Origin of the sequence: Polyangium jinanense (genome assembly GCF_028435265.1) — a bacterium.
Taxonomy (GTDB): domain Bacteria; phylum Myxococcota_A; class Polyangia; order Polyangiales; family Polyangiaceae; genus Polyangium; species Polyangium jinanense.
Genome location: NZ_JAGTJK010000036.1, coordinates 1 through 57,671 on the forward strand (window position 1 = coordinate 1; position 57,671 = coordinate 57,671).

47 protein-coding genes (1 of these 47 running past the window's edge) are annotated in these 57,671 nt (G+C 68.1%); 24 read left to right on the forward strand and 23 right to left on the reverse strand.

Annotated features, from left to right (window positions below):
* Positions 1 to 103: 103 nt before the first annotated feature.
* Positions 104 to 1,504 carry a sensor histidine kinase gene (locus KEG38_RS38995; RefSeq protein ID WP_272425526.1) on the reverse strand — a complete coding sequence of 467 codons (1,401 nt, stop codon included), beginning with the start codon at positions 1,502 to 1,504 and terminating at the stop codon, positions 104 to 106.
* 109 nt (positions 1,505 to 1,613) lie between these two features.
* On the opposite strand from KEG38_RS38995, the gene KEG38_RS39000 reads away from it, so the two are divergent.
* On the forward strand, positions 1,614 to 3,827 hold the full coding sequence (locus KEG38_RS39000) for a putative metal-binding motif-containing protein (protein WP_272425527.1): 2,214 nt from the start codon (positions 1,614 to 1,616) through the stop codon (positions 3,825 to 3,827).
* A 6-nt stretch (positions 3,828 to 3,833) separates the two neighbouring features.
* Here the strand turns inward: KEG38_RS39000 and KEG38_RS39005 are convergent, their stop codons facing one another.
* The gene (locus KEG38_RS39005) at positions 3,834 to 4,115 is read right to left on the reverse strand and encodes a hypothetical protein (protein WP_272425528.1); all 282 of its coding nucleotides are present in this window, start codon (positions 4,113 to 4,115) and stop codon (positions 3,834 to 3,836) included.
* A 230-nt stretch (positions 4,116 to 4,345) separates the two neighbouring features.
* Positions 4,346 to 5,395, reverse strand: a complete 1,050-nt coding sequence (locus tag KEG38_RS39010) for a phospholipase D-like domain-containing protein (protein WP_272425529.1) — start codon at positions 5,393 to 5,395, stop codon at positions 4,346 to 4,348.
* Positions 5,396 to 5,521: 126 nt separating this feature from the next.
* Here KEG38_RS39010 and KEG38_RS39015 point away from each other — a divergent pair, with 126 nt between their 5' ends.
* Positions 5,522 to 6,172 carry a glutathione S-transferase family protein gene (locus tag KEG38_RS39015; protein WP_272425530.1) on the forward strand — a complete coding sequence of 217 codons (651 nt, stop codon included), beginning with the start codon at positions 5,522 to 5,524 and terminating at the stop codon, positions 6,170 to 6,172.
* 104 nt (positions 6,173 to 6,276) lie between these two features.
* Positions 6,277 to 9,156: a YncE family protein gene (locus KEG38_RS39020; protein WP_272425531.1), complete on the forward strand. Its 2,880-nt coding sequence runs from the start codon at positions 6,277 to 6,279 to the stop codon at positions 9,154 to 9,156.
* A gap of 3 nt (positions 9,157 to 9,159) precedes the next feature.
* Here KEG38_RS39020 and KEG38_RS39025 read toward each other — a convergent pair whose 3' ends face one another.
* The 5 genes from KEG38_RS39025 to KEG38_RS39045 all read right to left on the reverse strand — a co-directional run bounded on the left by KEG38_RS39025 (position 9,160) and on the right by KEG38_RS39045 (position 16,979).
* On the reverse strand, positions 9,160 to 9,801 hold the full coding sequence (locus tag KEG38_RS39025) for a lamin tail domain-containing protein (protein ID WP_272425532.1): 642 nt from the start codon (positions 9,799 to 9,801) through the stop codon (positions 9,160 to 9,162).
* Between the two features lie 17 nt (positions 9,802 to 9,818).
* Positions 9,819 to 10,964 (reverse strand): hypothetical protein, encoded by a 1,146-nt coding sequence (locus KEG38_RS39030; RefSeq protein ID WP_272425533.1) that lies wholly within the window; start codon positions 10,962 to 10,964, stop codon positions 9,819 to 9,821.
* Positions 10,965 to 10,982: 18 nt separating this feature from the next.
* Entirely contained in the window at positions 10,983 to 12,473 is a 1,491-nt protein-coding gene (locus KEG38_RS39035; RefSeq protein ID WP_272425534.1) for a DUF2252 family protein, read from the reverse strand.
* A gap of 116 nt (positions 12,474 to 12,589) precedes the next feature.
* Positions 12,590 to 16,408, reverse strand: a complete 3,819-nt coding sequence (locus KEG38_RS39040) for a serine/threonine-protein kinase (RefSeq protein WP_272425535.1) — start codon at positions 16,406 to 16,408, stop codon at positions 12,590 to 12,592.
* Positions 16,409 to 16,415: 7 nt separating this feature from the next.
* Positions 16,416 to 16,979, reverse strand: coding sequence for a prolyl hydroxylase family protein (locus KEG38_RS39045; protein WP_272425536.1), 564 nt, complete (start codon positions 16,977 to 16,979; stop codon positions 16,416 to 16,418).
* An 89-nt stretch (positions 16,980 to 17,068) separates the two neighbouring features.
* Between KEG38_RS39045 and KEG38_RS39050 the strand changes: the two genes are divergently transcribed.
* Positions 17,069 to 17,680 (forward strand): SRPBCC family protein, encoded by a 612-nt coding sequence (locus KEG38_RS39050; RefSeq protein WP_272425537.1) that lies wholly within the window; start codon positions 17,069 to 17,071, stop codon positions 17,678 to 17,680.
* Here KEG38_RS39050 and KEG38_RS39055 read toward each other — a convergent pair.
* The 5 genes from KEG38_RS39055 to KEG38_RS39075 form a co-directional block, all read right to left on the reverse strand.
* Positions 17,647 to 18,090, reverse strand: a complete 444-nt coding sequence (locus KEG38_RS39055; protein WP_272425538.1) for an arsenate reductase ArsC — start codon at positions 18,088 to 18,090, stop codon at positions 17,647 to 17,649. The two genes, KEG38_RS39050 and KEG38_RS39055, sit on opposite strands and share 34 nt — an antisense overlap.
* The gene (gene arsB, locus KEG38_RS39060; protein ID WP_272425539.1) at positions 18,087 to 19,217 is read right to left on the reverse strand and encodes an ACR3 family arsenite efflux transporter; all 1,131 of its coding nucleotides are present in this window, start codon (positions 19,215 to 19,217) and stop codon (positions 18,087 to 18,089) included. Before arsB ends, KEG38_RS39055 begins: the two co-directional genes overlap by 4 nt.
* A gap of 42 nt (positions 19,218 to 19,259) precedes the next feature.
* Positions 19,260 to 19,757: an ArsI/CadI family heavy metal resistance metalloenzyme gene (locus tag KEG38_RS39065; RefSeq protein WP_272425540.1), complete on the reverse strand. Its 498-nt coding sequence runs from the start codon at positions 19,755 to 19,757 to the stop codon at positions 19,260 to 19,262.
* A gap of 57 nt (positions 19,758 to 19,814) precedes the next feature.
* Positions 19,815 to 20,132 (reverse strand): ArsR/SmtB family transcription factor, encoded by a 318-nt coding sequence (locus tag KEG38_RS39070; RefSeq protein ID WP_272425541.1) that lies wholly within the window; start codon positions 20,130 to 20,132, stop codon positions 19,815 to 19,817.
* A gap of 80 nt (positions 20,133 to 20,212) precedes the next feature.
* Complete coding sequence (locus KEG38_RS39075; RefSeq protein ID WP_272425542.1) at positions 20,213 to 20,809, reverse strand: DUF4384 domain-containing protein; 597 nt, start codon at positions 20,807 to 20,809, stop codon at positions 20,213 to 20,215.
* A gap of 60 nt (positions 20,810 to 20,869) precedes the next feature.
* On the opposite strand from KEG38_RS39075, the gene KEG38_RS39080 reads away from it, so the two are divergent.
* The 4 genes from KEG38_RS39080 (at position 20,870) to KEG38_RS39095 (ending at position 23,635) form a co-directional block, all read left to right on the forward strand.
* Entirely contained in the window at positions 20,870 to 21,655 is a 786-nt protein-coding gene (locus tag KEG38_RS39080; RefSeq protein ID WP_272425543.1) for a protein-L-isoaspartate(D-aspartate) O-methyltransferase, read from the forward strand.
* Between the two features lie 45 nt (positions 21,656 to 21,700).
* Positions 21,701 to 21,931 carry a hypothetical protein gene (locus KEG38_RS39085; RefSeq protein ID WP_272425544.1) on the forward strand — a complete coding sequence of 77 codons (231 nt, stop codon included), beginning with the start codon at positions 21,701 to 21,703 and terminating at the stop codon, positions 21,929 to 21,931.
* Positions 21,918 to 22,508, forward strand: coding sequence for an alpha-ketoglutarate-dependent dioxygenase AlkB family protein (locus KEG38_RS39090; RefSeq protein WP_272425545.1), 591 nt, complete (start codon positions 21,918 to 21,920; stop codon positions 22,506 to 22,508). Before KEG38_RS39085 ends, KEG38_RS39090 begins: the two co-directional genes overlap by 14 nt.
* A gap of 122 nt (positions 22,509 to 22,630) precedes the next feature.
* Positions 22,631 to 23,635: a peptidase associated/transthyretin-like domain-containing protein gene (locus KEG38_RS39095; protein WP_272425546.1), complete on the forward strand. Its 1,005-nt coding sequence runs from the start codon at positions 22,631 to 22,633 to the stop codon at positions 23,633 to 23,635.
* A 143-nt stretch (positions 23,636 to 23,778) separates the two neighbouring features.
* Here KEG38_RS39095 and KEG38_RS39100 read toward each other — a convergent pair whose 3' ends face one another.
* From KEG38_RS39100 to KEG38_RS39115, 4 genes are all read right to left on the reverse strand, one after another.
* Positions 23,779 to 24,483 carry a DUF6968 family protein gene (locus KEG38_RS39100; protein WP_272425547.1) on the reverse strand — a complete coding sequence of 235 codons (705 nt, stop codon included), beginning with the start codon at positions 24,481 to 24,483 and terminating at the stop codon, positions 23,779 to 23,781.
* Between the two features lie 798 nt (positions 24,484 to 25,281).
* Positions 25,282 to 25,986 (reverse strand): hypothetical protein, encoded by a 705-nt coding sequence (locus KEG38_RS39105; RefSeq protein ID WP_272425548.1) that lies wholly within the window; start codon positions 25,984 to 25,986, stop codon positions 25,282 to 25,284.
* Positions 25,987 to 26,282: 296 nt separating this feature from the next.
* Positions 26,283 to 26,924, reverse strand: a complete 642-nt coding sequence (locus KEG38_RS39110) for a hypothetical protein (RefSeq protein ID WP_272425549.1) — start codon at positions 26,922 to 26,924, stop codon at positions 26,283 to 26,285.
* A 113-nt stretch (positions 26,925 to 27,037) separates the two neighbouring features.
* Complete coding sequence (locus tag KEG38_RS39115) at positions 27,038 to 27,709, reverse strand: hypothetical protein (protein WP_272425550.1); 672 nt, start codon at positions 27,707 to 27,709, stop codon at positions 27,038 to 27,040.
* A 207-nt stretch (positions 27,710 to 27,916) separates the two neighbouring features.
* Here KEG38_RS39115 and KEG38_RS39120 point away from each other — a divergent pair, with 207 nt between their 5' ends.
* Positions 27,917 to 28,741, forward strand: coding sequence for a hypothetical protein (locus tag KEG38_RS39120; RefSeq protein ID WP_272425551.1), 825 nt, complete (start codon positions 27,917 to 27,919; stop codon positions 28,739 to 28,741).
* Between the two features lie 105 nt (positions 28,742 to 28,846).
* Here the strand turns inward: KEG38_RS39120 and KEG38_RS39125 are convergent, their stop codons facing one another.
* Positions 28,847 to 30,082, reverse strand: coding sequence for a hypothetical protein (locus KEG38_RS39125; protein ID WP_272425552.1), 1,236 nt, complete (start codon positions 30,080 to 30,082; stop codon positions 28,847 to 28,849).
* Between the two features lie 425 nt (positions 30,083 to 30,507).
* Between KEG38_RS39125 and KEG38_RS39130 the strand changes: the two genes are divergently transcribed.
* Genes KEG38_RS39130 through KEG38_RS39145 form a run of 4 tightly spaced genes read left to right on the forward strand, consistent with a single transcriptional unit; the run spans position 30,508 to position 35,924 of the window.
* The gene (locus KEG38_RS39130) at positions 30,508 to 31,452 is read left to right on the forward strand and encodes an MBL fold metallo-hydrolase (protein WP_272425553.1); all 945 of its coding nucleotides are present in this window, start codon (positions 30,508 to 30,510) and stop codon (positions 31,450 to 31,452) included.
* A 49-nt stretch (positions 31,453 to 31,501) separates the two neighbouring features.
* On the forward strand, positions 31,502 to 33,484 hold the full coding sequence (locus KEG38_RS39135; RefSeq protein WP_272425554.1) for an alpha/beta hydrolase family protein: 1,983 nt from the start codon (positions 31,502 to 31,504) through the stop codon (positions 33,482 to 33,484).
* 33 nt (positions 33,485 to 33,517) lie between these two features.
* Positions 33,518 to 34,984, forward strand: coding sequence for an HAD-IG family 5'-nucleotidase (locus KEG38_RS39140; protein WP_272425555.1), 1,467 nt, complete (start codon positions 33,518 to 33,520; stop codon positions 34,982 to 34,984).
* A gap of 34 nt (positions 34,985 to 35,018) precedes the next feature.
* Positions 35,019 to 35,924 (forward strand): PAS domain-containing protein, encoded by a 906-nt coding sequence (locus KEG38_RS39145; protein WP_272425556.1) that lies wholly within the window; start codon positions 35,019 to 35,021, stop codon positions 35,922 to 35,924.
* A 30-nt stretch (positions 35,925 to 35,954) separates the two neighbouring features.
* On the opposite strand, the gene KEG38_RS39150 is transcribed toward KEG38_RS39145, so the two are convergent.
* Positions 35,955 to 37,088: a vWA domain-containing protein gene (locus tag KEG38_RS39150; protein ID WP_272425557.1), complete on the reverse strand. Its 1,134-nt coding sequence runs from the start codon at positions 37,086 to 37,088 to the stop codon at positions 35,955 to 35,957.
* Positions 37,089 to 37,354: 266 nt separating this feature from the next.
* Here KEG38_RS39150 and KEG38_RS39155 point away from each other — a divergent pair, with 266 nt between their 5' ends.
* The 4 genes from KEG38_RS39155 (at position 37,355) to KEG38_RS39170 (ending at position 42,396) form a co-directional block, all read left to right on the forward strand.
* Entirely contained in the window at positions 37,355 to 39,139 is a 1,785-nt protein-coding gene (locus KEG38_RS39155) for a PE-PGRS family protein (protein ID WP_272425558.1), read from the forward strand.
* A gap of 121 nt (positions 39,140 to 39,260) precedes the next feature.
* Positions 39,261 to 40,397 carry a hypothetical protein gene (locus KEG38_RS39160; RefSeq protein ID WP_272425559.1) on the forward strand — a complete coding sequence of 379 codons (1,137 nt, stop codon included), beginning with the start codon at positions 39,261 to 39,263 and terminating at the stop codon, positions 40,395 to 40,397.
* Between the two features lie 68 nt (positions 40,398 to 40,465).
* Positions 40,466 to 41,245 (forward strand): hypothetical protein, encoded by a 780-nt coding sequence (locus KEG38_RS39165; RefSeq protein WP_272425560.1) that lies wholly within the window; start codon positions 40,466 to 40,468, stop codon positions 41,243 to 41,245.
* The gene (locus KEG38_RS39170) at positions 41,242 to 42,396 is read left to right on the forward strand and encodes a peptidase MA family metallohydrolase (RefSeq protein ID WP_272425561.1); all 1,155 of its coding nucleotides are present in this window, start codon (positions 41,242 to 41,244) and stop codon (positions 42,394 to 42,396) included. Before KEG38_RS39165 ends, KEG38_RS39170 begins: the two co-directional genes overlap by 4 nt.
* Before the next feature lie 110 nt (positions 42,397 to 42,506).
* On the opposite strand, the gene KEG38_RS39175 is transcribed toward KEG38_RS39170, so the two are convergent.
* Entirely contained in the window at positions 42,507 to 43,079 is a 573-nt protein-coding gene (locus KEG38_RS39175; RefSeq protein WP_272425562.1) for a hypothetical protein, read from the reverse strand.
* 51 nt (positions 43,080 to 43,130) lie between these two features.
* Here KEG38_RS39175 and KEG38_RS39180 point away from each other — a divergent pair, with 51 nt between their 5' ends.
* Positions 43,131 to 45,824, forward strand: coding sequence for a DUF2169 family type VI secretion system accessory protein (locus KEG38_RS39180; RefSeq protein ID WP_272425563.1), 2,694 nt, complete (start codon positions 43,131 to 43,133; stop codon positions 45,822 to 45,824).
* 2 nt (positions 45,825 to 45,826) lie between these two features.
* Here KEG38_RS39180 and KEG38_RS39185 read toward each other — a convergent pair whose 3' ends face one another.
* The gene (locus KEG38_RS39185; protein WP_272425564.1) at positions 45,827 to 46,549 is read right to left on the reverse strand and encodes a polyprenol monophosphomannose synthase; all 723 of its coding nucleotides are present in this window, start codon (positions 46,547 to 46,549) and stop codon (positions 45,827 to 45,829) included.
* A gap of 172 nt (positions 46,550 to 46,721) precedes the next feature.
* Between KEG38_RS39185 and trxA the strand changes: the two genes are divergently transcribed.
* Together trxA and KEG38_RS39195 are read left to right on the forward strand one after the other, a co-directional pair.
* Positions 46,722 to 47,045, forward strand: a complete 324-nt coding sequence (gene trxA / locus KEG38_RS39190; RefSeq protein WP_272425565.1) for a thioredoxin — start codon at positions 46,722 to 46,724, stop codon at positions 47,043 to 47,045.
* 108 nt (positions 47,046 to 47,153) lie between these two features.
* On the forward strand, positions 47,154 to 49,103 hold the full coding sequence (locus KEG38_RS39195; RefSeq protein ID WP_272425566.1) for a serine/threonine protein kinase: 1,950 nt from the start codon (positions 47,154 to 47,156) through the stop codon (positions 49,101 to 49,103).
* Positions 49,104 to 49,151: 48 nt separating this feature from the next.
* On the opposite strand, the gene KEG38_RS39200 is transcribed toward KEG38_RS39195, so the two are convergent.
* Positions 49,152 to 50,990 (reverse strand): FG-GAP-like repeat-containing protein, encoded by a 1,839-nt coding sequence (locus tag KEG38_RS39200; RefSeq protein ID WP_272425567.1) that lies wholly within the window; start codon positions 50,988 to 50,990, stop codon positions 49,152 to 49,154.
* A 3-nt stretch (positions 50,991 to 50,993) separates the two neighbouring features.
* The gene (locus KEG38_RS39205; RefSeq protein ID WP_272425568.1) at positions 50,994 to 51,767 is read right to left on the reverse strand and encodes a hypothetical protein; all 774 of its coding nucleotides are present in this window, start codon (positions 51,765 to 51,767) and stop codon (positions 50,994 to 50,996) included.
* A 567-nt stretch (positions 51,768 to 52,334) separates the two neighbouring features.
* On the opposite strand from KEG38_RS39205, the gene KEG38_RS39210 reads away from it, so the two are divergent.
* The 4 genes from KEG38_RS39210 to tpiA all read left to right on the forward strand — a co-directional run.
* Complete coding sequence (locus KEG38_RS39210; protein WP_272425569.1) at positions 52,335 to 54,443, forward strand: WD40 repeat domain-containing protein; 2,109 nt, start codon at positions 52,335 to 52,337, stop codon at positions 54,441 to 54,443.
* Between the two features lie 295 nt (positions 54,444 to 54,738).
* Positions 54,739 to 55,761: a type I glyceraldehyde-3-phosphate dehydrogenase gene (gene gap / locus KEG38_RS39215; RefSeq protein WP_272425570.1), complete on the forward strand. Its 1,023-nt coding sequence runs from the start codon at positions 54,739 to 54,741 to the stop codon at positions 55,759 to 55,761.
* Between the two features lie 4 nt (positions 55,762 to 55,765).
* Positions 55,766 to 56,998, forward strand: coding sequence for a phosphoglycerate kinase (locus tag KEG38_RS39220; protein WP_272425571.1), 1,233 nt, complete (start codon positions 55,766 to 55,768; stop codon positions 56,996 to 56,998).
* Positions 56,995 to 57,671 carry the 5' portion of a triose-phosphate isomerase gene (tpiA, locus tag KEG38_RS39225; RefSeq protein WP_272425572.1) on the forward strand. It continues 115 nt past the right edge of the window, so the window shows 677 of its 792 coding nt (coding positions 1–677); the start codon lies at positions 56,995 to 56,997; the stop codon falls past the right edge of the window. Before KEG38_RS39220 ends, tpiA begins: the two co-directional genes overlap by 4 nt.

Consider the following 57,671-nt stretch of genomic DNA (forward strand, 5'->3'; position numbering starts at 1 on the left):
GGGACGCCTCGCGTCCCCCTCTCGGCCAGGCGGAGCCCGGCCGATTCACCCCCCGAGGCGAGCTCGCTTCGCGACCTCGCAGAGCAGCGAACGAGTCGCTGCTCTAGGCGCTCATCTTCGGAATGATCAGGCGCACGCGCGCGCCGCTGGTCGGGGCATCTTCGATCTCGAGCTGCATGCGCACGTGCGCCGCGATCGCCGTCGCGGCGATGAGCGAGATCCCCGCCGGACGACCTGCCGCGAGCACCTCGAAATCACGGCTCAGCACGCCGGTCCTCGCCGCCTCGGGCAGCGGGTGCCCGGCGTCGTCGACCGTCAGCGCATACCCGCCACTCGCATGCTCCGACAGCGTCAGCACCACCTCCGTGCCCGGCGGCGACGCGCTGATCGCATGATCGAGCAGCGCATGCATCAGCACCGTCAGCGCTCCGATCTGCGCCACCTCGTACGCGCTCTGCGGCGCGTTCAGCTTCACGCGCACGTCGTGCCGCGCCGCGCGCCCCATGTCGTCGCGCACCACGTCCCGCAGCGCCTCCGCGATGTCCACGTGCCGCGGCAGCTCGCCGATCGGGCACGCGCCGAGCCGCGCGAGGTCCGCCATCGTCTCCGACGCCGCCGTCACGTGCCGCATCGCGCTCGCCACGATGTCGCCGACCTCGCCCTGCCGATCACGCAGCGGCAAGAGGTCACGCGTGATCGCCGAGAAGATGCCGCGCAGCTCCGATACGAGCCCTCGCACCCCGGCCACGAGCACCGCGAGCCCTTCGCTGCTCACCGGCTCGATCGACGCGCTCGCCGGCGGCGTGCTCGACACCTTCGCGCCGCCGCTCGCGAACACCGCGGCGAGCTCGCGCGCGTAGGCCTCGCCTTGCTCTTGCGCGGCCTTCAGCTCGCGCTTCAGGTTCTCGAGCTCCTGCCGCTGCATGTCCACGTCGGCCGGCAGCACCAGCGTTTGCATCGAGCCGTCGAGCTCGAGACGTCCTCCGTGCCGGATCGCCATGCGCGACAGCCACGCACGCTCCGACTCGAACGTCGCGGGCTGGTCCGGACCGAGCACCACGCTGACCTTCACCTCTTCGCCTTCGCGGCGCACGCTCACCTCGGAGGTGCCCTTCGCGTTCGCCGGATCGCCTGCTTGACCGACGAGCAAGAGCAGCATGCGACGCAGCTCGGCCTCGTCGCCGAACACCGTCGTGCCCTCGCCCATCTCGATCTGCACCCGCGCCTCGGGCGCGACCTCCCACATGAGCTGCGCGAGATCGATCTTGCCTCGCCGCCCTCTGCTCGCAGGATGCCCGTGGAGCGACGCCAGCATGCCGACGGCCTCGTCGAGCTGGTTCAGCGTCGTCTCCACTGCGACCGTGCTCTCGCCGTCGGGCACGCGAACGGAGCCCGGGGGCCCGTCCTGGATGATCACTCCCTGGCGGAGCTTCTGCGCTGCAGTGCGGGCTTCCTGCGCGAGCAGCCACGTCAGCTCGTTGCGCGTCAATCGATCGCTCGTCACCCGATCTCCGTCCTCTGCGCTTTCTTCGAGAAATCGCGCCGACGCATGATGCCAGAACCCGTCCTGCCCTGCTACGCTGAAGGCGGACCTCGCCCCTCCTTCCTTTGCCATGACGAGCGCCGAGACGAAGGACCCGCGGCCGCGGCTCTCGCGACATCTCCGCTGGATCGTGCCCCTCCTCCCCGCGGCCGCCCTCACGAGCGCCTGTGGGCCATCCACCGCGCCGAACCCCTTCACCGTCGACGCCGGCCCCGACGCGGCGGACGAGCCCGACGGTGGCGGCGCCGGCGGCGGTAATCCCGACGACGGAGGCACGCCCGACGACACCCTCGGTGGCCCTTGCAACGACGACGCCCAGTGTGACGACGCCCTCGCCTGCACCGTCGACACCTGCGACGTCTCGATCGCGCGATGCCGCCACAGCCCCGACGACGCGGCTTGCCAGAACGGCGCCTACTGCGACGGCGTCGAGCGCTGCGAACCCAAGCTCGGCTGCCTCCCCGGCGCCCCCGTCGCTTGCTCCGACGGCGACGTCTGCACCATCGACACCTGCGTCGAGTCCACGGGCGCCTGCACCCACGTCCTGCGCGACGCCGACGGCGACGGCGCGCCCGACGGCCACTGCGTCGCGAAGGGCGACTGCGACGACGCCGATCCCAAGGTCTCCCCTGCGCTGCCCGAGGTCTGCGCGAACGGCACGGACGACGATTGCGACGGCGCCGTCGACGAGAGCGGCTGCGCCTCGCCCGAGCACGACGCCTGCGGCGATCCGCTCGTCATCGACGCGCCCGGCGCCTACACGATCGACACCACCGCCGCCGCCTCGAACTTCGCCGCCTCCTGCAACGTCGACAACCAGCCCGCCGCGCGTGACGTCGTCGCGGCGATCGTCCTCCCTGCCGGCTCGCCCCTCGACGTCGAGATCACCGCGCGGACGAACGGCCCTGACGTCGCCATCGCGCTCCTCGGCCAGTGCGGCGATCCCTCCACCGAAATCACCTGCGGCAAGTCGTTCTTCCACCTCCAGGGTGGCCGCTTCGCCCAAATTCGTGGCCGCGGCCTCGGCGATCCGGCGAAGGCCGTTGCCCTCCCGCTTTACGTCTTCGCCGACGCGGACACGCCCGTCCTCCTCGACGTCGCCTTCCTCCCGCCCGAGCCCGTTCCCACGAACGAGACCTGCGCCCTCGCCGAGCCCATCCCCTTCGGCGTCCCCTTCTTCTCCACCTTGATCGACGCCGCCACGGACGTCGGCATCGCCTGCACCCCGCTCACCGGCGAGCTCCTCTACAGCTTCGAGCTCGCTTCCCCCGCGAACGTCCACGTCTACGCGAGCTCCGTCGACGGCGATGGCTTCCCCGTGATCTCCCTCCGCGACGCGGCCTGCGCGCTGCCCGAAAACGAGATCACCTGCCAGAACGCGCCGATCGTCGACGTCTTTCGCCACGCGCTCCCGGCGGGCACGTATCACGTCGCCGTCGGGGCTTCCGCGCCCACGGTCGTCTCCACGACCGTCGTGATCGAGCCGCCCACCGAGCCTCTTCCCGACGAGACCTGCGAAGGCGCTCCCGCGATCACGCCGAACGTCACACGTGACGTCGACCTCCTCGAACGACAGGACGACGTGAAGCTCGACTGCCTACCGGGCGCCGTCGACGCCGCCTACACGCTCGCCTTGCCCGTCGCCTCCGACGTCCTCCTCGTCCAGCGAATCTCCCAGGGCGACACGGGCGCCGTCGCGCTCGCCCTTCCGCTTTGCGGAGGCCCGTCCGACCAGCTCGTCTGCGACATGGGCTCGCAATCGCCGCTCCGCGTCGGCAAGCGCAACGTCCCGGCCGGCGATTACCGGGTCGTCGCCGAATCTCTCCTCGGCCAGCCCGTGCAGGTCACGGCGTTCGTCCGCAAGACCATCCCGCCTTTGATCGTACCGTTCGCCGACGCTTGCGCCGACGTGCTCATGATCCCCGAGACGGGCGGTTTTTTCCAGGGCAACACCGCGAATGCCGCGCCGAGCTTCAATGCTGGGTGTGATCAAGGTGGAGGGCCCGAGGGCGGGGCACGCGACCAGCTCCTCGGGCTCTCGCTTTCTGATAAAAAACGCGTCGTGCTCGACATGGGCGGATCGGGCTACACGACACTACTCGACGTCCGCAAAGGGCCCGATTGCCCCGGCGTCGAGGTCCCCAAGGCTTGCGCCGTCGGTTACGGCCAAAACAAGAGCTTCCTCGACCTCACCCTCGATCCGGGCACGTACTTCATCCAGATCGATGGGCTCGGCCAGGATAGCGGCCCCTGGTTCCTCGACGTCCGCGTGGCGGATCCTTAATCGCGCTCAGGCCCCTCCTTTCTTGGTTTTCGACCTCGGTTTCCCAGCCTGCACGCTGACGGTCACGTTGAAGGCGAGCCGATGGATTTCCTCCACGGCGCGCTCCGCCTCTTCCGGTGTCATCGCGAATCCCGTGAACATCTTGCGCCCGGCATACCTCGCCGGATCGATGCCCTCGGCATTCACGTAGATCAGCCCATCGCTGCCGAGTGCGAGCTCCGTCGGGAGTTCCTCCGGAGCCTCGTCCTCGTCCGCGCGTACGTTTCTCGTTCTTCGATTCGTCGCCACCGCCGTAGCGTTCCTGCTGATGCTCGTTTTCGTTGTCCGCGGTCGGATCGATTCCTTGCGCATGTACGCGTCCTCATCGGAAGACGCCGGCTGCGCACCTGACCAAGGCTCTTTCCATGCTCGGTTTTTCCCCGAACGTCAAGCATGGTTTTACCGGGGACCACGGTTTGTCCGTGATCCGGTTTGTCCCGTGACCGTCCGGGCCCCGCGGGGTCCGGTCCGGACGGCGTCTAGCCCTTCGCCTTCGCCTGCTCCGCAGAGAGCGCCGTGACGAACGCCCCGCGCAGCGCCTCGAAATCCTCGACCGAGAGCGTGTGGCTATCCTGGACGAACCCATTGAACCAGTGCTTCGGCGCGCCCGGCCGCAAGGATTCCAGGATCGGCCGCGTCCGGATCTCCTTGCCGAGCTCTCCCAGCACCACGAATTTTTTTCGAAATGGCTGCGCTCCGCCGTCCATCCCCCGGAACGTCGCTGCGTCGTCCCGATACGTCTCGCCCACGAACATCCCCATCGCCCGCAGCCCCCGACCGCGCCCGGTCACGTGGAAAAAAAACGGGTCGCCCTTCGCGTACCGCTCGAGCTCCGCTTGCCTGCGCCGGCCGAAGCTCTTCGTTTGCATACAAAGCGTGTAGTTCTTCGCCGTCACCACGAGCAAGTGCCGCCGCGCCGCGGCCTTGGCTCGCTGCTCGCCGAGCTTCTGCGCCACCGAGAAGTCGAGCCGCGCCTCGGCGGAAGGATCCGGCGCGCGCTCCATCGCCGCCCGGCGCACCACGCGCAGCGCCTCGTACTCGGCCTCGAACGCCTCCGACAAGGGCCACGAGAGCTCCGACCAGAAGAGTTCTTCGAACAGCCGCATCGGCCGTTCGAGCTCCGGCTCCGACGCGCTCCCCTCGATCCGCACGTTCACCGCGAGGTCCCGCGCGAGCCCCGACGCCGCGAGGTCCGACGAGCCCACGTAGACGACGCGCCGCGCGCCGCTGTCGAGCACGTAGAGCCGCGGCAAGAACGCCGTCCCGCCCCAGGCGTGGTAGAGGCGGCATCGCGCGCCCGGCATCCGCTCGAAGCGGCGCAGCATCGCCGTCTCCGTCCCATATCCGCCGAGCCCCGCGAGCAGCAAAAGCTCGCCGCCGCGCTCGACGAACCCCACGAGATCGACCACCGCGAGCGCGCTCGCCTCCGCGCGGCTCACCGCGATGCAGACCCGCGTCGCCTCGCCGAGGTCCGCGGCGAGCCGGGCCCCCATCTCTCGGCCGTGACGCAGGAGCTCGATGGTCGCCATGCTCCCCGCGTTTCTAGCAAGGGATCCCGCGCCGCGTCGAGCCTCTTTCGCGCGGGATCGCGTTCCTGGGCAAACGGACCCGAGGTCCGATTGACGCCCCTCGCCGGCTCGGGTCTCCTCGCGAGCATGAGCCAAGATCCCGAGCGCGAGCTCATCTACTTCGACATCCGCGGCCGAGCCGAGTCGATCCGCCTCCTCCTCGCCTACGCGCGCGCCCCTCACGTCGACCGGGGCATCCCGCGCGCCGATTGGCCAACCCTCAAGAAGACCGTCCCCCTCGGCCAGGTCCCCGTCCTCATCGAGCGCTCATCTGGGGGCGAACGCGTCATCCCCCAGAGCCAGGCCATCCTCCGCCACCTCGCCCGCGTCTTCGGTCTCGACGGGATGAACGAGGACGAACGCGTCCGCGCCGACATCGTCGCCGAGACCGTCGTCGAGCTCCGCACCGCGTGGAACCGCGTCGCCTACAACCCGGGCTGGCTCAAAGATCAAGCCGCCACCGACGCGCATTTCCGCGACGTTTTCCCTCGCTTCCGCGCGATCCTCGAAGGTTTGCTCGAACAATCCGAAGAGCGCGGCGCCCTCTACTTCGCCGGCCCCACGCCCACGCACGCCGACTTCCTCGCCTTCGACACCCTCGAATCGCACCGCGAGGTCGTCGCCACCTGCCTCGACGGCCACGGCTCGCTCCAGCGCTTCCTCGACGACGTCCGCGCCCTGCCCCCGATCGCCGACTACCTCGCCCGCCGCCGTCCCTCGGATTTCCAGCGGGCCTGATCACCTTCCCGGTAGTTTCGTATCACAAAAGGTCTAAAATAGATCTTGCAAGGGACTCTTGCGTCTGCGACCGTGTACGCACCTTTCACAAAGGGTGTACAAACATGAGATCCTTGCGCCTATCTCAGCTCCTCGTGATCCTCGTTGGCTGCGCGCCGTTTGCCGCGGTTGCCTGCAGTGACGACCCGTCGAACCCCGGCACGAGCACGAGCTCGAGCAGCGCCTCCGGCAGCGGGGGCAGCGGCGGCGCCGGCGGCGCCGGCGGGGCGGGCGGCGTTGGCGGCGGAAGCTCGAGCACCGGCACCCCCGGGCTCGCCTGCGCCGACGCGCTCCTCCCGCTCCAGAACCCGCGCGCCCACACCCTCGGCGAGACGTTTTACCTGCCGCGCTTCCTCACCGACCCCGGCTGCCCCGCCGAGCTCGCGTGGCAGGTCGTCTCGGCCCCGGCGGACAGCAAAAACGCCGTCTACAACACCGGCGCCCCGGAGCCGCGCTTCACGCCCGACGTCCCCGGCGATTACACCTTCCGCCTGAACGACCCCGCGCAAACCGAGCTCACGCTCCGTGCCGTCGCGCGCACCTCGCAGGCGCGCTTCCGCAACCACCACCTCACGCCGCTCTATGGCGCGGCCGCGGTCGACGGCGAGCTCTGGACGGCGAATGGCGCCTCCTACACCGTCACGCGCCTCGTCGCCGACAATGGCCAGTGGAAGAAGGACGGCGAAATCACGGTCGGCGCCTGGCCCGCGGCAATCGCGCATCATGCCGGCGGCAAGAAGGTCTACGTCGCGCAGCGCGGCAGCGACACGGTCGGCATCGTCGATCGCGACCGCAACGTCCTCGAAGACGCGCTCTGGGTCGGCGACGAGCCGAGCGGCCTCGCCATTTCACCCGACGGAACGACGCTCTACGTCTCGCTCGCCACGATGCGCAAGGTCGCCGTGGTCGACCTCGACAAACGCGAGGTCAAGGGCACGATCCCCGTCGGCTTCGACCCGCGCGCGCTCACGCTCTCGGCCGACGGAAAACGCCTCTTCGTCGCCTCGTATCGCTCAGGCAACAAGATCAAGGACACGCGCGGCACCTACGGCCCCGGCGACGACGAGGACATCTGGATCGTCGACACCGAGACGCAGAAGGTCTCGCTCGCGATCTCCGGCGTCGCCGCGGATCTCCGGTCGATCTCGCTCTCGGAGGATGGCAGCGAGCTCTACGTCGCCGCGACCGACGGCGACCCTGAGCCCTCGCAATCGGCGCCGAACGCCATGCCGTTTTTCCACGAGGTCGTCGTGCTCGGGGCCGACCCGGCCAAACCCGACTACGGCACCGTCCTTCGCCGCGCCGATCTCACGCGGCAATCGGGCTCCGGCGGCGCGGTCGTCAATCCCTCGGGCGTGCTCGGCGTGGGAGACACGATCTGGGTCTCGTCCGAATCCTCGGACGTCGTCGTGGCCCTCGACCGCGCCACGCTCGCCGAAAAAGCCCGCACCGCCGTCGGCCCCGGCGCGCGCGCGCTCGTCAAGATTGGAAATGAAGTCGCGGTCCACAGCTACCAGAGCTTCGAGGCGAGCTTCCTCGACGCGGCCGGCGCCGTCGTGCAGACCGTTGCGCTCGCCGAGGATCCGCGCCCCACGAACGTCGCCCTCGGCGAGCGCGTCTTCACGCGCCCCGGCGGCACGTTCGCGGCAAACCATGCCTGCTCGAGTTGCCACGTCGAAACCCAGAACGACGGCATGGTCTGGCGCTTCGGCCCGCAGATCTGGCACAACGTCCGGCCGCTCCAGCTCCTCGACGCGACGACGCCGCTCGAATGGGGCGCGTACGTATCGAACGCGGACAATTTTGGTTATCAGGGCCCGAGCTCGATCGTCGGCCGCCCGGCGACGCCCGAGGAAGCGCTCGGCCTGCAGGCGTTCCTCGGCTCGCTGCTCGGCGCCCCGCGCGAGACGGGCCATACCCGTGTCGACGGCAGCTTCACGGAGGCGGCCCTCCGCGGCAAAGACATCTTCGAGGGCAAAGCCGCTTGTTATGGCTGCCACGCGCCGCCGCTCTACACGTCGCGCGAATACATCCCCGTCGGCAAATCGGGCGAACCGGCCGACATCCCCTCGCTACTCGGCGTCTACCGCCACGGCGTGTATTTCGTGAAGGGACAGGGGCGAAGCCTCGAAGCGGCGCTCGACGTCGCCGTCAATTACGTACAGGCCGACCTCACGGCCGACGAGAAAGCCGATCTGCTCCAGTTCTTGCGCGAGCTCACGCCGAAGGGCGCGCACCCGCTCGCGATCTGGCCCGACATCGACAGCGATGAAGCGGTCTACCCCGACATCCGCCCGAGCATCGCGTTCGCCGATCCGATCGACGACTCGCAGCCCGGGAAAACCGCGGCCGACGTCGCCGCGGACTACGTCATCCTCGAAACCGAGGCAGGCGAGAAGGTTTCAGGCTCGATCGTGGTGACCGGCGGCCGCGCCGAGTTCGTCCCGACGGCGCCGCTCACGGCGGGCGCCAAGTATCGATTCCGCGTCTTGCCGGGCCTCCCGTTCCTCTCGGGCGGCGCGACCTCGGGCGAGCGGAGCACGGAGTTCGTCGTGGCGAACCCTGCGATCGGCACGTGGCCCAAGACCATGAAGATGACCGTCACGGTCCCCGGCCCGGGCGGCGTGATGACCCCGCTCGATTACGTGCTCGAAGCGAGCGACACTCCGCGCCCGGGCGGCATGACCCTCATGGTAAAACCCCAGCTCTTCGGCAACCAGCAGCGGCAGGAGGTGTGGGCGCGGCTCGACGGCGACAAACTCTACATGCAGCCGGTCGCCATGCCGATCAACCCGACCGGCGTGGCCGACGCCGCGATGATCGTGGGCACGGTGAAGACCGTGAACCAGGCCGATCAGAGCATCTCCCTCGTCGAGGGCACGCTCCGGCTCGGCGGCCCGGGCATCAACATCCCGGGCGTCGCGTTCGCCATCGTCCCGAACTGATCCTCAAGGCGCCTTCGTATTCGCCTCGCCGGGTGTCGCCTCACAGGCCTCGAAATCGCCGATGCCGTTCGGCACCCGGCCGTACGTCTGCCCATCCGCCACGGCGGCCGGCGGATACTCCGCCTCCGCGACGATCGCGTCGCTCGGCGACAGGAAAAAGATCTTGTCACCGTTCGACGCGCTGATTCCGAATCCAGCGTGATAACAGGTCGCCGGCCCGCCCTCCGCGAGGCACTCCGATTGCGGTCCGGATCCGGGCGCGTCGAGACCCGCGACGATGACGAGGTACGCGCCCGGCGAGAGCTTCGTCCCGGCCTCGAAACGCACGGCTTCCGCGACCTTCGGCACGTCGCCGTCCTGATCGGCGATCCCGTACCCGTCGAGATCCATCACCGCGTCGCCCACGTTGACGATCTCGATCCACTCCTCCGCGCCCGTCGCCGCGATCTCATTGATCACGATTTTCGCCGCGCCGGAGCCGCCCGCGCCGCCCTGCCCGCCGCCGCCGCTCCCGCCGCCGCCGCCCTGCCCCGAGGAGCTGCTCGCGCTCCCCGTGGGAGGCGGATTCTCCGTTGCCTCCGAGCAACCGAGCACGGCGGTTGCCGCGACGAACATACTTGCCAGGAAAAACTCCATTCTCGCCATCTTGTGGTCTCCTCTCCTCAGAAAACGACCCGGCTCGCGAGCCGGAGCTCCCAGAAATCCGAGCCGGGCAGCGCCGCCCGCGCGACGTCCCCCGGCGCCTGCCGCGTCACCGCGACGTGCCCTTCGAGCGGCTGCGCCACGCGATACCCGACCGAACCCGTCAGCGTCGCGACCGTGTCCCCCACCCCGCCGAGATCCCGATCCCAGTAAGCGCCGCGCAGGCCGAACATCAGCCGATCCACGGGTTCGATCCGCACGAATCCATCCACGAGGAGCGACCTTCGCGCGCCGTCGTCCGCGAGCCCCCACGCGTGCGTCACGGACGCGCCCGCGCGCACCCGCGTGCCTTGCCACAGCACCGATCCGGTCAGCCGGTCCGCGCGGGAAAGCCCCGTACCCGACGAACCAACGACGTACGACCCGAAGATCGCGAGCGGCCGCGCAGCCCCACCGGGCGCGGGATGCACCGAGGCCGCGATTTCAATGTTTTTCCCGCGATTCAGCTCCCGATTCGTGTATCCCTCGCCGTTGTACGCGCCAACGGCGACGAACCCATATTTCCGCGGCAGATTCACGCGAGCCGTCGCGCCGAGGTCCGCGGGCGAGAGCATCCCGGTTTGCTCGATCGGCGCGGGCCCGACGACCCTGAGCCGCCACGTCCCTTCGAGCTCGGGCACGGTGAGCGTCGGAACGACGCCGGCCGCGAACACGAACCACGACGAATACTTGACCCCGGCCCACGCCTCGCGGAGTCGCAGCACGATGCTATCGCCGGCCACGCCGATCAGCGCGCCCTCGCTCGCCGAGCGCACGCCTTCGAGCACCACACGCCCCATGGCCGGGCCAAACTCCCCCGTGATCGCGCCGTGCACACGCGGCACCTCGAACAGGTGAAACCACGAGCGCTGCCCCGGCTCGGTCGCGGTCCATCGAACCGCGTATTGCGCGAACATCTCGAGCCCCGGCGTCACCTTCAGCCCCGTGGTCCCCGCTGCGGTCGGAGGCGCCGCGGTGCCGTCGAAATCGGGAGCGCGCGCGGAAGCGGGAGCGGGAGCGCGCGCGGGAGCGGAAGCGGTTGCGGGGGCGGGCGTTTCCTGGGCCGCGGAAGGTGCCGCGGAGGCAATCATCGCCGCGAAAATCGTCGTCAGGGCATATATGCGCATGCGAGTTCGTCGCTCCAATCAGGGCACATGGGCGTCGCCGTAAAGCGCTCGCAAATCGGGTGGCGGGGTATCCGCCGGATCCATCGGAATCCCGAGCCGAGGCCCGCGCTCCATGAGCGCCTCGCGGAACAGCCCCCAATCGACGAGCACCTGCGCCGCATATCGATCCCCGACCTCGACCTGCTCCGCGACGAACCCCGCCGGATCACGCCCGATCACCTCGGCCACATCCCCCACGGCCCACGACGTCCCCAGGGGATCCGCCGCATGCGCGCGGGCCACCACGCCGCCGAGCCGGCGCCCGAGGCTCGCGAGCGCCGCCGGGCTGCCTCGCTCTTCGACCATGCGGCTCGTCCGCAGCGTCTTTTGCCCCTCGCTCTCGCGCTTGATCTGACAGACGAACCCCATCCATTCCGTCGTACCCCAGAGCGGCTCCGCGTCGGGCCGGGCCCAGGCCGCGCGCGACGCGCGGCGCACGCGCTCGGCGACGCCGTCGTAAAACACGCCCGGCGGATAGAGCCCCGCGAGCCCGCTGTCGGCGAGTTCCTTCAATTCGAGTACGACGTCGTCGCCCGGATCGTCCGTCGGCCCGCGAACGAGCAAGATGACGCGCACCCGGGTAAAGCTCGCGACCCCCGAGCCGAGCTCGCGCGCGGCGTCGAGCAGCGTGAAGAAGGCAGGCGGCGGCGGATCGACGAGCGTTTTGCGGTATTGCTCGATCGCCGCGGGAAGCTCCGCATACGCCGTCGGGGGTACGTCGAGATAAACCCCCGTCGGCTCCTCCGGATCGAGCACACCACGACGAAGACGACGCTCCGGGCCTTCGAGCAGCGAAAGCTCGTCGAGCTCCGCGCGGGCATCCCGATCCTCGATCGAACGCTCGAACAGATCGTCGAGGTTCGGATCTCCCCCGCCCTCCGTGATCCGCTCGCGCGGCGCGCCTTTCGCGAGGGCGGCGATGGCCTCCGCATACCCTTCCGCCGCGGCGCGCGCGATCTCACGCGACGCCGCGGCCGTCGCCGCTTGGACAGCCGGATCCTCCGCGTTCGCGAGGCGCGCGGCGAGCGCCATTCCCGCGACGAGGCGGCGGACGTCCCAGAGATACGGAGCAAAATCCGCGCTGTCGAAATCGTTCGGCTCCAGCGCGAGCGTGCCGTCGGCCGCGAGCAAGGCGCCGAAGTTCTCCGGGTGCGGATCGCCGAGCGCGGGTACGAGTGGCCCGGCGAGCGCGAACGCGGAGGCGCCGAAGCCGAAATTGTTCCCTCGATAATCGTGGAGCGAGAGCGGCACGGTTCCGCGATAAAAATCGTACGCGCTCGCGGCCATCCGCGCGTATTTGCCCTCGCAGAGGCGCGGCCTCGCGCGGAGGAGCGGTTCGTCGGCCCGGGCCATGACGCTCGTGATCTCGGCCTTGCGCGCCTGCTCCTCGGTCCTGCCGCCACACGCCACGAGCCCGAGCGCGAGCGCGAGGCAAAGACGACGACATTCCGAAGGCGGAGGCCCGTTCACGCGGGCGATGCCTAATCGAGCGGAAACGTCGAGGCAATCGCGCGGCGCATGCGACACCCTTGCGTCACGCCGCTGCCACGTTGTCTACGTGGCTGACATCGACCCGTCACCGAGCATCATTGCGCCGAGCTTCCCCCGAGCCACGTCCCCGAAAGCCTTCGAATCCGCACGTTCCCGGGGACACGCTCAACGAAGTGCCGCCGGTAGCTGGGATCGCCGATGGCCGCCTCGCGCGCGCCGAGCTCGTCCTGCGCCTCGCGCAGCGTCACCTGCGCCGCCTCCACGTCCCCGGCCGCCATGAGCGCCTCGGCGAGCGTGAGCAGCACGCGCTCCACCCCGCGCGGCCCGATTTGCCGGTGCAGCCCGAGCGCCTCGCGACAAACCTTCACCGCCTCGGCAGGGCGCCCCCGCGCGAGCAGCGCCCTCGACCGGAACCACGCGCACGAGGCGGCGACGATCAGATTTCCGCGGCTGCTCGTGGCGTCGATCAGCGACTCGGCCGCCTCCACGTCGCCGCGCTCGATATGGGCCTCGATCAGCGTGAGAGAACCGAGCACGCTGACGACGTTGCCGTCCCTGCCGTGCACCCGCTCCGCCACGGAGCGTGACATCGTGATGGCCTCCTCGAAGCGGCCTTGCGCGAGCCGGAGCTGCGCGAGATACGCCGCGACCACGTTCGCCGCCATGCTCGGCGGGCGCGCCTCGGTGCGATCGAGCCAAACTTCGGCCTCCTCGAACGCGCCGAGGTCCGTGCAAATGCCGACGAGCACCGCCGTGACGATCGGCACCACGTGCCGCTCCCCGCCCTGCTCCAGGAGTCGCACGGCGTCGAGCGCGTGCTGCCGCGCGAGCCACGGATTGCGGGCGAGGTTCTTCTCCACCATCGCCGACGCATACGCGAGCGCCCCGGCCCGCGACGGCTCCATCTCGATGCCAGCCCCCATGTTCGCGCGCATTTTTTCGAGGAACAGGAACGCGTCCCCATTCCCGGTGGCCGCAAGCGCCGCGATGAGCGGGGCGAGCGCCCGCGCCAGCGCGGAGAGCGCATTCGGGGCAGGCTCGGTCTGCAACACGCGGCGGCTCAGATCCTGCAACGTTTCGTGCCGGCCGAGCAGCATCGCGCCCCCGATCGCGCCCTCCAGCGCGATGCAATGGGCCACGGACCCGGGCGTCGTGCGGCGCAATGCCTCTTCCGCCGCGGCGAGCGAGGCCTCGTAATCGCCCGAGGCCGAAGCGATGCGCGCCCTGAGCGCCCAGAGGTCCGTCGCGACCTCGTCCGTCGGCCCGGCCGCGAGCCCCCGCTCGACCGCCCGCACGCCCGCCTGGAGGTCATTGCCGCGCATCGCCGTCTGCGCCGCCCGCGCGTGCCAGTACGCGGCCCGCGGGCCCTGCCCGCCGCGCTCGAAATGCATCGCCAGCACCGACGGATCCGGCTCGCCCACGCGCTCGAGCCACGTCCCCGCGAGCCCATGCCCGAGCGCGCGGTCCCGCTCCGTCAGCATCGCATACGCCCCTTCCCGCAGGAGCGCGTGCCGAAATGCATACTCTTCCTCGCCGACGAACCGCCGCGAATTCCGGCGCGTCACGAATTCCCGCGCGACGGCATAATCGAGGGCCGCGTCCACGTTCACCGGCCTGCGACCGCCGAGCAGCCGCCTCACCCCATTCGGCCAGAACACCTCCCCGTACACGCTGGCCGCGCGCAAGAAATGGCGAACGTCCGGCGGGAGCGCCGCGAGCCGGGCCTCCACCATCCCGAGCACCGTCTCCGGCAATCCGCCGCTGCTGCGCCCCTCGGTGAAGGCCCGGACGAGTTCTTCCAGGTAAAACGCATTTCCCTCCGACCGCGCCACGAGTCCCGCGACGAGCGCGTCGTCGACGTCGTCCCCGAGCGCGGCGCGCACCAGCGCGGATGCAGCCCGGCGCGGCAGCGGGCCGAGCCGGACCTCGTGCGTCCGCTCCGCCCAGATGCGCGGGAACAGATCGTGAACCTCGGGCCGGGCAAACGCGACCACCGCGAACGGCTCGTCCCGGAGCTCGCGCAACGTCGTGTCCACGAGCTTCACGGACGAACCATCGCCCCAGTGCAAATCCTCCAGCACGAGCAGCGTCGGCCCTTTTCGGGCCGCGGCGCGCATGAACTCGACCCAGGCCGATTCGATCCGACCCGCCATGAGCGGCGCATTCTCGCGGGCCGACCGGAGCAGTGGATTGCGTTCGTCCGGGAACGACGCGCCCACGAGCTCGCCCAGAAACGGCGCCGTCCGCTCCGCCGCCTCTCCCGACAGGAGCGCGCGCACCGCCGACGACACCTTTTCCTGCTGCACCTCGCGCCGCTCACCGACCTCGATCTCCATCAGCATCCGCAGCGCCGACGCGATCACCGAAAACGCCGCGCCCGAACGCATCGCGTCGGCGCGACCGACCGCGAGGCAAAGATTGGGGAGCTTGTCTTGCAGCTTCGTGATGAGCTCCTGCCGCAATCGTGATTTCCCCATCCCCGCCGGCGCCGTGACGAGCACGGACTGCGCGCGCTGCTCGTCGAACTCCTGCTGCAGGAGATCGAGCATCGTGTTGAGCTCGCGCTCGCGCCCGACGAACGGGCTCGGATTGCCGAGCAGCGTGCGCGTCTCCTCGCCACGCGCGTGCTCGTCGAGCAGCCACGCATGGCCCGCGTGCTCCTGCACCTCGAATCGTGGATCGAGCAGCGCGCGCGTGACCTCGTCGAGGATCACCCCGGGGCGGCCGTCCTCGCGAGCGCGATCGACGAGGAGCGCCACGAGCTCGACGAGGTCCCCGACGGGAAGCCGATCCGCGAGGTCACTGCGGCCCGTCACGAGCGCAATGGTCCGATCCGACGACGCGGCCCGGATCGCCAGCGCCGCGCGCGCCGCCCGCACCGCCTGATCGGCCGGGCTCCCGACGCCGGGCAGCACCATCAAGATCGTGCCCCCGGCGAGCGTATCCACGAACGCGCCGAGCGGCTCCGCGATACGACGGACCTCGTCGAGCGCGCCGCGCGCCGTGCCCGCAATGGCCACGATCGAAAGCAGCCGCCGCTCCCGCTCGCTGAGCCGCGACGGCGTCATGCTGCGGACCGACGGCGAGCTCGACGAGGTCCCGCTGATGGCGGAGAGCTCGGCCACGAGCGCCGCGCCATCGGCCGGCCGCTGGCTCGGGTCCTTCGAGAGCATACGCGCGCAGAGGCTCGACACGGAGGCGGACACCTCCGGCCGCACGACCGCGAGCTCGGGCGGCTCTTCGAGCAGGAGCTTCGCGAGCAGCGCCATCGGGTGCGAGCCCTGAAAGGCCGGTCGTCCTGCCAAACACTCGAAGAGCACGCAGCCGAGCGAAAAGACGTCGGCGCGTGGGCCCACGACCTCGTCGCCGCGCGCTTGCTCCGGCGCCATGTACCCGGGCGTGCCGAGCACGGAGCTCGACCGCGTGAGCACGGTCGAGCCCGTCGAGGCGCGTGCGATCCCGAAATCGAGCAGCTTGATGCGATCGACGCGCCTTCCGACGAGGAAGATGTTGCTCGGCTTGATGTCGCGATGCACGATGCCCCGCGCGTGCGCCGCGGTGAGCCCTTCCGCGGCGTTCCGCACGAGCGCGAGGCCCGCGTCGATTTCGAGCGGCGCGCGCGCGAGGCGCGTGGCGAGGTCCTCGCCGGAGAGCCACTCCATGACGAGGTAGGGCTCGCCGATGGCCGTGAGCCCGTGCCCGACGTGCCGCACGATGCACGGGTGTTCGAGCCGCGCGAGGATCCGCGCCTCGGACAGGAATCGCTCGGCGCCGTGCTCGGGATCGCGCAGAAGCTTGAGCGCCACGATCTCGCTCGTCGCGAGATCTTTCGCGCGCCAGATGGTCCCCATGCCGCCGGAGCTCGCCTTCGACTCCAGCTCGAACCGCCCGTCCACGATCTCGCCGCTCCGCATGCGCGCCTCAGACCGGACTGTAAAGGATGTCCGTGCGCAGGACGAACTTCTCGCCCCGCGCGACCTCGGTCGCGATATGCAGAATCCGGTGCTGGAACATCAATGCGCGCCCTCGCCGCGGGCTGATGCGCCGCTCGAGCTCCGGAAAATCGGTCTCGCCGCCCTCGAAGTCGTCGTTCAGGTAAAAGACCAGCGTGACCAGGCTGCGCACGCCGCCGTCGAGGTGCACCACCGTGTCCCAGTGCGCCCCGTGTTGCTCGCCGGACCCGTATCGATACAGACGGATGCGCGGGTTGCCGCCCGCGAGCTTCATGCCCATGAGCAGCTTCGGCACGTGCGACCCGACCCGCGCGACGAGACCGTCTGCCTCGGCCGCGTCGTCCCACATCACGCGCGTGTTGTTCCGGACCGCGAGATCGACCTCCGGCTCGCCGTCCTCGCCCACGATCGGCGCGATCTCCTGCTGGCCCGCGCGGATGCGCTCGATGTACGCGTCGCAGTCGGCGGGCGAGAGCGCGTCGTCCACGGTCCAGACGAGGGGCTGCGTCAAATCGAGGTGACCGGCGTACATGGCGGGGGGGAGTATACGCGCGCGCTGGGCCGAAGGGGCGCTCGTCGTCGGGGCTTGCGTCCGGACCGACGCGACACCACCGTGTGGGCATGGCGCGCCGCTTCCTCGCCCTCTTCGCGGTCCTCGGCGCCCTCGTCCTCGCGTGGCCGGGCCAAGCGCACGCCGGCGCCCTCACCGCGGACGAGAAAACCCGCCTCGCGCGGGGAGAGGTCGTCAAGCGGACCTTCGACGTCGAGCTGCCCGAGGGTGATTTCATCGGCGGCCTCGGGTACGTGCTCATCGCGGCGCCGCCCGCCGACGTCATGGCCGTGCTGCTCGACCCGGGCTCGTACCGGTATATTTTCCCGCTCACGCAGGAAGCGCGCCTCGTCAGCCGGAAGGGCGACGATTTTTTCCTGACGTTCCGTCAAGGCGGCGCCAAGGTCTCGGGCGAATACACCGTCCGCGCGCGTCGGGAAACCCCTTCGCTCGTCCGGTTCTGGATGGACCCGACGCGGCCCCACGACATCGGGGATTGCTGGGGTTTTTTCCGGGTCGACCCCGCCGACGACGGAAAAACCCTGCTCACCTACGGCGCGTTGCTCCACCTCGAATTCGGCGTGATCAAGCTCCTCTTCGAGGAGAAGATCCGCTCGTACGCCTTGCAGACGCCGGAGCTTTTGCGGCGCTACGTGGAGGATCGGCGGGGGCCTTTGCCCTGACGCTCCGCGAGCCCCTCCAGACGCGCCTGGATCTCCCCGCGGGCCGCGCGAAAGCGCGCGAGCATCTGCTCGCGTGACAGCGTCGGGTCGGTGCTCGCGGGATCGGGGATCGGCCAGTGGAGCCGCTCGATCTTGCCCAGGATCACAGGGCAAACTTCCTCGGCGCAGAGCGTGACGACGAGGTCGACCGACGCAGGGTCGATCGTGTCCACCGACTTCGACACGTGCGTCGTCAGATCGATCCCGATTTCCCGCATCACCTCGATGGCGAAGGGATGGACGCGGGACGGGCTGCTGCCAGCGCTCTCGACCCGCACGTGCTCTCCGAACAGCTTCCGCGAAAGACCTTCCGCCATCTGGCTGCGGGCCGAGTTCGCGACGCAGAGAAAGAGAATGCTCTTGGGCATCATGCGTGGACCTCCGATTCCGCGGCGGGCGCTCTGCAGGGCGCCGGTGCGACATCGACGCCGCCGGGGAAGAACCGCTTGCCGAGCCGGAGCGCGACGTTGACGAGCCCGATCAGGACGGGCACCTCGACGAGCGGTCCAATGACGGCCGCGAACGCGGATCCGCTATGGATGCCGAACGTCGCGATGGCGACGGCGATGGCGAGCTCGAAGTTGTTCGACGACGCCGTGAAAGAGAGCGTGGTGGCCTGCTTGTAGTCCGCGCCGACGCGCTTGCTCAGGAAGAACGAGACGAAGAACATCACGACGAAGTAGACCAGGAGCGGCACCGCAATCCGGAGCACGTCGAGCGGGAGCTCTACGATGGTCTCGCCCTTCAGGGAGAACATCACCACGATGGTAAAGAGCAGCGCGACGAGCGTGATCGGCCCGATGCGCGGGACGAAGCGCTCTTGATACCAGTTCGCTCCCCTGGAGGACACGAGCCATCGGCGCGTGAGAAACCCGGCCGCGAACGGGATTCCCAGGTAGATGGCGACGCTCTTCGCGATCTCGATGATCGTGATGTTCACGACCGCGCCCTCGAGCCCGAGCCAGGAGGGCAGGAGCGTCGCGAAGAAATACGCGTACACCGAGAAGAACAGCACCTGGAAGATCGAGTTGAAGGCAACGAGCCCCGCGCAATACTCGGTATCCCCCTTCGCGAGGTCGTTCCAGACGATGACCATCGCGATGCACCGCGCGAGCCCGATGAGGATGAGCCCGAGCATGTACTCGGGTTTGTCACGCAGGAACAGCACGGCGAGGCCAAACATCAGCGCCGGGCCGATGATCCAGTTCTGCACGAGCGACAGCGCGAGCACACGCTTGTTGCGAAAGACCTTCCCGAGCTCCTCGTAGCGGACCTTCGCGAGCGGGGGGTACATCATCACGACGAGCCCGATGGCGATCGGGATCGAGGTCGTGCCCACGCTCAGGCGATTCAAAAGCGCCGTGAAACCGGGCGCCGCGAAGCCGAGGGCCACGCCGAGCCCCATGGCGAGGAAGATCCACAACGTCAGGTAACGATCGAGGAACGATAACTTGCGGGCGATGCCGTCCATGGGTTTCCAGCGCTGGAGAGGGGGCACGGCGGCGGCGTGTGATCGGTCGCCGCCGTGGTGTTTTTTCGATCACTCCGCCGTCTTCGGACCGCAGCACGACGAGGCCTGTGGCTTGACCTCCGGCTTTCGTGAGAGGCCGACGGGCGTGCAGCACGCGCTCTCGTCCTTTTTCAGCGCCGGAGAATCCCCCATGACGGCCGCGTCCGCCTTCACGACGAACACCTCCCAGGAGTTCCCGTCCGGATCCTCGACCCATACCTTGTCCTGCACCGCATAACAGCAGGACGTATCTTCCTCCGTCATCGTCGTGAGCCCCGCGGCCTCGAAGCGGGCTTTCGCCTCGAGGACGTCGTCCGTCGTCGCGACCTGGACCCCGAAATGACTGGCATTGACGCCCGTGCGAGGCGCCTCCTGCATCGTCAGGTTGAGCGAGGGAACCTCGAGGTCGAATTTCGCATATCCGGGGCGCCGCTTCGTCGCCGCGACGCCGAACGCCTTTTCGTAGAACGCGACGGATTGCTCGATGTTCGCGACGTTCAGGGACACGTGAGGCTTGAGGACGTTCATGCGGAGTCTCCTTTCTTCCAAAAAACTCGAACCAAGGCGCAAAAAAGGGGCTGCCTTTCAGCAGCAGCCGCCCTGTCCGCCTTTGCCACGCTTGCAGCAGTCCTCCCAGAGGTATTCGGTGAGGACGCGCAGCGCCGCGTAATCGGCCGCGTAGTAGTGGAACGTGCCTTCGAGGCGGGTCGTGAACAGGCCCGCCTCGACGAGCCGCTTCAGGTGGTGGCTCAGGGTCGACGGGGGCAGATCGACATGCGCCTGGATCTCCCCAGCAGACACCCCCTCGTCCCCCCCCTGCACGACGAAGCGCAGGATCTGAAGGCGAACGGGATGGCCGAGCGCGCTGAGCTGCTGGGCGTGACGATCCAGCTTCGAGGTCACGGGCCTACTTCTAACATCCTCGAAGTAGGCCCGCAAGGAGCTTCTTCCGGAAAAGTGGAAGTTGTCCCCTGACAACCGGCTCAGTCGATGCCGAGGATGGTCACGTCCGTGATCGGCGCGGACGAAGCGATCGTGCGGATCTTGCCTTTCTTCGTGGTCACGATCCAGCCCGAGCCGCCGGGGATGCGCATCTTCGTGCCCGGACGCATGCGGCGCGCCCCGCCCTTCGGCGGATAAAGGATCTCCACGGACCGATCCTCCGCGGCGATCTGCACGACGTACACGTACGCGAGCCGATCGAGCTCCCCCTCGATGGCCACCTTCGTGCCCGCCTCGACGTCGAACTCGTTCATGGCCTCGTCACGCATCTCGCTGAGGAGCGCGTAGCCCCACGCCAGGCGCCGGAACGGTCGCCCCGTCAGGCTCGGCGGCGGCTCGTCGATGAAGTCCACCGGCGCCACGGCCGCGGCCCTCACCGCCGCCTTCGCCCTCGCCTCGACCTTCGCCGTCGCGCTGCCCTTCGTCGCCCTCGCCGAGGCCTTCGCCGCCTTTCCCGCGCCCTTCACAGGCGCCTTTGCCGCGCTCTTCGTCGCCTTCTTTGCCGCGCCCTTGACCCCGCCCTGCGTCTTCCCCTTGGTCTTCATCGTGCCGCCCTTCGCGCTGCTCCTGGTCACCATCGCCGCCGCATTCTATGGCGGAGCGCCAAAAAACCCTAGCGCGACGAACATCCCTCCTGCGTGAGCGAGACCGCCCCGGGGCAAGGGGGTGGCAGGGCTGGTTCCGGCGTGCTCTTCTTGACGCTCGACACGAAAGGGGCTCGGCACGACGATTGCGTCGAGCACGTCCGCGCCATGGACCCGATGGAGCAAGCGCGCCACCGCATGGTGGACGAACAACTCGCACGCCGCGACATCCAGGATGCGCGGGTGCTCGATGCGATGCGTCGCGTCCCACGGCACGCCTTCGTGCCCGCCGGGCGCGAGCACGAGGCGTATCTCGACAGACCGCTGCCGATAGCCGCTCAGCAGACGATCTCGCAGCCGTACATCGTCGCGCTCACCGCGCAAGCTCTGCGGATCGGGCCGGACACGCGGGTCCTCGAGATCGGCGCGGGCTCGGGGTACGCGGCGGCGGTGCTCGCCGAGCTCGCGCGTGAGGTCGTCACCGTCGAGCGCCACCCGCTCCTCGCCGCCGAGGCCGCCGCGCGGCTCACATCGCTACGTTACGGAAACATCCGGGTGGTCACTGGAGATGGCACCCGCGGTTATCCCGAGCGCGCACCTTATGACGCCATCGCGGTGACGGCGAGCGGGCCGCGCGTGCCGAAGGCGCTTTTGGACCAGCTCGCGCCAGGCGGCCGCATGGTGATTCCGATCGGGCCGGACGAACACCAGCAAGAGCTCGTCCTCGTCACGCGGAGCCCGGAAGACGGTCGGTTCTCGGAGCATAGGCTCGGCGCGGTGCGGTTCGTCCCGCTCGTCGGCGAGGACGGCTGGGCCTGCGCGGACGGCGCTTGGGATTGATTCGATCCCGTACCATTTTGCCCTCCGCCCTGATACGATGAGCGCATGGCGCATCCGTACCGCACGAGGCCCACGGTGCCCCCTGACGGCTCGCCTGAGGATGGGCGGCTCTCCGGTCCGACGCTCGCGTTTGGTTTGTTCTGCGTCATCTCGGGCCTCGCGCTCGCGGGCTCGTCGCGCCCGGGCGCGCTCTTGCTCGCGGGCAGCGCCGGGACGATCGCGCTCGCGGCGCGCAAGGGTCCACGCGGAGGGGCGTACCCCCGTGACAAGGATTGAGCTCCAGCACGGAGGATTCCTTCTCTTCCACGACCCGTTTCTCACGCCGGACGAGGCCCGCGGCTCGTTCAGCGCGCTGCTTGCGGAGGTCCCGTTCCGGCAGGAGACGATCCGGCTCTTCGGCAAGTCGATCCTGCAGCCCCGCCTTTCGGCCTGGCACGGCGATCCGGGCGCGTCGTACACGTATTCGGGTCTGTCGCTCACGCCGAACCCCTGGACGCCCGCGCTCGCCTCGCTCCGCGCGCGGGTCGAGGCGGCGGCCGGCTGCACGTTCAACAGCGTGCTCGTGAACCATTACCGAGACGGCGACGATTCGATGGGCAAACACGCCGACGACGAGCCCGAGCTCGGCGAAAACCCGGTGATCGCGTCGCTGTCGCTCGGGGCGAAGAGGAGGTTCGTCCTGGAGCCGAAGAAGAAGGGCGGGGAGAAGGTGACGCTGGAGCTCGGCGAGGGGAATTTGCTGGTGATGGCCGGGACGACGCAGCACCATTACCGGCACGGGGTGCCGAAGCAGGCGGGGCGCGGGGCGCGGATGAACCTCACGTTTCGGCGGATCCTGCCCGCGAGGATCTGAAAGCGCTCCTCCTTCTCGGTTGGTCCGGGACGAACCAGTGGTTTGCCCGCGAACACGTAGGGTTCGTCCGCGGAGAGGGTTCGTCTTGACCGGCCAATGCTTCAGGGTGTAGGCTCACTCCCATGAAGTACCTACACCTCGCAAGCACGGTTCTCCTCGCGGTATCGGTCTCGTCGGCGGCTCTGGCGGATCCTTCTTCGAAGCCTCCCGGTCACGAGGCCGAGTCCATCAAGATCCCGTACACGTCGTACACGTCCGCTCGATCTCTCGCGATGTTCCCGCCAACGTCGCAGAAGCACCTGCGGGAAGCTCAGAGGCTCGAAAAGGAAGGGAAGATGCAGGAGGCGCTCGATGAGTACCAGACCGCCTACGACTATCAGCCCCTCTCGGACGTTCAAGCGGAGCTGGGGTTTGCACAGGCTCGAATGGGGCTCTTCTTGCCGGCAGCTCGGAACCTGGGCGAGGTCCTGATGTTCGCCCACGTGCAAGACAGGACCGTGCATACTGACGAGGAGGTGCGCGCCGCCTTTAGGGCCGTAAAGGCTCGGGTCGGGACGATTTTCCCGCGCGTCAACATCCCCGGCGCTCGCATCACCGTGGATGGCGAGCAAGTGAGGGATTGGCCCTACTCCGAGGTCATTTACGTCGAACCCGGAAAGCACCACATCAAAGCGATTGCGGACGATTACTATTTTTATGAAACGAGCGTGGAGGTCAAGGCGGGAGAGGAGAAGACACTCAGTATCGCGATGCAGCGGCGGATCCAAAGTCACTACGTCGCGTTCCCAGCGACCCCCATGAACGTATCGATCCACGCAAACATATCGACAGCGTCGAAGGCCGACCCGCCCACGTGGCCCAAGGGCCTCATGGTTGCGAGCGGCATTGGGATGGGGTTCGGTGTCGGTGCCGCTGGGATTGGTTTTGGTCTTGCCTCGAAAGGGGACGCATCCGCGAATACCTGGTATGCCGTAGGCGCTGTGGGATGCGGACTTGTGGGGCTCTCCCTGACGGGCTTAATCATCGGGCTCGCCAACCGGCCCGAGCCGCCTCCCCCGAACGTCATCATCACGCCGCAGTTCGCCAAGGGCGCGGGCGGCGTCCAGTTCACCGGCACGCTGCCCTGAGTGCTCGATGGGCGAGTCCCGGACGGGCATCTCGACGGCAAAGTCCTCGGCCCGGGACGACGCAGCACCATGATCGGCACGGGGTGCCGAAGCAGGCGGGGCGCGGGGCGAGGATGAATTTGACGTTTCGGCGGATTCTCGACTCACGCCATTGAAAAATCGGGCATGTCGAGGTCCTTGCTCGGCTCCATCCCGTAGGATCGGCCCACCTTGTAGGGCAAGAACGTGGGCCCCAAGAACGCATCCGACAGCGGCGCTTCCCAGCCTTCCGGGACCATGGCTTCGTAGGTCGCGCGCGCCAGGGCGAAGCCGTCCAGAAGTGCCTCGATGAAGTCCTCGCCCGTGCCATGACGAACAGGCTCGTCGAGGGGCGAACCAAGGACGAACGCGCATTTCCACGTTCCGTCGTCGGCTCGAAAGGGCTTGTAAACCGTGAGGCCGAGCTCTCGCGCGCGACCCGTCTCATCGGGGCAACCGAGGGTGCTGACGGCGAGAGGTTCGAGCCCCCCGGGATTCTCCTCGGGCGGGGGGATGCTGGGGGGCTGGTAGGCCGCAGGCTTCTCGGCGAATCGTGGCAGACCCGCGTGGACCATCCCTCGCCAGCTCGACCGTTCCTCCGTGGGATGTTCGATGTAGCTGCGGGCGACCGTGAGGCAACTCAGGAGCGCCTGGATGGCGTCGACGCCCCTCACGTGGATGTTCCTCTGGTTGGGCGGCGGGCTGAACTGGAATCCGCATTCCCAGTCGGCCTGGTCCGTCTTGCGTGGGGCAAAGACCGTGAGGGTGACGTCCTTCACGGCGCCGCTATCGCTGCGGTACTGGAGCACGCGTGTGGCGAGAACGGCCATGTTGTCCTCAATCCGCATAGGGAATCTTCCCGTACAGAAAAAGCGCCCCGAGCCCCAAGACGAGCTTCGCCATGATCTTCTTCGTTAACCGAAATACGTCGGGACGTCTGTTATCTCGAAACGGTGACAAACGTCTCATTTCTTGCTCCCCAGCTCCGCCGAGCCGCCCGGCGGTCGCTCGCCGGCCACCGCGGGCTCGCGGGAGCCTCCGGGCGGTCGACTCACGGTGCGTCTCCGCCGTTGGTTGCATTCCACTCCCTCTCCGCCTTCAAAGGCATCTCTTGGGTCATCTCCGCGAGTGCGCGCATGCTTTCTCCGAGCGAGTCCCGGACGGGCATCTCGACGGCAAAATCCTTGGCCTGGGACGACGCAGCACCATTTTGGGGATGATGCCGCCTCGCTCTCGAAGCGAGCACCTCGTCGGTTGGTCCTGTCTCGACCGGCCCGACGAAAGGCCTACGAAGGCCCACGGCGGATTTGGCTGGCTCCCTCTCAATCTGTAGCGCCCGTCGCCCCGAGCTTGGCAGCGAGTTCGCTCAACGTTGGTCCCGCGAGGGGCGCATAGTCTACGCCTCGAGGAAGGAGATCCGGGTACTCCCGATAGATCGGGTCCGTGAGCCTGTCCTGTATCTCCGAAAGTACATGCCCGACGCCGCGGCGCACGACCCTGTCTTCTTGTTTGCCGCAATTCGTATGCGCGATCTGAACCACTTCGCTTAGCAAGGCGATACAGGTCTCCATTCGGGCAATGATCTGCTTGGCCGTATCTCGGTCCATGCCTTTGGCTCCTGTCTGAGATCAAGAATCCCGAGGGCAACCTTGCCTTTCGAGACAATCATTTTTGCACTTCTGGAACTTCCATCCAAAGTCGGGTGTGGGCAGCGTGGTGTCGCTGCAATATTCGATGCATTCTTGCTTTACCTTCTTGCAGCGCTTCTTCTCGCGCTCCTCGTCGGTTGTATCCCGTGTAGACGTGGGAATCTCGCTCACGACGTGCACGGTGACGGCCACGGGGATGGTGACCCCGCCGGCGACAAGCACGATCGGGACCAGGTTCACGACGGCGCCGGCCACCACGGCCGCAGGGTGCCCCATGGGATCGCGTCCCTCCGGGGATACCCTCCCGCCGGAGATCGGCCCCGAGGGTCGCAGCGTCGCGATGACCCCGGGCAACGACATGCCATGGAGCGCATCCACCATGCACGAGATGATCTCCCGGTCGTTGATCAACGACTCCCGGATCTTGGCCTTGTCCACCTGACCGTCCGCCGTCACGTCGACATCGAACACGATGGCGTAGTGCGTATCCGTCAGGCGAGCGGCGCCATGCTCAGCGCAGTCCCTGAGCTGCGCGACGGTCGCCGCAGGGACCGACGGGCCGTCGGCCGAGGCGTGAAGGCTGGGCCGCGGGTTCCCCATGGGGCCGCTCCCACAGCCGACTTGCGTGAAGACGAGGCCCAGGCCGAGAGCGAGCGCCAAGGATGCCGCAAGCTTCGTTGTCATCAAGTCCCCCGTTTGACAGCATACGCGCCTTGCACCCATGCGACCAGAGCGGCGCGGGCTCCCGCGAGCCTCCCGTCGGTCACCTACCGACCTCCGAAGGTTGGCTTCATCTCAAATGGGGTCACCCACCGACCTCCTCCCGGCTCCCGCGAGCCTCTCGGCGGTCACCTCCCGACCTCCGAAGGTTGGCTTCATCTCAATGGGGGTCGCCTACCGACCGCTCCGCGGCTCGGCCGAGCCGTCCGGAGGTCGCACGACGACCGCCGCGGGCTCGCGGGAGCCTCCGGGCGGTCGACTCACGTTGCGTCCGTGCCAGCTCCGCCGCCGTGGGTTGCTTTCCACTCCCTCTCCCTCTTCGACGGCATCCCTCGGGTCATTTCCGCGAGCGCGCGCATGCTTTCTCCGAGCGAGTCCCGGACGGGCATCTCGACGGCAAAGTCCTCCGCCCCCGCCTCTGCGACGCGCCGCCATTTCTCATCGACCGGCTGCCCCACGTTCTCCGAAAGCTCGACCAGCGTGGGCAAGTAATATGGAATGGCCGATGCGTATCTCGGATCCTGATGGCTGAATGCCTCCTCGAAGGTCTCCAGGGCTTCCCGATGCCTTCCGAGCGCTTGCAAGTTGAGCGCCTTTGCGCTGCCGTTGGACCATCGATCCGTGACGTTCTCGAACCCCAATCGCGCCACGGCTTCGCAGGCTTGCAGCGCTTCCTCGTACCTGCCCGCTTCGTAGAGGATGAACTCGCGCTCCGACGCGACGCTTCGGGCCAGCCAACCATCGTGATCACGATGACGGTTTTCTTGCTCGAACGCATCCAGGCATGCGAGCGCTTCGTCGTATCGCTCGTCGTTCATGAATTTATTGATGTCGAGGCATTTGTATTCAAATGCCTCTTGCACCTCCAGCCGGTCGAAGCAGGTAGCACACACGCGGAGCATGCGTCCTGCATCCGCGTACGAATGTGTCGCCTCCCGCTTTCGGCAGGACCAGCAAAGCTGACAATTTTCGTGGGAAGATTGCATGACGCCTCACTCCGAATACTGCATGGGACTCAATTCGGGCGATACCCAGGACGCGGACACTTGTAGTCGGGCCACTCCCCCTTCTTCTTGCACTCCGAATAACAAAAATTGCAGTGCTTATGACTAGCAAAATCCTCCTGATTCCAGTCCGGTTGCGGCCGGTATGACAGGCACCTCTCAAGTTCGGTTGCACACATCTGCTCCACCGCACGCCGCCGACGGGCCGCCTCGATCGCCTCGCCCACCTCCTCGACCACCTCCTCCGCGACATGCGCCGTGACGGCCACGAGGATGGTCACCCCCCCGGCGATGAGCACGATCGGGATCAGGTTCACGGCGGCGCCGGCCGCCGCGGCCGCGGCCGCGGGGTGGCCCATGGGAGCCCGTCCCTCCGGGGAGACGCTGTCGCCGTAGACCGGCCCCGAGGAACGCAGGGAGGCGACGACCCCAGGCAACGACATGCCGTGGAGCGCATCCTCCATGCACGACACGATCTCCCGATCGCCGATCATCGACTCCCGGACCGTGGCCTTGTCGACCTGACCGTCCGCCGTCACGTCGACGTCGAACATAATGGCGTAGTGCGTGTCCCTCAGGCGAGCTGCGCCATGCTCGGCGCAGTCCTCGAGCTGTGCGACAGTCGCAGCAGGGACCGACGGGCCATCGTGCGAACCGTGAAAGCTGGGCCGCGGGTTTCCCATGGGGCTGCTCCCACAGCCGAGCGGCGTGAAGACAAAGCCCAAGCCGAGGGCGAGCCCCAAGGATGCCGTAAGCCCCGTTGCCGTCGAGCTCATGTTTGGCAGTGTACAGACTTGTCACCAGCCCACAAGAGGGGCGTGGGCTCGCCACGTGGGGTCGCTTTCTTGCCCCGTTTACCATCCGCCCGTCCTCATGGTAGCGTCCCGCCCATGAGCCCTCCCCAAAAGAAGAAACCCCCGGTCGACCACGACGCCGCCAAGGCCGCATTCGAAAAACTCCTCCCACGCTTCGAACAGATCCCCAGAGACAGCCTCCAATCACCGAATACCAGCGTCGACGCCGCGGCCATCGTCGCGCTCGGCATTGCCCGCGAGCTCACCGCGCCGGAGGCGCGCGCCCGATTCGAGCTCCTGCCCAAGGAGCTCTTCGACATCGCCGCCTTGGACGACCTCGAAGCCGCTGCCCTCGCGGCCTGGTATGCGGCCACCTCGCTCCTCTCCGCCCATGCCCAGGGCACCGAGGCCAAGCTCCCCGTCGCGCTCGTGGACGACGCCACCACGCTCAAGACGCGTATGCTCAAGGTCGGCGATTACCATTTCGACCCTGCCACGCCCACCGGCCGCGAGATCGCCGATATTCGCGTCGGCACGGGATACCGCGACCTCGCCCAGGACCTCGCCCGGCTCGCCAGGATCTACCGCGCCGAAAAGAAGCAGCTCGAAAACGACAAGGTCCACTACACCGCCGACGACGCCGCGCGCGCGGACGAGCTGTCCCACCGGATCCTGGAGGAGCTTTCGGCCTCCCGCAGCACGGAGCAAGCGCTCTGGGCCGAGCGGGTCCAGCGCGCCTTTGCGCTGCTCCTCGGCCTTTATGGAGAGGTGACGACCACGGCCGCGTGGATCCGACGGAAGGAAGGCGGCGCGGCGCCGTATCCGTCGCTCGTCACGGCCGGGCGTGCGGCCCGAAAGGCGAGGAGCGAGGGCGCAGCCGAGGAGCCGCCGCCGGGCGGTGGCGACCCCACGAACGGCTGACGCATTCGCCGAAGAGCAACCCGGCCCCGAAACATCCATCTCGCATCGCTCAGGCGCACATCCCGCCCGACGGATTCGGCGTGGTTGACGAGTGCGACTCCGGGCTCACAGGTCTTCATGCCCGGAAAAGTCATAGACGTAGACATCGCCGTCGATCCTGATCTGGTTGAACGGAGACAACTCGCTGATATCCACGTTCTTCCGGCGCATGCGGCCCATATGGTCCTCGAAGTTCTTCCTGGCTACGGGACAGGGATCATACAGGATGACCATCCCTCGCGACTTGTCGATGACGCGATACATTTCCTCGGCAGTAGCGGCCGTAATGGGGGCCCCCATCACAGTGATGTATTTCACGCTGTCATTGAACACTAGAAAGCGCGGCCGGTCATAGTCCTCGATGGGCAGCAGCCGCGGGATGTTCTCGCCCCGGGCGGGGCCATTGGAAATTGTCTTGTTGAACCAGTTGATGTTGTAAGCCTCGTCGAAGCCCGTCACGAGGCCACTCGTAACAATGCGCCCCTCTCCCCAGACGTCCAGGACGTCGATCCACCTGGGGACACACGTGCTCTTGTTGTACAGGTCCAGCCCGGGTTTGCAGGTCAGGGTATGATCCTGACGGCAATGGCCCCATCTGCACGTGACGGGACCTGCCTCCAAGCACGGCCCTTGTCCGAGGCTACCACAGGAGCGCTCGGAGACGAAATCCACTCCGGTCATCTTTTCGTACCAGCAGAACCCATGGCCGCCGGACGCGCCGAGATCTCCGCCGCATTGACGTGAGAACCCAAGAGGTGGCGCCTCGCTCAGCATCGCGGGGTCGTACGTCTTGTTGTCCCAGGTGAGCTTCTTCCATGGTTGATTTTGAGTATGCTTGAGCCCCACGACGGTCCACCGAGGCAGGAGCTTTTGGAGATTGCTCCAGTCGGAGAAGTCCTTCCCGGTCGACTCGTACCAGTAGTACCCCTGACCTGCCGGCGCCTCCAGATCGCCGCCGAACTCCCTGGTGAACCCTGCAGGCGCCTCGCGGTCCCTGTACGGATTTTTGCCGAACACAGTGACTGCGCTGGGATTCATGTGCGCCGAGTGCGTGAGTCCGAAGACGACACCCGGAGGCAGTTTGAAACCGCTAGGCTGGTCGCTCGGCCTGTCCCTGAAAGAATACCAGGAATATCCTTCTCCCGAGCGCGCACCTCGATCGCCCCCAAAGAGGGACGACACGTTCTCTTTGGGTCCGCCGAAAATATTCACTTGCGTTACCGAATGCCGCAGCGCGAAGACGATCGAAGGAGTGTAATCCTCCGGCCGCGCCGCAAGGCAATAGCCAGATACGAGCAGCACGCTCAGCGGAAGGAGCGTCAACAGGAGTCGCGACGAGCGGGAAACAGACGAGCACCATCTCATGGCCCACCTCCAACCTGGCGCGGGCCGCTGTCGAGCGCACAACGACAGGGCAGAGACCCTGCGCCGATGGAAGCGTCATTCGAACCAGCGCACACGTCAACTGCCAGCGGCGGCTCCCCTCGGGGAAGTATCGAAAAAGCAATCGCAGCGCCTGGACAGGCCTGCAACCGCGCAAAGCAGCTCCGGCGCGCTTCGAGCGATCGGTCTTGGCCCCCTGTGCGGCGGCGGTGGCGAGCCCGGCTTTCCATATTCACCTCCTGCATGGGTGACATCGCTCACGCCAATACATTCCGCGTTTGACAGTCGTGCGCCCACCCCTTAGCTTCGCGTTGCTTTCATCCTTCGCAAGGAGCGAATTCACCATGAAGCAGGGTCTTTGGCTCGCGCTCGGCCTCGGCGCGGCGCTCGCGGTCGTGGCTTGCGGCGACGATACGAACAATAACAACAATTCGACGTCTTCCTCTTCGTCGGGCTCGGGCGGCAGCGGCGGCGCCGGCGGCAGCGGCGGCGCCGGCGGCGGCTCGGAGATCGAGGTGCAGACGCACATCTCGCCCGATGGATTCGGCGTCGATTCGCACCTCATCGTGGGCCCGACCGAGGTCGTCCTCGTCGATGGTCAGTTCTTCACCGCGGAGGCAGAGAAGGTCGTCGAGCTCGTCAAGGGCACGAACAAGAAGCTCAAGGCCGTCTTCCTCACGCACGCCCACCCCGACCATTACCTCGGGATGGAGGTCATTCGCTCCGCGTTCCCGGACGCGAAGTTCGTGACGACGGCCGCGGTCCTCGCCGATTACGACGCGAAAAAGGACGGCACGCTCGCGTTCGCCCAGCAGAACTTCCCCGGCCAGGTGCCCGACAAGGTCGTGACGTTCACCGCGCTCGCGGAGACCACGATCACCGTCGACGGGCATACGCTCGACGTCGTCGAGATCGGCGACGCGGGCGAGAGCGTGGAAGCCGCGGGGCTCGCGCTGAACGAGCAGAAGGCCTTTTTCGCGGGCGATCTCATCTACAACAAGGAGCACCTCTGGCTCGCCGAGTGCAACTTCGACGGCTGGATCAAGAACCTCGACGCCCTCGCCACGAAGGGCTTCACGACGTTCTATCCGGGCCACGGCGAGAAGGCCACGGCCACGGTGATCGACGAGGACAAGAAGTACCTGAACGACGCAAAGCCCATCCTCGAAGCCGCGGCGACCGCCGACGAGGCCGTGGCGCAGCTCGAGGCGGCTTACCCCACCTGGGGCGGCGAGGGCCTGCTCTCGTTCGGCATCACGAATTACTTCATGGCCTGCAAGATGCCCTGAAGCGATCAAGGATCTAGAGGCGCGGCGCATCTCTCGGTATGCTGCCTGCGTGCGCCGCGCTCTTGCCTTCCCCCTTCCCCTCGCCGCCCTGCTCCTCGCCGCCTGCAGCGACCCCGCGGAGCTGCCCGTGCCGCCGGAAACCGGCGTCGTCGCGCTCTACGGCAAGGCCGCCGAGACCGCCCTCTCGCCCTATCCGTCCGATCGATACACGACGGCCGACACGGCCGCGGCCACGGGCCGGCGCGTGCACATCGGGCCCGAGACAGCGGCCGATCCGCTGATCACGAGCTACCAGGGCACGATCGATCTGCTGAACGAAATGGACGGCTTCTCCACGATGGGCGGCGTCGTGGTGAATTTCAGCGGCCCCATCGACGCGCGTTCGCTCGTGCTCGCGCCGTACGCGGAGCCGCCGCTCGTCGGGCCCATCCTCGACGCGGAAGAATACAAAAAACCCGGCGCGCCGCTCTACCTCGTCGACGTGGACCCGGACTCGCCCGAGCACGGAACACCCGTGGGGCTGATTCCCCGCTGGTTCCCGCAGCCCGACGACGGGTTTTACCCGGACGATTTCACCTTGGTCGCAGAGCCCGCCGTGCCGCTCCGGCCCGGGACGCGGTACCTGTTCGTCGCGACGAACGTGCTTCGCGGGGACGACGGCGCCCCCGTGCGGCGATCGCCGGACATGCAGGCACTTCTCGAAGGCGGCGCCGAGGGCGAATACGGCGACGAGGTGCGCAAGGCGATCGCCGACGTCGAGCCGAGCGGCATTTTCCGCGCCGACGACATCGTGCTCGCCACGGCCTTCACCACGGCCACGGTGCGCGCTGGAATCGAGGCGATGGGCGTCGCCGCGCGAAAAGCGCCGCCGCCCGCGCTGCTCACGCCGTTCGAGGTCGAGACGCCGGCCGAGCCGGGTGGGCGCGTGCGATTCCGCGGCGTGTACGAGGCGCCCGAGTACCGCGGCGAGACGGGGAAATGGTCGTTCGAGGGAGGGACGCCGGTCGCCAACAAAAAGGTCGGGCTCGACGTGTTCCTGGCGTTCTCGAAGGCCGAGGTGAGCGGGAAAAGGCCGGTGGTGATTTACGGGCACGGGCTCGGCGGCGACAAGGACGGCACGTGGGGCACGGCCCAGAGGCTCGCGGCGATTCACCCGAACGGCGCGGCCGTCTTCGGGATCGACGCGCCCGAGCACGGCTCGCGCGCGAAAAAGCCGGACCAGAATGCCCTGCTCGCCGCGTTCGGATTCTTCGGCGTCGACAGCGCGACGGGCGACTTCGACATCGGCAAGGCGCGAGACAACTTCCGGCAAATGGCCTCGGATCAGCTCGAGCTCGTGCGGCTCATCGATACGCTCGGATCCCTCGACCTCTTGCCCGCAGGCGCCCCGGACGGCGAGCCCGACCTCGATACCTCGCGTATCCTCTACATCGGCCATTCGTTCGGGTCCGTGCAGGGGCCGACGATCCTCGCGCTCGCGCCCGAGATCCGGCAAGCCGTCTGGAACGTGGGCGGCGACGGACTCATGATGCTGCTCCGCGACTCCGGCACGTTCGGCCTGCTCGTCGACGCGATGCGTCCACCCAAGACGCCGGACGGCGCGCTCGCCCGGTTCTTCGCCGTGACGCAGGCGATCGTAGACCCGGGCGATCCGATCAACTACGCTCGGTTCGCGTCGGGCGAACGTCTGCCCGGCGCACCCGAATCAAAGCCGCGCGACGTGCTCTTGCAGGTGGTCATGAACGACACCATCGTCCCGAACTCGACCAGCGAAGCGCTCGCACGCGCGTCGGGCATGACGCTCATGAATGCCATCCGCCCGGTGAGCGGAATCGAAGCCGCGGAGGGGCCGCTTTCGGGCAACGGCGAAACGGGCTCGACGCTGGTGATGTCGCAGTTCGACCGGATCGAGGGGACGAAGCTCGCCGTGCACGGCGAGCTCATCTTCTCGCCGGAGGGACAGGCGCAGTACGTGGAGTTTTTCCAGACGGGGCTCGCCGAGCCGTACGCGACGGCGAAACCGCCCTATTGAACACGAATTGCAGGGCCGAGGAGAGTTCGAGGAATGTCGCATTTCGACGGTCTGCCGGGCAAGCCGCTGCGCGAGCGGGGCATCTTTTGCAACCGGACCATGAACATGCGGTCGATCAAGGCGATCGGCTACGACATGGACTACACGCTCATCCATTACCAGGTGAGCGAGTGGGAGCGCCTGGCGTACGAGCACCTCCGGACGCGATTGCTCGCGCGCGGCTATCCGGTCGAGGATCTGCGCTTCGACCCGGAGCTCGTGATCCGCGGGCTCATCATCGACACCGAGCTCGGCAACCTGCTCAAGGTGAACCGCTTCGGGTACGTAAAACGTGCGATGCACGGGACGTCGATGCTCGATTTCGAGCCGATGCGCGCGGCATACGCGCGGACGATCATCGACCTCGCCGAGCCACGGTTCGTCTTTCTGAACACGCTCTTCTCGCTCTCCGAGGCGTGCATGTACGCGCAGCTCGTCGACCTCGCGGACGCCGGAAGGATGCCGGGGACGGGCTACGAGCAGCTGTACCGGCTCGTGAAGAGCGGCCTCGACGAGGCGCACATGGAGGGCCGCCTGAAGGCCGAGATCATCGCGGATCCGGATCGATTCGTTGTGCTCGACCCGGAGGCGCCGCTCGCGCTGCTCGACCAGCAGCGGGCGGGCAAGAAGCTTTTGCTCATCACGAACTCGGAGTGGGGATACACGGACGCGATGATGCGTTATGCATTCGAGCGTTTCCTGCCGAACGGAATGCGGTGGCGTGATCTCTTCGACGTGGTGATCGTGCAGGCGCGGAAGCCCGATTTCTTCATGCAGAAATCGCCGCTCTTCGAGGTCGTGAGCGAGGACGGGCTGCTCCGGCCCTGGATCGGGCCGCTCAAAGAGGGCGGATCGTACCTCGGCGGTGACGCGACGCAGGTGGAGCGTTCTCTCGGGATCTCGGGCGACGAGATCCTTTACGTGGGCGACCACATCTGGGGCGACGTCCGGGTGTCGAAGAGCGTCCTGCGCTGGCGAACGGCGCTCATCCTGTGGGAGCTCGAAGAAGAGGTGCGGGCGGCGTACGCGTCGCGCGTGGACGAGGCGCGGCTCGGCGCCCTGATGGAGGAAAAAGAGGCGCTCGAACTCGCCTCCTGCCAGCTCCGGCTCCTTGCACAGCGGCACAAGGAAGGGTATGGTTTGCCCGAGGACGCGCCGTCGTGCGACGAGGTCCTCGCGCGGCTTGGCGCCATCAAAGTAGCGCTGGCCGGGCTCGACGATCGAATCGCCCCACTCGCCAAGGCCGCCGCTGAAGTGTCAAACCCGCGCTGGGGCCTGCTCCTGCGCACGGGCAACGACAAGAGCCACCTGGCGCGGCAGATCGAGCGTTCGGCGGATATCTACACGTCGCGCGTGTCGAATTTCCTACGCTACACCCCGTATTCGTACTTCCGTTCCCGCCGCGGAAGCCTGCCGCACGATCCCTCCGGAGAAGCGCCGAGCCCGAATCCAGGGCCTTGACCGGTTCGTCCCTTGGCGGGACAGTGTCCGGGACATGACCCAGAAAAACGACTCCCCGAGCGAGCTCGCGAGCGAGCTCGCCCGAGCCAAACAACGCATCGCGGAGCTCGAAGCCCAGCTCGCGGCCGAGGAAGCGGAGCGCGCGAAGCAATCCCCCTGGATTTACGACGCGCTGTCGAGCGCGGGGATCGGCGTGTGGACCTGGGACATCCCGCGCGACGTCATCACGTGGACCGACACCGTCCTCGCGATCTACGGCCTGACGCGCGAGACGTTCGGGAGCAACATGACCGATTTCATGGCGCGCGTGCATCCGGACGACCAGCATGTCGTCCAGGCGGCCGTGGCGCGCGTGTTCACGGAGAGGGAGCCTTCGTATCGCGTCGAGCACCGCGTCGTCCGTCCCGACGGGGAGCTGCGCTGGGTGCGGGGCACCGGGTACGCCTATCACGACGCGAACGGCAAGCCCTACCGCCTCGCAGGCGTGACCGAGGACATCACGGAACGGATCCGCGAGCAGGACGAGCGCTGTGCGATGCAGCAGCAGGTTATCGACGCGCAACGCGAGTCACTACGTCAGCTCGGGGCGCCGATCATCCCGCTCACGAGAAACGCGCTCGCCATGCCGCTCGTCGGGACGCTGACGGCCGAACGGGCGACGCTCGTCACCGAGACCTTGCTCCAGGCCGTGACGGAGCGCGCCGCGGAGCACGTGATTCTCGACGTGACGGGCGTGCCGTCGGTCGACAACGAGGTCGCTGACGGGCTATTGCGCGTGGCCCAAGCCGTGCGGCTGCTCGGCGCGGAGGTGGCGCTCACGGGCATGCAGCCGGCCGTGGCGCAGGCGCTCGTGGAGCTCGGCGTGGACATGAGCACGTTCGTGACGAAGGCGGATTTGCAATCGGGAATCCGCTGGGCGTCGAAGCGCGCGCAGCGCTAGCGTTTTTCGAGGCCGCGCGCGCTTCGGGTTTTACTTGGCCACCTCGGTCTTGCAGCCGAGGGCGATCTGCACCTTCGCGCCGAAATCCTTGCGGACGGCGTCGCAGGTAGTCGGGCAAAACGAGATCTTCGAGGGGACGACGGGATTGTCGTAATACCAGCCGAGGCCGTTCGTGCAATCCTTGTCCTGGAGGATCGTCTCCGGCTCGCCGCCGCTCGACGGCGTGAAGAGCACGTTCACGAAGCCAGGATCGACTTCGCCGCCGGAGACCTTCGTCGGAATCTCGTAATCGCAAGGTAGCGCCTTTCCGCGGGCCTTCGCGAGCGCATTCTGGAACTCGACCTGGACGTTCACGCTGCCGACGAGGATGGCCGAATCGGTGCCGCCCGCGGCCGCGATCAGGTTCGCCGTGTCCTGCGGGACGCCCTGGAGGCCAATCACGAACGTGCGGACCTTGAATTGCGAGAGGCCCGTCGCCGCGAGGTTCGCGATGACCTGCGGGTCCTCCGGATTGACGCCGCTGCACACGGGCGCGGGCCCGACGGGCGCGCCGTCCGTGACGAGGAGCACGGCGCAACCCGTGCCCGGCTTTTGCTGCAATGCGTCGGCGCAGGCGAGGATGGCGCCGCCGAGCGCGGGGTAGATCGGGGTCTTGAAGCCGTTCGGGTCCTCGGCGGCGATGGCCTGAATGATCGGCTCGGCGTTCGCCGGCAGCTCGCCGAAGGGCACGACGGGCGGCTTGTAGAGCATCTGATCACATGTGGACTCGGCCGGCAGGGGGAAAAAATTGAGCGCGACCGAGGTGCCGGCCGACGTCGGATCGTTGACGAACGCCGCGAGCCCCGCCTCGCCGCTGTTCCACTTCGTTCCCACCATCGAGCTCGACTTGTCGAACGCGATGTAGAGCGAGAGCGGCACGGACTTTCCTTGTTCGGTGATGAGGCCGCATCCGGGATCCACGACGCCGCTCGAGCTACTGCTGCCGTTGCCCCCGACGAAGATATCCCCGCCCGAGCCCATGCCGCCCATGCCACCCGCGCCGCCAGCGTTGCCAGCGCCGGCGCCGCTGGGATTGCTCCCAGGAGGCAGGTTCGAGTCGGGCGCACAGGCTACGCCGAGGGCGCATGCCGATAGAAGAAGCAAAGCGGCGTGGATACGGTTCATGCCTCGATGGTGCACGATCGGGGGGAGAGGCGTCAACCTGGCCGGGCGTCGCCCGCGCTCGCATTCCGACACGCCCGGACGACCCGGGTCGGACGATCACATTCGGGCTGTACGGTGTTCGTCAAAAGAAAAGAAATTCCTTGCCAACCGATGGCGCGGGAGCGAAAGATCCACGCATGCGCGCGCGTCTTCATCTTGGTACGACACTGGGTTTGATCGGGTTGGTAGGGGCGGTTTCAATCACGGGCTGCGCCGAAGGCGGGTCCGTGACGTCCGGAGGCACCATCACCGGCGGCACCGGCGGCTCCGGCAACTCGGGCGGCTCCGGCGGCTCGGGCGGCGAGGCCGGCGCGGGCGGCGCGGGCGGCGGCTCGGGATCGAGCTCGAGCGCGAGCGCGTCGAGCGGCTCGGGCGGCGCGGGTGGCGAGGCCGGCGCAGGCGGCTCCGGGGGGATGGGCGGCGCAGGCGGCGAAGGCGGCGGGACCGGCGGCGGCGGGACGGGCGGGGGGATGGTCGATCCATGCTCCATGGGCTGCCCCACAGGCACCTGGGACATCGACGGAAACCCGCTCACCGGCGAGCAGTGCGGCTGCGAATACCAGTGCACGCTGGTGAGCGCCGACAGCGACCCGATCGACGACCAATACAAGGACGACAACTGCGACGGTACGGACGGCGTCGCGGAGCAATGCATCTACGTTTCGGTGGGCGCGGGCAGCGACGCGAATGCGGGCACGCGGCAAGAGCCGATGCAGACGATCGCCGCGGCGATCCAGCAGGCGCAGGCCAAGGGAGTGCCGTCGGTCTGCCTCTCGGGCGAGATTTACAACGAGGCCGTGACCGTGGTCTCGGGAATCAGCATTTACGGCGGATTCGATCATAACAACGCCGATTTCCGTTTCCGGAGGACGTCCGCGGTGACGACCACGGTGAAGGCCGTGGGCACGGTGTTTTACGCGCCGCAAATCGACAAGGATACGCACATCGAGGGAATCTCGATCGAGGCCGCGACGCCGCAGGGCGCGAGCGAGAGCACGTACGGCGTGCGGCTCGGCGGCGGCGTCGGGCAGCTTTATGTGCGGTACAACAAGATGGTGATCGGCAACGCCAACAGCGGCGACGTCGGGGCGAACGGAACGGCGCACGCGCAGTCGCAGGCGCCGAACGGAATCAATGGGACGAACGGGGCAGCGGAGAACAACAACTCCGGCTTCGGCGGCGCGGCGCAGGTCTGCGACGCGCCCGGCGGAAAGGGCGGCGACGGCGGCGCGAATTCGTCCGCGGGGCAGAATGGCTCGCCCGGGAACGGCGGCGCGCCGGGCGGGCAAGGTTCGTCGGCGAACAGCTGCACGCCCGGCATCGGCGGCGCAGGGCCCACCGGTGGGACCGGTCAGAATGGCGACCCCTCCTCGCAAGGCGCGGCCGGCCTGGGTGGCAATTCACTCGGCAGCGTGATGGCCAGTCTCTATGTGCCGGCCCACGGCACCGACGGAGCAAACGCCCAGACGGCCAAGGGCGGCGGCGGCGGCGGCGGCGGCGGCGGCGGCAAGGGCGACGGGCTCTGCTTCGGCGAATGGGACAAGGGCGGCGGCGGCGGGAGCGGCGGCTGCGGCGGCAAGGGCGGCAACGGCGGCAAGGGCGGCAAGGGCGGCGGCGGCAGCTTCGGCGTGTTCGCCGCCTCCGGCAAGGTCGTGGTGTCCAAGAACGAGATCCAGACGGGCGCCGGCGGCAATGGCGGGCTCGGCGGCAATGGCGCGCTCGGACAGACGGGCGGCATCGGAGGGAACGGCGGCGGCAACAGCGACGACAGCGGCGCCGGCGGCAAGGGCGGCAACGGCGGCAAGGGCAGCGCGGGCGGCCCGGGCGGCGGCGGCGGCGGCGGCCCGAGCGCGTGCCTCGCCCGCGCCAGCGGCGTCACGTTCACGTACGAAGGCAATAGCTGCTCGACGGGCGCGGTCGGCCTCGGCGCGAACGGCGGGACGAACCCCGAGGGCGGCGTGGGCGGCAAGGGCCAGAACGGCACGTCGGGCCTGAACATCCAGATCAACTGAAGCCACGCGCCTCGCGTGAGGCAACGAAATGGGGCGGTCCGTACGCGGTCCGCCCCATTTCGTTGGTACGCTCTCGTTTCCTCTTGCGTCGCCGGCCTCTGAACGGTACGGACGGCGGGCAATGGCCATCGAGATCGTCGAGCTCGGCGAGAAGGACAAGAAGCGGCGGCGGGATTTCTTGGACGTCGCGCGGGACATCTACGCGGACGATCCCGTCTGGGTGCGTCCCCTCGACATGGAGGTCGAGGACCGGCTCGACCGGAAGAAAAACCCGTTCTTCGATCACGGCGACGCGCAAGCGTTCGTCGCCTACCGGGACGGGCGCCGTGTCGGGCGTATCACGGCCCAGATCGACCACACGCACCTCGAGCGGCACAAGGACGCGGCCGGGTTCTTCGGGTTCCTCGATACGATGGACGACCCGGAGGTCGCGCGGGCCCTGCTCGAAAAGGCCGCGGACTGGAACCGCGCGCGGGGGATGAAGCTCCTCCGCGGGCCGATCTCGCTCAACATCAACGAGGAGCTCGGCTGCCTCGTCGAGGGCTTCGATACGCCGCCGATGATCATGATGCCCCATCACCGGCCCTACCAGGGCGGGCTCATCGAGCAGGCAGGCCTGAAGAAGCTCAAGGATTTCTATGCGTGGTCGTACGACGTCGGCTCGGTGCCGACGCGTGCGCAGAAGGCGTACGACGAGATCCTCAAGATGCCCGAGGTGACGGCCCGCCACTTGGACCCGAAGCGTTTCGGCGAAGAGGTCCGCGTCCTCATGGACATCTTCAATGATGCGTGGAGCGACAACTGGGGCTTCGTGCCGCTCTCGGAGCGCGAGCTCGCCAAGATGGCGGCCGACATGAAGCTCATCCTGTTCCCCGAGATCACCTACCTCGTCTCGATCGACGGCGAGCCGGCCGCGGTGGCGCTCGCGCTACCGAACCTCAACGAGGTGATCCACGATTTCGACGGAAAACTCTTCCCGTTCAACGTGGCGAAGCTCCTTTATCGGCTGCGCGTGAAGGGGCCGAAGAGCGCGCGGCTCATCATCCTCGGCATCAAGAAGAAGTACCGGCACGTGCGCAAGTACGCGGGGCTCTCCGCGTTCCTCTACGTCGCCATGAACCGCGCAGCGCACCTGCTCGGCCTCGAGCGCGGCGAGCTCTCGTGGACGCTGGAAGACAACGCGGCCATCAATGCCGGTATCCGGCTGATGGGCGGGCGCATTTACAAGAAATATCGCGTCTACGAGCGCGAGCTGTGAGCAGAATGGGCCCCGTGCTCACCGAAAAACACTTTGACGGGGCGATAGGTACTCCGTAAAATCCGCACATGCGTTCTCGTGTGCTCGCCCTTACCCTCGCCGGGTGCGGGACGTGGCTCGGCTCCGCGGGCGTCAGCATGGCGGCCGAGCCCGAGGCGCGAGGGTCGGGGGCGACGACGGCGACGGCGCCCGCAGGCCGCGGGGCGGTCGTCGTGGCGATCGGGAGCGGCGTGGAGGCGGCGGCAAAGCCGCTCGCGCGCGAGATCTACCGGGACGAGGCGCTCCGGCCGAGCCTCGATGATCGGGCGGCGCGCGTGCTCGCCGGCGAGGCCGTCGCGGCGGATGCGCCCGCCAAGGAGCGCGAGCTCGCCGAGGTGCGGAGCGCGCTCACGACGAACGACGACGCTCCGAGCCGGAGGCTGCTCGCCTCGCTCGGAGCGGAGCAAAAGGCCGAGATCGTGGTCGCCGTGTCGATGGCCGGAGATCGCCCGGTCGCGCGGGTGCTCCGCGTGGGAACGGCGCGTTACGAGTCGATCGAGCTCGGGCCGACGATCGAACGAAGCGAGGCCGGGGAGATTCGCTACACGTGGCCGGGCGCCGCGGCGACGTTGCGCAAGCTCGTGATCGTGCCGCAAGCCGCGGCTCCGGCGCCGCTCGCGCCGAAGCAAACCAGCACGAAGGCCCCGGCGAAGCCGGAGGAGCCGACGCCGAAGCCGTTCTACAAGTCGGCCTGGTTCTGGGGGCCGGTCGGCGCGATCGTGGCCGCGGGCGCCGCGGTGCTGATCACGTCGAAGGTGACGGAAGACTCGACGGGCATGGTCCGGCTGAGAGGGCAGGTCGCACCGTGAGGGTGTGGTCCTCGGCGCTCGCGCTCGTGCCGGTCGCGTCGTGGCTCGTCGCCCCGAACGCGTTCGCCGCGCCGCGCCCGCAGGACGCGCCGGTCGTGACCGATCCACGCGCGGCCGTTCCCGCGCGCCCCACGGGATACCTGGAGCTCCAGGAAGCAGGCCTCACGTTCGCCTACCACCCGTCCGCGCACGAGCGCGTGCGCGCCGCGATTCCTGCGGTGCTTCGGGCGCGAAAAACCATGAGCGAGCTGCTCGGCCGCGAGGTCCTCGGCGCGGTGGAGATTCGCGTGGCCGCGGTGCCCGAAGAAGTGCGCTCGCTCGGCCCGATGGAGGACGTGCCCGGGTATGCGCCGGCGCTCGCCTTCTCGAAGCAGGGGCTCGTGGTGACGAGCCTCGGCTCGCATCGATCCCTCGAGCCAACGGATCTCGGCGTGGCCCTGCCGCACGCGCTCGCGCACGTGGCGCTCGACGAGGCGCTCGACCACAAGCCCGCGCCGCTCTGGCTGCACGAGGGCTTCGCCGCGCACGTGGCCGGCGAGGCCTCGGCGATCCGCGCGCAGTCGCTCCTCCTCGCCACGCTGCAACGGCGCCTGCACGGGATCGCGGCGCTCGAAGGAGGCCTGCCGGCCGACGCGCCGGAGACGTCGCTCGCGTATGCGCAGGCCGCGGATCTGGCGCGGTTCCTGACGGACAAACCTCACCGGGCGGCGTTCGTGGGCGCGCTCGAACGGGCCCGGAGCGGCGAGCCGTTCGAGCAGGCGCTCGCGGCCGCGCAGGAAGCGCCCCTCGCGCAGATCGAGCTCGCGTGGCGGCAGGATCTCGCGCGGCGGTACGGCTTTTTGCCCGTGTTCCTCGCGGGGATCGGCGTCTGGACGCTCGGCGTGCTGGTCCTCTTCGCGCGGCGCGTGGTCGAGCGTCGCCGCGCGGCAGCGACGCCCGCGCCCCGCAACGAGCCGCGGCCCCTCGCGATCGAGCCCGCGCCCCTTTCGCCCCCGCGCCCACGCCCGCGGCCCGCACCCGCGCCGCTCCTCATCGAGCGCATCGACAACATCGACGCGGAGCGCGAGCGCGAGGACATCGGCAAGGCGTTCCCGCCGGAGGCCGAGGTGCCCAAGGTGGAGCACGACGGCGACTGGTACACGCTGCATTAGGGAGAGCGCCGATCGGCGCTCTGCGAGATCGCGAAGCGAGATCGCCTCGGGGGGTGAATCGGCCGGGCTTTGCCCGGTCGAGAGGGGGACGCGAGGCGTCCCCCTCGGGACTAGGGGAAGACGCGCGTCCGCAGGTATTCCGCCACCTGCGCGCCCAGCACCTCGCCGGCGCTGCGTAGACGCCCACCGCTCGAAGGGTTCGTCATCGTGGCGGGCACGACGGCGCGGAACTCGAGCACGTCGAGCCGTTGCGGCCCTGGGCCCCAGATCTCCAGCGTCATCCGCACCTCCGAGGGCCGCGCCGCGACGTAGGCGTAAAAACCCGGCTCGATGAAGGTGACCACGGGCCGCACCACGAACGGGCTCGGCGCGGGCACGGACACGAACTGGACCTCGGGCAGCTCCTCGGTGAGCTCCCGGCCGAATTCGCTGGCGAACGCCCGCTTGTCCTCGTCCCAGCTCGACTGCTGCTCCGCGTCCTTCGACGCCTGGTACTCCGCCTCGCTCTTTTCGCCGATCCGGACCCCCTCGAAGTGCACGGGCTCCACGGCGAAGCTTCGCTGGTTCACGAACGGATTCGGCACGGCCTTCGCCACCACGGTCCACGGCGGCCCACACGCGACCGTAAAAAGCGACAGGAGACACGCCAAAAACCACGGCCGCGTCGAGATCATCGCCGTCATGCCAGAACCCCCGTATCCGCTTTCGCGACGGTCGATTAGTATCACTCCGCCATGGAGGTCGTCACGGTTTGTCCCTTCCGGGTCGCGTCGCTGCTCTGGCAGCCACGACGCGGCGGGTGGGTCCTCACGGTCGTCTGCAAGGCCACGTACGACCTCGCGCCCGTTCAGTCGCGCCTCGCCGCGAACCAGGACGATCCGAACGAGGACGACAACCACTGGAACGACGATCCCGCGCGCAGCGTGTACTCGCCGAGTGATCTCGTTCCGTTCAAGGTGCGCGCCGACGTCGTGCTCGTGGGCAACGCGTTCGCCCCGCGCGGCGAAGCGTCCCGGTCGATCCTCACGCGCCTCGTCGTCGGCGGGATCGACAAATCGATCGAGGCCTTCGGCGAGCGCGTGTTCGGCCCGGACGGCGCGGTGCGCGAGACGAACCGCGTGACGAAGGTGCCGCTGCGCTACGAACGCGCGACGGGGGGTCCAGACACGCTGAACCCCGTGGGCATCCGGCCCGACGCACAGCCGGACGCGTACGGCGTCTCCCCCGTGCCGAACTTGCAGCCGCCGGGGCTGCTCGTGCAGAGCCGCGCGGACGTGATCCCCCCGATCGGGTACGGCCCGATCGCGCCGACGTGGCCGGGCCGGATGGAGGCGCTCGGCGCGCACGCATCGTCGTTCTCGCAGCAGATCGTCCGCGAGCAGCCGGTGCCCGACGACATCGATCCCGCGTACTTCGACTGCGCCCCGCGCGATCAGCAGCTCGACGAGCTGCGCGACAACGAGCGCATCGTGCTCGAGAACCTGCACCCGCAGCACCCGCGGATGGTGACGAGCTTGCCGGGGCTGCATCCACGCGCCTTCGTGGTCCGGCCGGGCGGAAACCCGCAGGACCTCACGATGAAGTGCGACACGCTCTGGATCGACACGGACCGGGCGCAATGCACGCTGACGTGGCGCGGGCAGATCGGTCTCGACAGACCACACGGGCTCGGGCGCGTGGTGGTCGCGATGGAGGAGCCGGGGCAGCGGCTCACGTGGGCCGATGTCGAGCGTCTGCTCGTGGCGAGCGGGCAGGCGAGCGAGGCGCTCCCGGAGACGCCGTCGGAAGCGCCCGCGCGCCCGACGCCGCCCCCGACCAAACCGCATCGACCGGCGACCGTGCCGTTCCTGCGGCCCGACGTGGCGGGCGACATCCCGGCCAAACCACCGTCGCCGTCGCCTGCGGTCTCCGCGCTGAGCCAGATGAGCGCGCCGCGCGCGGACAACGCGTTGCCGCAGCCCCGCGTCGCGCCCGCGGGCGGCCTGCCGTTCATCGCGCCGAAAAACGTGGCGCCCGCCGCGAGCATGCCGCAGCAGCCGCCGGCCGATCGTCCGCAGCCCGGAGACGCCGCGCCGCCGTGGCTCTCGGCCGCGCGCAAGTCGCCTGCGAGCGTCCCCTCGCCGGCCGTGCCGAACGCGACGCCGTTCGCGCCCGCCGCCACGCCGTCCCAGCCGCCGCCCGCGACGCCGTTCACGCCGCCCGCCGCGCAGCCGTCCGTGCCGCCGCCGCCTCCGCCCGCGCGTGTCCCGCAGGCCGCTCCCTCGCCGAACCCCTCGCCGCTCGACAGCCCCTGGGCAAACCCGTCCGCGCGCCCAGGCGGAGGCGAGAACATCTCGACGCCGACCGTCGGCAGCATGGCCGCGAGTTTGTCCCCGCCGAGCCCGATCACCCCGACGGCGACCGCGATGGCCGCCGCGGGCCTCGCCGGTGCGGCCGCCGTCGCCGCGTTCTCCAGCGCCTCGCAGGCCACGCCCCCGCCGCCCGTCGCCGTCGCGAACGCCGCGACTGTCGGCGCCGCCGCGGCCTCGAATGCGGCCGCCGCCGCGGGCCAGTGGTCCACGCCGAGCGACAGCTCTCCCTCGCCCTCGCCGGCCGTCTCACCGCGCCCGTACACGCATCGCGGCCCCGTGCGCGACGTCGTCGACCTCATCTGGTACGACCCGAAGGCCGCGCCGAAGATGCGCGAGCACCCGAACTGGAAGCTCCTGCTCGACAAGAAACCCGAGCCGCGCGACCTCGACTTCGACGACGAGCCGCCGCCCGAAGAGCCGCCCGACGTCCGTGATCGCAAGGACGTCTTCGCCGTGCTCACGCGGGGCGTGACGACCGACGCCGAGGGCATCCAGGAGGCCATCGCCGACGCCGTCGCCGACGACGGCACCTTCACGCCGCCGCTCGTGCTCGTCTCGGCCGAGCTCACCTTCCCCTTCGACGAGCTCGAGACGCTCAAGGCCACGGTCACCGCCGTCTCGCCGCTCATCGCGGGCGACAAGAAGCTCAAGGAGACCGTCGACACGGTGAACGAGCTCTTGAAGACGCCGTGGCTGTCCTCCTCGAGCGGCGTCGCCGAGCGGCTCACGCAGCAGGTGAAGGACGCCTTCGCGCAAGGCAACCGCATGCTGCCGCCGAGCTACCTCGACTCGCACACCGAGCGGATGCTGCTCGAGCAGCGGCACTATCAGAAACGCACGGTCTTCGGCGAGCCCTGGATCCGCAGCGTCCTCGTGCCCCCGGGCTCGCCGTCGGCGATGCCCGCGTACCTGCCCGAGAGCCTCACGAAGAAGCTACCGATGTTCCAGCGCTTCAAGGCGCGCATCGTGGCCGAGGCGCACATGCAGCAGGACGAGTACGAGAACCATCCGGCCGCGCTCAAGGTCGTCGCCTTGGGCCGCGTCGTCAGCTTGCAACGACGCGGCTTCATGCGCTGACGTCAGAGCTTGCCGGTCATCGCGTCGAAGCGCAGCCGCCAGACCTCCACGACGGCCTCGGCGAAGATGCTGCGGCTCATCTTGGAGTGACCCGCGCGCCGATCGACGAACACGATCGGCACTTCGGTCACGCGCAGGTTTTTCCGCAGCGCGCGGTACGTCGTTTCGATCTGAAACGAGTAGCCGTTCGAGCGCAGCGTCTCGATGTCGATCGCGAGCAATGCGCGACGTGTAAACGCCTTGAAGCCCGTGGTCAGGTCGCGGATCGGCACGCCGAGGATGCTCCGCGCGTAGAGCGAGCCACCCTTCGAGAGCACGTGCCGCCCTGGCCCCCAGCCGACGACGCCGCCGCCGGGCACGTTGCGCGAGCCGAGCACGACGTCCGCGCCCTCCTCGATCGCCCGGAGAAACGCGGGCAGGTACTTCGGATCGTGCGAGAGGTCCGCGTCCATCTCGACGACGACGTCGTAGCCGAGCTCGAGCGCGCGCCGAAAGCCGTCCACGTAGGCCGTCCCGAGCCCGAGCTTGCCCGGACGATGCAGCACGGTCGTGCGCGGGTCCTCGGCGGCGAGCGTGTCGGCGACGGCGCCCGTACCATCGGGCGAGGCGTCGTCCACGACGAGAACGTGCGCTTCGGGGACGACCTCGAGCACGGAGCGCACGAAGCGCGGGAGGTTGTCACGCTCGTTGTAGGTCGGCGTGACGACGAGAATCCGCGGGGCCATTCGAGCTCGTGTGCTCCCCGACGCACGGAGAGGCGTGGGGTCATGTAGCAGAAAGGGAGCGTCAGCAGGAAGCCTTGTCGGCTCCAAATCTCGAAGTTACGTTTCGTTGCCCTACCGGATCGTGCGGGTACCGGCGACAGGCGCCAACGGCCCGGCGGAGTAACGAGGCACCATGGCTAGCAAGAACGTCCACACCTTCACTGAAGCGAATTTCGAGTCCGAGGTCCTGAAGTCCGACGTCCCGGTGCTCGTGGATTTCACCGCCACCTGGTGCGGCCCCTGCAAGGCGCTCGCCCCCATCGTCGACAAGCTCGCCGACGAGTACCAGGGCAAGGTGAAGGTCGGGAAGCTCGACATCGACGAGAACCCGAAGGTCACGGCGAACTACGGCGTCCGCAGCGTGCCCACGGTGATCGTCTTCAAAGGCGGCGCGAAGGCGGGCTCGCACGCGGGGCTGACGAGCAAGGAGAAGCTCGTCGCGCTCCTCGGCGTGTAAGACGAGCCACCGAAACCTGACGAACGTACGAGCGCGGCCCCTCGGAGCACGAGGGGTTCGCGCTCGCGTCTTTTCGCGGCTCCATTTTCCTCGTAGAGCTTGGCTCTCGTGGACGCCGAACTCCGACAAAGCCTGATCGGCCGGGTGCTTCATGGCGCCCAGGGCGTCCGTTACGAGATCGGCGAGCTCGTCGGCGAAGGTCGATCCGGCTGGGTCTTCAAGACCACGAGCGAGCACCTCGGCGCGCCCGTCGCCGTGAAGGTGTTTCGGCCCGAGCTCGTGGATGGAGCGGCGTCGCTCACGCGGTTCGCCCGCGAGGCGACCTTCCTCCACCGCGCTCTCGCGTCGCTCACGGATCGTCGCGGGCTCGCGCACGTGCTCGATCACGGCACGATCGAAAGCCCACGCGGCGCGCTGCCGTGCCTCATCCGCGAGTACCTGCCGGGGCAAAACCTCGCGCGGGTGATCGCCGCGCACGGCGGCTTCGGGCTGCCCGCGGCACGCGCGCGGCGCATCATGGGGCACGTGGCCCGGGGGCTCTTCGCCTCGCACGAGGCGGGCTGTGTGCATCGGGATCTGAAGCCCTCGCACGTGCTCATCGCGCAGGAGCGCGGCCAGGAGACGGCCCGCATCACGGACGGGTTCGTCACGCATCTCGGTCCCCAGGATCCGATGGATCCGCCGAACTTTCTCTACGGCGCGCCCGAGAGCTTCGGCCAGGTGCAGGGGCCGTTCGGGCCCGAAGCGGACGTGTACTCGTTCGCGGCCGTGTTGTACGAACTTCTCTGCGGGACCGCGGCGTTCGCGCCGAAGTCGGGCGAGCCGAAGCCGAAGGCGATCCTGCGCCTCGTGACGGGCGACCGGCCGCAGCTCGGCCGCGTGCGCGCGACGCTCCCGGCGGAGCTGCGGGATCGGCCGGATCTCGTGGTCGCGCTCGACCGCGAGATCGGCCGCGCGACGAGCACGAATCCGAACCAACGGCATGGATCGATCCGGGAGCTCTGGCTCGCGCTCGAGCCGCTCCTGCGCGAAGCGGTACGGCCGACCGCGAGCGGCGGGAGCGCGCCGGACGAGCCCGTGAGCTTCGACTCGGTCTTCCCGCGATCCACCGAGGGCGCGCGCCTCGCCGCCGCGATGCCCGTGCCGCCGCCCTCGGCCGCGCCCGTCGCCGCGCCGATGCCCGCGTGGGAGATGCTCGGCCCCGCGATCGCGGGCGAGCGGCTGCGCGCGGCGATGGTCGTCGAGGACGGCCGCGCGATCGTGGCGCTCGGCACGCGGGGCCTCTATCGGCTCGCGCACGGCGCGTGGTCTTTGGCGCCGCTGCCCGCGGGGCTCGACGTGCGGGCCGTGCGAGGTCTGTCGCGGCTTCCCTCGGGCGAGCTTCTTCTCTTCGGGGATACCGGGCTCTGCGCGGCCCTCTCGCCGCGCAGCGGGCTGCGGCGGATCCCGCTCCCGGAGCACGATCTCACGCTGCTCGCGGCGCACGCGGACGATCGGGGGATCGTGCTCGTCGGCGAGCGCGCCTCGCGACCGGGCGGCGTGGTGCTCTTCTTGCCGAACGAAGGCGCGAAGGCGACGCTCGCCGCGCCGGACAACGCGCGCTTCGCGGGCGTGACGCGCACGAGCAGCGGACACGTGATCGCGGTCGGCATGCAAGGCACGCTCGTGGAGATCAGCGAGCGCGGCGCGCGTGACGTGCCGTGGGGGCGCACGGGGCACCTCTACGCGGTCTCGGCGGGACCGGGCGGCGTCGCGTACGCGGTGGGCAGCGGGGGACATGCGCTCCGCGTCGAGCCTGGGCACGGCGGCGCGGTGGCGACGCTCGAGAGCGTGCAGACGACGCGGGATCTCGTGGGTGTCGCGGTCGATCCTTTGACGGGCGGCGCGTGGGCCGTGGGCGCGGACGCGCGCCTGCTCCAACGGCAGGAGGGCGGGTGGATCCGCGTCCCGCTCGATCCGTCGGTCACGAGCGGGCTTTTGCTGGTCTGGCCCCGCGCGCCGCGGATCCTCGTGGTCGCCGAGGATGGATCGGCGTTCTGCTGCTACGCGGGGGGCTGAGCGGAGGCGGTCGCCGGAAAGGCGAGCCTCTTGTCAAGGGGCTTCTCGCTATCGGCAGAGGTTCGTCGTCCAGACCGCCTTGCGCCAGTCGAACGCGACGAGGTCCGCCTTGCCGTCGCCGTCCACGTCGCCCGCGGCGCCGAAGGCCTGGTCCTCGAAGCCGGGAAACCAGATCCCCTGGCCGAGGCCGCCGGCGGCTCCGTAACCTTCCGCGAAGCTCGTCCCGGTCGAGAGGTTGACGTACCAGGCTGCGATCCACTGAAGATAACGAATCGCGTCGGCCTTCCCGTCCTTGTCGATGTCCGCGAAGAGCATATCGACGTCTTCGGTCCTGCCTTGCCGTTCGAACCACAACGTGGGCGGCTCGAACGAGCTCCCGGTCGAGCGCGCCACGTGCAAGAAATACCTCGGAGTGAACATATCGTCGCCCGAGAAGCTGATGGCGTCGGCCTTGCCATCGCCGTCCACATCGGCGAGGAATTGGCCCGCCGAACCTGCGCCGAATCCTTCGATCCAGGGCGCGGGCGTCGAAAAGGAGGTCCCTGTCGACAGCGCCACGGACCATCTCCCCGCCTCGTCATCGAACGACACGGCGTCGGCCTTCCCGTCGCCGTTCACATCGCCGACGAGCGGCCGTCTGTAGGGGTACCCGCCCGGCAATTGCTCGACCCAGATCGAAGGCTCGGCGAACGACGTCCCCGTCGAGCGCGCCACGGACCAGGTGCCCTCCTCGCTGACGGCGATGGCGTCCGCTTTCCCGTCTCCATCCACGTCCCCGACCGCGCCGTCTGCGGAGACGCCATGGTCCGCGCTCCATACCGAGCCTTGATCGAACGACGTGCCGTTCGAGAGCGCGACCTCCCAGGCGACGGGCGCCGAGTCGACGTAATGGAGGATGGCATCGGCCTTCTTGTCGCCGTCCACGTCGGCGATGTGCCAGCTCTTGTAGCCATCATCGAAGGCTGGGGACCCCTCCCAATCCGCTCCGAAGCCGTCGGCCCACCGATTCTCGCACCGCGCGCCCGGGTGCAACTTCTCGACGTCGCACCGCATGAGGACCGCCTGTCCGGCGGAGAAGTGGCTCCGGCATCCCGGAAAATAGGACATGAAGTTGCGAACATCGGGCGTCGATCCGTCGGCGCAATCCACGGCACACGAATTCGCGTCCATCGTACACTGACCTGGAAGCGCGCCGCCCGCGCACGAGAGGAGCGAGTCGCCGACGGGCCCCGGATCGTACGGCGTGTCCGCGACGAGGTCCCCATTGAGCTTCGGATCCTCGGGATAATCAGCGTTCTCGTAGCACTCATGCGTGTGGCTCAGGCCGAGAACGTGGCCGATCTCGTGCGTCAGCGTCTCCGGGTCCGAGAAGTCGCCGTGGAGATCACCGAACATCGCATACGTGTTGTATACGGTCATCATTGCGCCGCAATGATTCCCTTTGCCGCCGTACTTGTTGCCGTTCCCGAAGTCGATCGTGTTCACATAGAGGATCGGGATCGCGTCGTCGGAGAGCGAGCTCAGATCGCCCTCGCAGAGGGGGCTTGCGCCGTACGCGATGTCGTAGAGCGCGTCGTCCGGGGGGAGCGTCTCCACGTCCACCAGCAGGAACTGAATGTTGGCCGACGCGAGATGCGCATTGAGGGTGACCATGTCGAACATGGGCCGGGACGTCGGGACGGCCAGCTCCCCCGCGGCATTCGTGGCGATCCGCGCGCGGACGCGTAACGTCTTGTGCCCTGCGGACTGATCCCCGAGGGCATCACGCACCGCGGGGTTCGAGCAGTCGTCGGGCAGCGGCCTCGGCGGGGAATCAGGGACGTCGGATCCACACGCGGCGGCGAGCACCATCGCGGGACCGAAGAGAAGGATCGTGCGCTTGAGCATGCTTCAGGCCTCTTGCCCTTCCGGACTCGGTTCCTCCCCGCTCGCCGACTCCTCCGGCTCCGCCACCCGACCCGGACGCCGCCCCGACGGACGCACCTGCCGCGCCAGCGTGTCCTCCGCGACGAGGCGCAAGAGCCCCGAGAGACAACCCGCGGACCGCGCGAATACGTCGTCGTTGTGGGCCATCGCCGTGGCTTTCGCGTCACTCGCCGCCTGCGCCTCGCGCGCCTCGCGCGCAACGTCGGCGAGTGCTTGCTCCAGCGTCGCAATCGGCCCCAAGAGGTCGGATACCCACGCGGCCGGGTCGAGCATCACCCCCTTTCGTCGCGGCTTGGGCCAGGCACTCACGGGCCGCCCAAGCTCGTCGACGAGCCGCTTCGCCTTCGCCAGAATCGCCTTCGGCTCGACCTCGGTCTTGCCATCGAGCCCGAGCTCGCGCAACACAGCCGGGCCGTAAGCCGCTTCGAGGGTGCCGCGAATCTCCACGATTTCGCTCGTCAACCTCGCCGCCGCCTCGTCGCGCCGTTCACGCGGGCCCGCGTCGTCCGAAAGCTCCCTGTCGTACGCGTCGCTCTTCTCGACGAGCGCCGTATTCACCGCGCCGAGCCGCCTTCCAATGAGGTTCGCGACGAGCCCAACGTCAGGCATCACCTCGCCCGGCTTCAAATGCTCCGCAAAGATGGCTTGAAACTTCTGCTGCAACCGCACCGCATGCGTGTCCGCCGCCGACGCGACGAGCGCAACAGCGCCTTGTCGATCCGTAACCTGCTTTGCCATACGGCCAGTCCGCACGGGAAAGAGCGCACTGTCAAGAGCGAAGCCGCCGCGCTGGGGCGTTGCCCCAGGCCCCACCAGGGGCTATCCGCCCCTGGACCCGGACCAGCCAGGGGCTGGACCCAGGGTCGATGAACTGCGCGATGCGCAGTTCATCGAACAGGCTACGACCCTGCCAATCAAGACAGCCACGCTGCCCTTTCGATTGCCAACGGGCCCGTTGGAAGAACTGCGCGGAGCGCAGTTCTTCCACCCCGAGTCCAGGGCTTGCCCTGGTCCGGGTCGAGGGGCGGATAGCCCCCGCGGGGTCCGGGGCGGCGCCCCGGCGAAACGCCTCCTTCTGCCCTGGGAACACGCCCTCCGACATGCGAGAGTGCGGTTATGGTCTGCTCCGAACGACCCCATGCGTGCGCGCTTCTCGCGGGGATGCTCCTGATGGCGCCTGCCTCGTGCGCCTCTTCTCCCGGACCTGTCTTCCTATTGAGTGTCACGCACCCTGGAACGCCGCCGGAACCGTGCAAGGACAACACGGAGAACGCCTTTACGCTCCGCCCTGTCGACGGCCCGGGTATGGATACGTGGGTGATGCCACGCGTCACCCTCGGCGGGGACCACGTCAAACTCCTCGCCGTGGGCGGTGACGACCGCGTCACGCCTGGCATTGGCTACTTTGCGACGCGTGACGGCAAGCGCATGTTCACCGTAGGCCACGGGCTATTTGTGTGGGATGTGGCCGACTTGACGCTCCGTCGCGTGATTGATCTCCCGCCGGGTGCCGAACTGTGGCCCCTCATGATCACGCCGGACGGGCGCACAGGGATCTTCAAAACAAAGACAGGGTTTCGCCGCGTCGACCTCATGAGCGGAGAAGGAACCGACGAAGACAAAGACGCGGTGTGGACCATGCCGCTCATTAATGATAAGCTTTCCAATTATCCGCAGCCACCGATCACCAAATTTCCTCGCCCCGCGCTCGATGGATATGTGAGTTCCGAGTGGAACTTCACGAGCGTCTTCCGGTTCGCCGAGGTGCACCCCAAGGCGCTGACCAAGGTCCTGAACTCTCAAAAACCTCCGGCGCCGCGAGCGTGGCTTTTCCCCGATGGGGAGCGGTGGCTCAGCCTGCAAGGATTCAACAATTCCCCCGAGGTCGAGGTCGGTCGCGTTTGGGTGAAGACGACCTGGGTTGCCGATCGCTGGGAGCTCTCCGTGAATCCTCTCTCAACCGAGGCTTCCACCGGACCCATCCGGCTGGTCGTGAACGGGAGATCGGCGCTGGTCGACGTGGCGCCAAGTGCGAATGGTCGCGCTCTCGCGGCGCTGACCACGGGCCTCCGCGTGTGGTCCACGGACACGGGCGAGCTTTTGGGCGAAGTCGCCGACGTGGGAGGAGCCGACAAGGTCGCGCTCTCCCCGGACGGAAGCGCCGCCGTGACATGGTTTTCCCGGCATTTCGAAGAAGCTTTGTCCCGTGGGCTGCCGAGCGACCTCAAATACAAGGCGTCCGCCGGTTTCGTGACCGTCTGGGATGTGCGCTCCGGAAAGCAGCGCTGGCGGAAGAACCAGGGCTTCTTTCGTGACATGGAATTCACGGGCTCCGGGCGTTATCTCTTCCAGACGATCAAACAGGACATTACCATCATCGACGCGAGCACAGGTCGCGAAAAATTCAAGCCGGATGTCCTCATCCATAGTGTTCTTCCGGGCTCGGATATTCTCGTGACGAGGGCCGACGCCAGAGAACGCCTTGGCTTGTTGTCCATCGACACGCAGTCCTACTTGACGAGCGCTCCCGGGGGCGAGGTTTTTGCCCTGCTTCCAGGGGCCACGCACTTCGTCGCGACAATGAGCAGGTATGGCAACGGCACAAAAATGCTCGGCGATGGGAAATGCGTGAAGCTGAGGGTTCCAGAGAACGCCCAAATAACTTTCGTGAAACATTGGACGGGCAACGAATCACTCTCGGCCGAGATTAAAATCGGAGAATATACGATGAACTCGTGGGGGGGAAAACCCAGCTCCCTCGCGATCTGGCGGGCAAACGATGGTGCCTTGACGACCCTGCTGAGAACCGCAGGCGGAGGCAGATTCTTCTATGACCATTCAAATGATATTCCCCCAGAATTGGAGTACCGTTCACCCCCAAAGCCGGGGGGCTACTTCCCGATTGATCCCATCACCGGAGGCGTAGGTCCCTTTCGCCATGCCGAGGAGAAAAATTACGCCGCCGAACACACGACCAAGGTAAGCGTGAAGCTCGAGGATGCAGGCCCTCCCGTGCCGATGGAAGCGTTGACGAGCTCCGTGACCAAGACGCGGAGGGGTACCCTCGCCCTGATAAGGGGATCATCCGACCCGTTCTGGGTATTGAATCAGTCCGATGGGCATGCGGTGAAACTCTCCGGGCACTGGCCTCGTTTCGGATGGTTCTGGAAGACGCAGTTTTCGCCCAGCGGCAATCTCATAGCTGTCGTGCCCACGTTGTTGCCCTGGGAAGAGAGCCAGAGGTTGCTCATTTACGATACGCGGACAGGTGCGTTGCTCGCCGAAATGGACTTCGGCCCGCGTTTCGATCAAGCGGAGATGATCGCGTTCGCCGATCCAGCTCGCGAGCTTCTCGTTTACACGCAACGGGGCGCTCTCTTTCGCTTTTCCCTCGACGAGTCGTTTCCGCCTTGACGTCGGAGAAGCCCCTCTCCTCCCCGAGAAGCTCCCCCCTCGCCGCGGGAAACACCCTTCCACCTCACAGGATCCCACCCCCCGCCCGCGCCCCCTCCCTTCCCTCTCGCGCCCAACACCCCCTCGCCCCGCCCACCTCGGCTGCCACTCGCTCACCGAGCCCCCTCGCCCTCCTGAACTCCCTTTCCTCCCCCTTCACGTCCGACCGTGACGTTCGCCACACTACTGTCGCTTGACCCTGCGAAGCCCCCTGACTACGTATCGCGCCGTTCAACACTTTTTCCAGGAGTCTCCGATGGCGACGAGGATTGCAATCAACGGGTTCGGCCGGATCGGTCGCTGCATCGTGCGCGCGCTCGTCGAGCGCGGCGAGAAGGATCTCGAGATCGTGGCGATCAACGATCTCACCGACGCCGGCACGCTCGCGCACCTCTTGCGCTTCGACTCCATTCATCGCGAGTTCCGCGCGGCGAAGGTGAGCCACGGCGACGGCTACATCGCGCTCGACGACAAGCGCATCCAGGTCCTCGCGAAGAAGGATCCCGCGGAGCTGCCGTGGAAGGACCTCGGCGTCGACGTCGTCCTCGAGTGCACGGGCCTCTTCACCGACAAGTCGAAGGCCATCGCGCACCAGAACGCGGGCGCCAAGCGCGTCATCATCAGCGCGCCTGCCAAGGGCCACGACCTCACCGTCGTCATGGGCGTCAACGAGGGCCAGTACGATCCGGCCAAGCACAGCGTCATCTCGTGCGGCTCGTGCACGACGAACTGCCTCGCGCCGGTCGCGAAGGTCATCCTCGACAACTTCGGGATCGTGCGTGGCCTCATGACGACGATCCACTCGTACACGAACGACCAGCACATCCTCGATCTCCCGCACCGCAAGGGTGATCTGCGCCGCGCGCGTGCAGCGGCGGTGAACATGGTGCCCTCGTCGACGGGCGCGGCGAAGGCGCTCAGCGAGGTCATCCCGGAGCTCAAGGGCAAGTTCGACGGCCAGGCGATCCGCGTCCCGACGGTTGACGTCTCGCTCGTGGATCTCACGGTCGAGACGGAGAAGCCGCTCTCGAAGGACGCGATCCACGACGCGATGAAGCGCGCGGCCGAGGGCCCGATGAAGGGCATCCTCGAGTACACCGAGCTCCAGCTCGTCTCGGGCGACTACATCGGCAACCCGCACTCGAGCATCTTCGACGCCACGCTCACGCAGCACATCGGCGACAGGTTCGCGAAGATCTTCTCCTGGTACGACAACGAGTGGGGCTTCTCGAACCGCATGATCGACCTGGCCAAGCTCATGGCCGCGAAGGGCGTGTGAGACCATGAAGCTCACCGGCATTCGCTCGATCGAGGACCTCGCCAAGGACTCCGGACTCGCCAACAAGCGCGTCTTCATCCGCGTCGACTTCAACGTCCCGCTCGACAAGAAGACGGGCGCGATCACCGACGACGCGCGCATCCGCGAGTCGATCCCGACGATCAAGCTCGCCGTCGAGGCGGGCGCGAAGGTCATCCTCGCCTCGCACCTCGGACGACCGAAGCCGGGCAAGCACGAGGGCTGTTCCCTCGAGCCCGCCGGCGCGCGCCTCGCGGAGCTCACGGGCTACGAGGTGCACCTGACCGACGACTGCGTCGGCGACGGCCCGAAGAAGGTCACGCACGACCTGCGCGCGGGCCAGGTTTGCCTCCTCGAGAACCTCCGCTTCCACGAAGAGGAAGAGAAGGACGACGAGAACTTCGCGCGTCAGCTCGCCGAGCTCACGGACATCTACGTCGACGACGCGTTCGGCGCGGCGCATCGTGCGCACGCCTCGGTGCACGCCCTGCCTCGCATGATCCGCGATCGCGCCGCGGGCCTGCTCATGCTGAAGGAGCTGCGCTCGCTCGCTCGGCTGCTCGATCGTCCCGAGAAGCCGTACGTCGCGGTGCTCGGCGGCGCGAAGGTCTCGGACAAGATCGCCGTCGTCGAGTCGCTGCTCAACGTCGTCGACACGCTCTGCATCGGCGGCGCCATGGCGAACACGTTCCTCGCGGCGCAAGGCAAGAAGGTCGCGTCGAGCAAGATCGAGGACGACAAGCTCCCGCTCGCCCGCACGATCCTGCAGAAGGCGCGTGATCGCGGCGCGTCGGTCCTCCTGCCCGTCGACGTCGTCGTGGCCAAGAGCCTCGACGCGCAGAACGGCACGGCCGTGAGTGTCGACGCGATCCCCGACGGGACCATGGCGCTCGACATCGGCCCGAAGACGGTCGAGCTCTTCGGGAACGCGATCCAGCGCGCGAAGACCGTCTTCTGGAACGGTCCGATGGGCCTCTTCGAATCGAAGCCGTTCTCGAACGGCACCTTCGAGATCGCGCGCATCATGAGCCGCGCCGATGGCTTCACCGTCGTCGGCGGCGGCGACAGCGCGGCGGCCGTGCGCGCGGCGGGTGAGGAGATCGCGAAGGGCATGGGTCACATCTCGACGGGCGGCGGCGCTGCGCTCGAGCTCATCGAGGGCCGCAAGCTGCCGGGCGTCGAGGCGCTTCGTTCGGCCGTGGCGGAGGAAGCGTCGTGAACGTCGCGCGCCGCCCTCTCATCGCGGGCAACTGGAAGATGAACGCCGGCGGCCAGGATGCATGCAGCCTGGCCGTCAGCGTGGTCGAGGCGGCGCGCCGCTCGGCCCGCGTCGACGTCGTGATCTGCCCGCCGTTCACGGCGCTCGCCGCGGCCGCACACGAGCTCTGGGAGTCGAAGAGCGCGGTCATGCTCGGCGCGCAGAACATGCACCCCGAGCCCGCCGGCGCCTTCACCGGCGAGATCAGCGCGCCGATGCTCAAGGACTCCGGCGCGACCTGGGTCATCCTCGGTCACAGCGAGCGCCGGCAGCTCTTCGGCGAGACGGACGAGTTCATCGCGCGAAAAATCGCCGCCGCGATCCGCGCCGAGCTCCACCCGATCGCCTGCGTCGGCGAAACCCTGGAGGAGCGCGAAGCTGGAAAGACGCTCGAGGTCGTCGAGCGCCAGACGCGCGCTTTCCTGGACGAGCTCGGCAAGCGCCCTGGCTTCGGGGTCATCGCGTACGAGCCGGTCTGGGCGATCGGGACGGGCAAGGTCGCAAGGCCCGAGGACGCGCAGGAGGTCCACGCGAAGATCCGCGAACTCTGCGCGAGCGTCTCGGAGGAGCTCGCCGCCTCCACGCGCATCCTCTACGGCGGCAGCGTGAAGGCTGACAATGCCGAGGGCCTCCT

Bases quoted from the DNA above. Each gene is read 5' to 3' on its own strand.
- KEG38_RS39050 (WP_272425537.1), top strand. From the start codon at position 17,069: ATGGCGCGCCGCTTCCTCGCCCTCTTCGCGGTCCTCGGCGCCCTCGTC.
- KEG38_RS39115 (WP_272425550.1), bottom strand. From the start codon at position 27,709: ATGGGAAACCCGCGGCCCAGCTTTCACGGTTCGCACGATGGCCCGTCG.
- KEG38_RS39180 (WP_272425563.1), top strand. From the start codon at position 43,131: ATGGAGGTCGTCACGGTTTGTCCCTTCCGGGTCGCGTCGCTGCTCTGG.
- gap (WP_272425570.1), top strand. From the start codon at position 54,739: ATGGCGACGAGGATTGCAATCAACGGGTTCGGCCGGATCGGTCGCTGC.
- KEG38_RS39220 (WP_272425571.1), top strand. From the start codon at position 55,766: ATGAAGCTCACCGGCATTCGCTCGATCGAGGACCTCGCCAAGGACTCC.
- KEG38_RS39040 (WP_272425535.1), bottom strand. From the start codon at position 16,408: ATGCGGAGCGGCGAGATCGTGGACGGGCGGTTCGAGCTGGAGTCGAAG.
- KEG38_RS39175 (WP_272425562.1), bottom strand. From the start codon at position 43,079: ATGACGGCGATGATCTCGACGCGGCCGTGGTTTTTGGCGTGTCTCCTG.
- KEG38_RS39045 (WP_272425536.1), bottom strand. From the start codon at position 16,979: ATGTACGCCGGTCACCTCGATTTGACGCAGCCCCTCGTCTGGACCGTG.
- KEG38_RS39210 (WP_272425569.1), top strand. From the start codon at position 52,335: ATGGATACGTGGGTGATGCCACGCGTCACCCTCGGCGGGGACCACGTC.
- KEG38_RS39200 (WP_272425567.1), bottom strand. From the start codon at position 50,990: ATGCTCAAGCGCACGATCCTTCTCTTCGGTCCCGCGATGGTGCTCGCC.
- KEG38_RS39065 (WP_272425540.1), bottom strand. From the start codon at position 19,757: ATGAACGTCCTCAAGCCTCACGTGTCCCTGAACGTCGCGAACATCGAG.
- KEG38_RS39055 (WP_272425538.1), bottom strand. From the start codon at position 18,090: ATGATGCCCAAGAGCATTCTCTTTCTCTGCGTCGCGAACTCGGCCCGC.
- KEG38_RS39160 (WP_272425559.1), top strand. From the start codon at position 39,261: ATGGCCATCGAGATCGTCGAGCTCGGCGAGAAGGACAAGAAGCGGCGG.
- KEG38_RS39075 (WP_272425542.1), bottom strand. From the start codon at position 20,809: ATGGTGACCAGGAGCAGCGCGAAGGGCGGCACGATGAAGACCAAGGGG.
- KEG38_RS39165 (WP_272425560.1), top strand. From the start codon at position 40,466: ATGCGTTCTCGTGTGCTCGCCCTTACCCTCGCCGGGTGCGGGACGTGG.
- KEG38_RS39010 (WP_272425529.1), bottom strand. From the start codon at position 5,395: ATGGCGACCATCGAGCTCCTGCGTCACGGCCGAGAGATGGGGGCCCGG.
- KEG38_RS39145 (WP_272425556.1), top strand. From the start codon at position 35,019: ATGACCCAGAAAAACGACTCCCCGAGCGAGCTCGCGAGCGAGCTCGCC.
- KEG38_RS39085 (WP_272425544.1), top strand. From the start codon at position 21,701: ATGGCGCATCCGTACCGCACGAGGCCCACGGTGCCCCCTGACGGCTCG.
- KEG38_RS39105 (WP_272425548.1), bottom strand. From the start codon at position 25,986: ATGACAACGAAGCTTGCGGCATCCTTGGCGCTCGCTCTCGGCCTGGGC.
- KEG38_RS39025 (WP_272425532.1), bottom strand. From the start codon at position 9,801: ATGGCGAGAATGGAGTTTTTCCTGGCAAGTATGTTCGTCGCGGCAACC.
- KEG38_RS39140 (WP_272425555.1), top strand. From the start codon at position 33,518: ATGTCGCATTTCGACGGTCTGCCGGGCAAGCCGCTGCGCGAGCGGGGC.
- KEG38_RS39120 (WP_272425551.1), top strand. From the start codon at position 27,917: ATGAGCCCTCCCCAAAAGAAGAAACCCCCGGTCGACCACGACGCCGCC.
- KEG38_RS39185 (WP_272425564.1), bottom strand. From the start codon at position 46,549: ATGGCCCCGCGGATTCTCGTCGTCACGCCGACCTACAACGAGCGTGAC.
- KEG38_RS39205 (WP_272425568.1), bottom strand. From the start codon at position 51,767: ATGGCAAAGCAGGTTACGGATCGACAAGGCGCTGTTGCGCTCGTCGCG.
- KEG38_RS39150 (WP_272425557.1), bottom strand. From the start codon at position 37,088: ATGAACCGTATCCACGCCGCTTTGCTTCTTCTATCGGCATGCGCCCTC.
- KEG38_RS39130 (WP_272425553.1), top strand. From the start codon at position 30,508: ATGAAGCAGGGTCTTTGGCTCGCGCTCGGCCTCGGCGCGGCGCTCGCG.
- KEG38_RS39030 (WP_272425533.1), bottom strand. From the start codon at position 10,964: ATGCGCATATATGCCCTGACGACGATTTTCGCGGCGATGATTGCCTCC.
- trxA (WP_272425565.1), top strand. From the start codon at position 46,722: ATGGCTAGCAAGAACGTCCACACCTTCACTGAAGCGAATTTCGAGTCC.
- KEG38_RS39110 (WP_272425549.1), bottom strand. From the start codon at position 26,924: ATGCTCCGCGTGTGTGCTACCTGCTTCGACCGGCTGGAGGTGCAAGAG.
- KEG38_RS39100 (WP_272425547.1), bottom strand. From the start codon at position 24,483: ATGGCCGTTCTCGCCACACGCGTGCTCCAGTACCGCAGCGATAGCGGC.
- KEG38_RS39000 (WP_272425527.1), top strand. From the start codon at position 1,614: ATGACGAGCGCCGAGACGAAGGACCCGCGGCCGCGGCTCTCGCGACAT.
- KEG38_RS39095 (WP_272425546.1), top strand. From the start codon at position 22,631: ATGAAGTACCTACACCTCGCAAGCACGGTTCTCCTCGCGGTATCGGTC.
- KEG38_RS39015 (WP_272425530.1), top strand. From the start codon at position 5,522: ATGAGCCAAGATCCCGAGCGCGAGCTCATCTACTTCGACATCCGCGGC.
- KEG38_RS39020 (WP_272425531.1), top strand. From the start codon at position 6,277: ATGAGATCCTTGCGCCTATCTCAGCTCCTCGTGATCCTCGTTGGCTGC.